General features: G+C 72.0%; 52 protein-coding genes (2 of these 52 running past the window's edge). 33 read left to right on the top strand and 19 right to left on the bottom strand.

Annotated features, from left to right (window positions below; all coding sequences use genetic code 11):
- Positions 1–379: the 5' portion of a superoxide dismutase family protein gene (locus ACRYCC_RS12700; RefSeq protein ID WP_433811516.1), read on the bottom strand. The gene continues 149 nt to the left of window position 1, outside the view; the window shows 379 of its 528 coding nt (coding positions 1–379); the start codon lies at positions 377–379; its stop codon lies off the left edge, out of view.
- Between the two features lie 103 nt (positions 380–482).
- On the opposite strand from ACRYCC_RS12700, the gene ACRYCC_RS12705 reads away from it, so the two are divergent.
- On the top strand, positions 483–1,382 hold the full coding sequence (locus tag ACRYCC_RS12705; protein WP_433811518.1) for an alpha/beta fold hydrolase: 900 nt from the start codon (positions 483–485) through the stop codon (positions 1,380–1,382).
- Positions 1,383–1,518: 136 nt separating this feature from the next.
- On the opposite strand, the gene ACRYCC_RS12710 is transcribed toward ACRYCC_RS12705, so the two are convergent.
- A complete protein-coding gene (locus ACRYCC_RS12710) occupies positions 1,519–1,713 on the bottom strand; it encodes a CsbD family protein (RefSeq protein ID WP_433811520.1) in 195 nt (64 codons plus the stop codon).
- A gap of 57 nt (positions 1,714–1,770) precedes the next feature.
- A complete protein-coding gene (locus ACRYCC_RS12715; protein WP_433811522.1) occupies positions 1,771–1,944 on the bottom strand; it encodes a hypothetical protein in 174 nt (57 codons plus the stop codon).
- Between the two features lie 249 nt (positions 1,945–2,193).
- Here ACRYCC_RS12715 and moeZ point away from each other — a divergent pair, with 249 nt between their 5' ends.
- The gene (moeZ, locus tag ACRYCC_RS12720; protein ID WP_433811524.1) at positions 2,194–3,375 is read left to right on the top strand and encodes an adenylyltransferase/sulfurtransferase MoeZ; all 1,182 of its coding nucleotides are present in this window, start codon (positions 2,194–2,196) and stop codon (positions 3,373–3,375) included.
- Positions 3,376–3,490: 115 nt separating this feature from the next.
- Here moeZ and ACRYCC_RS12725 read toward each other — a convergent pair whose 3' ends face one another.
- Positions 3,491–4,210, bottom strand: a complete 720-nt coding sequence (locus tag ACRYCC_RS12725; protein ID WP_433811526.1) for a TetR/AcrR family transcriptional regulator — start codon at positions 4,208–4,210, stop codon at positions 3,491–3,493.
- 134 nt (positions 4,211–4,344) lie between these two features.
- Between ACRYCC_RS12725 and ACRYCC_RS12730 the strand changes: the two genes are divergently transcribed.
- The 10 genes from ACRYCC_RS12730 (at position 4,345) to ACRYCC_RS12775 (ending at position 15,220) form a co-directional block, all read left to right on the top strand.
- Positions 4,345–6,594, top strand: coding sequence for an MMPL family transporter (locus tag ACRYCC_RS12730; protein WP_433811528.1), 2,250 nt, complete (start codon positions 4,345–4,347; stop codon positions 6,592–6,594).
- A gap of 94 nt (positions 6,595–6,688) precedes the next feature.
- Positions 6,689–7,408 (top strand): hypothetical protein, encoded by a 720-nt coding sequence (locus ACRYCC_RS12735; RefSeq protein WP_433811530.1) that lies wholly within the window; start codon positions 6,689–6,691, stop codon positions 7,406–7,408.
- Positions 7,402–8,652, top strand: coding sequence for a S8 family peptidase (locus ACRYCC_RS12740; RefSeq protein WP_433811532.1), 1,251 nt, complete (start codon positions 7,402–7,404; stop codon positions 8,650–8,652). Before ACRYCC_RS12735 ends, ACRYCC_RS12740 begins: the two co-directional genes overlap by 7 nt.
- A gap of 78 nt (positions 8,653–8,730) precedes the next feature.
- Positions 8,731–9,489, top strand: coding sequence for a hypothetical protein (locus ACRYCC_RS12745; protein WP_433811534.1), 759 nt, complete (start codon positions 8,731–8,733; stop codon positions 9,487–9,489).
- On the top strand, positions 9,483–10,676 hold the full coding sequence (locus tag ACRYCC_RS12750) for a S8 family serine peptidase (protein WP_433811536.1): 1,194 nt from the start codon (positions 9,483–9,485) through the stop codon (positions 10,674–10,676). The genes ACRYCC_RS12745 and ACRYCC_RS12750 overlap by 7 nt, the downstream gene beginning before the upstream one ends.
- Positions 10,677–10,774: 98 nt before the next feature.
- A complete protein-coding gene (locus tag ACRYCC_RS12755) occupies positions 10,775–11,512 on the top strand; it encodes a hypothetical protein (RefSeq protein WP_433811538.1) in 738 nt (245 codons plus the stop codon).
- On the top strand, positions 11,506–12,876 hold the full coding sequence (locus tag ACRYCC_RS12760; protein WP_433811540.1) for a S8 family peptidase: 1,371 nt from the start codon (positions 11,506–11,508) through the stop codon (positions 12,874–12,876). Before ACRYCC_RS12755 ends, ACRYCC_RS12760 begins: the two co-directional genes overlap by 7 nt.
- A 44-nt stretch (positions 12,877–12,920) precedes the next feature.
- On the top strand, positions 12,921–13,226 hold the full coding sequence (locus tag ACRYCC_RS12765; protein ID WP_433811542.1) for an MGMT family protein: 306 nt from the start codon (positions 12,921–12,923) through the stop codon (positions 13,224–13,226).
- Between the two features lies 1 nt (position 13,227).
- Positions 13,228–14,172: a serine hydrolase gene (locus tag ACRYCC_RS12770; RefSeq protein WP_433811544.1), complete on the top strand. Its 945-nt coding sequence runs from the start codon at positions 13,228–13,230 to the stop codon at positions 14,170–14,172.
- 196 nt (positions 14,173–14,368) lie between these two features.
- Positions 14,369–15,220 (top strand): slipin family protein, encoded by an 852-nt coding sequence (locus ACRYCC_RS12775; RefSeq protein WP_433811546.1) that lies wholly within the window; start codon positions 14,369–14,371, stop codon positions 15,218–15,220.
- Positions 15,221–15,362: 142 nt separating this feature from the next.
- On the opposite strand, the gene ACRYCC_RS12780 is transcribed toward ACRYCC_RS12775, so the two are convergent.
- Entirely contained in the window at positions 15,363–16,139 is a 777-nt protein-coding gene (locus ACRYCC_RS12780; RefSeq protein WP_433811548.1) for an enoyl-CoA hydratase/isomerase family protein, read from the bottom strand.
- A 282-nt stretch (positions 16,140–16,421) separates the two neighbouring features.
- Here ACRYCC_RS12780 and ACRYCC_RS12785 point away from each other — a divergent pair, with 282 nt between their 5' ends.
- A complete protein-coding gene (locus ACRYCC_RS12785) occupies positions 16,422–17,363 on the top strand; it encodes an adenylate/guanylate cyclase domain-containing protein (protein WP_433811550.1) in 942 nt (313 codons plus the stop codon).
- A gap of 54 nt (positions 17,364–17,417) precedes the next feature.
- On the opposite strand, the gene ACRYCC_RS12790 is transcribed toward ACRYCC_RS12785, so the two are convergent.
- Positions 17,418–18,242: an NAD(P)H-binding protein gene (locus ACRYCC_RS12790; protein ID WP_433811552.1), complete on the bottom strand. Its 825-nt coding sequence runs from the start codon at positions 18,240–18,242 to the stop codon at positions 17,418–17,420.
- A 144-nt stretch (positions 18,243–18,386) separates the two neighbouring features.
- On the opposite strand from ACRYCC_RS12790, the gene ACRYCC_RS12795 reads away from it, so the two are divergent.
- On the top strand, positions 18,387–19,181 hold the full coding sequence (locus ACRYCC_RS12795) for an SDR family NAD(P)-dependent oxidoreductase (protein ID WP_433811554.1): 795 nt from the start codon (positions 18,387–18,389) through the stop codon (positions 19,179–19,181).
- A gap of 56 nt (positions 19,182–19,237) precedes the next feature.
- Positions 19,238–19,801, top strand: a complete 564-nt coding sequence (locus ACRYCC_RS12800) for an MBL fold metallo-hydrolase (RefSeq protein WP_433811556.1) — start codon at positions 19,238–19,240, stop codon at positions 19,799–19,801.
- 35 nt (positions 19,802–19,836) lie between these two features.
- On the opposite strand, the gene ACRYCC_RS12805 is transcribed toward ACRYCC_RS12800, so the two are convergent.
- A complete protein-coding gene (locus tag ACRYCC_RS12805) occupies positions 19,837–20,322 on the bottom strand; it encodes a VOC family protein (RefSeq protein ID WP_433811558.1) in 486 nt (161 codons plus the stop codon).
- Between the two features lie 128 nt (positions 20,323–20,450).
- Positions 20,451–20,750 carry a trypco2 family protein gene (locus tag ACRYCC_RS12810; protein ID WP_433811560.1) on the bottom strand — a complete coding sequence of 100 codons (300 nt, stop codon included), beginning with the start codon at positions 20,748–20,750 and terminating at the stop codon, positions 20,451–20,453.
- A gap of 299 nt (positions 20,751–21,049) precedes the next feature.
- On the opposite strand from ACRYCC_RS12810, the gene ACRYCC_RS12815 reads away from it, so the two are divergent.
- Complete coding sequence (locus ACRYCC_RS12815) at positions 21,050–22,669, top strand: HNH endonuclease signature motif containing protein (protein WP_433811562.1); 1,620 nt, start codon at positions 21,050–21,052, stop codon at positions 22,667–22,669.
- 135 nt (positions 22,670–22,804) lie between these two features.
- Here the strand turns inward: ACRYCC_RS12815 and ACRYCC_RS12820 are convergent, their stop codons facing one another.
- Complete coding sequence (locus tag ACRYCC_RS12820; RefSeq protein WP_433811564.1) at positions 22,805–25,288, bottom strand: S1 family peptidase; 2,484 nt, start codon at positions 25,286–25,288, stop codon at positions 22,805–22,807.
- Between the two features lie 251 nt (positions 25,289–25,539).
- Here ACRYCC_RS12820 and ACRYCC_RS12825 point away from each other — a divergent pair, with 251 nt between their 5' ends.
- The 4 genes from ACRYCC_RS12825 to ACRYCC_RS12840 all read left to right on the top strand — a co-directional run bounded on the left by ACRYCC_RS12825 (position 25,540) and on the right by ACRYCC_RS12840 (position 33,667).
- Positions 25,540–28,716: an ATP-dependent helicase gene (locus ACRYCC_RS12825; protein WP_433811566.1), complete on the top strand. Its 3,177-nt coding sequence runs from the start codon at positions 25,540–25,542 to the stop codon at positions 28,714–28,716.
- A gap of 203 nt (positions 28,717–28,919) precedes the next feature.
- Positions 28,920–32,312: an ATP-dependent helicase gene (locus ACRYCC_RS12830; protein WP_433811568.1), complete on the top strand. Its 3,393-nt coding sequence runs from the start codon at positions 28,920–28,922 to the stop codon at positions 32,310–32,312.
- A 197-nt stretch (positions 32,313–32,509) separates the two neighbouring features.
- Positions 32,510–33,238 carry a class I SAM-dependent methyltransferase gene (locus ACRYCC_RS12835; protein ID WP_433811570.1) on the top strand — a complete coding sequence of 243 codons (729 nt, stop codon included), beginning with the start codon at positions 32,510–32,512 and terminating at the stop codon, positions 33,236–33,238.
- 96 nt (positions 33,239–33,334) lie between these two features.
- Positions 33,335–33,667: a hypothetical protein gene (locus ACRYCC_RS12840; protein WP_433811572.1), complete on the top strand. Its 333-nt coding sequence runs from the start codon at positions 33,335–33,337 to the stop codon at positions 33,665–33,667.
- A 13-nt stretch (positions 33,668–33,680) separates the two neighbouring features.
- Here the strand turns inward: ACRYCC_RS12840 and ACRYCC_RS12845 are convergent, their stop codons facing one another.
- From ACRYCC_RS12845 to ACRYCC_RS12855, 3 genes are all read right to left on the bottom strand, one after another.
- Positions 33,681–35,330 (bottom strand): AMP-binding protein, encoded by a 1,650-nt coding sequence (locus tag ACRYCC_RS12845; protein WP_433811574.1) that lies wholly within the window; start codon positions 35,328–35,330, stop codon positions 33,681–33,683.
- 139 nt (positions 35,331–35,469) lie between these two features.
- Positions 35,470–37,173 (bottom strand): IucA/IucC family protein, encoded by a 1,704-nt coding sequence (locus ACRYCC_RS12850; RefSeq protein ID WP_433811576.1) that lies wholly within the window; start codon positions 37,171–37,173, stop codon positions 35,470–35,472.
- On the bottom strand, positions 37,170–38,474 hold the full coding sequence (locus ACRYCC_RS12855; protein ID WP_433811578.1) for a siderophore biosynthesis protein: 1,305 nt from the start codon (positions 38,472–38,474) through the stop codon (positions 37,170–37,172). Before ACRYCC_RS12855 ends, ACRYCC_RS12850 begins: the two co-directional genes overlap by 4 nt.
- A gap of 198 nt (positions 38,475–38,672) precedes the next feature.
- On the opposite strand from ACRYCC_RS12855, the gene ACRYCC_RS12860 reads away from it, so the two are divergent.
- A complete protein-coding gene (locus ACRYCC_RS12860) occupies positions 38,673–39,293 on the top strand; it encodes an HD domain-containing protein (protein ID WP_433811580.1) in 621 nt (206 codons plus the stop codon).
- Positions 39,294–39,336: 43 nt separating this feature from the next.
- Here ACRYCC_RS12860 and ACRYCC_RS12865 read toward each other — a convergent pair whose 3' ends face one another.
- Positions 39,337–39,609, bottom strand: coding sequence for a DUF4031 domain-containing protein (locus ACRYCC_RS12865; protein ID WP_433811582.1), 273 nt, complete (start codon positions 39,607–39,609; stop codon positions 39,337–39,339).
- Between the two features lie 76 nt (positions 39,610–39,685).
- On the opposite strand from ACRYCC_RS12865, the gene ACRYCC_RS12870 reads away from it, so the two are divergent.
- A complete protein-coding gene (locus ACRYCC_RS12870) occupies positions 39,686–41,152 on the top strand; it encodes a dipeptidase (protein WP_433811584.1) in 1,467 nt (488 codons plus the stop codon).
- 58 nt (positions 41,153–41,210) lie between these two features.
- Positions 41,211–42,092, top strand: coding sequence for an NAD(+) diphosphatase (gene nudC, locus ACRYCC_RS12875; RefSeq protein WP_433812162.1), 882 nt, complete (start codon positions 41,211–41,213; stop codon positions 42,090–42,092).
- Positions 42,093–42,145: 53 nt separating this feature from the next.
- Here nudC and ACRYCC_RS12880 read toward each other — a convergent pair whose 3' ends face one another.
- On the bottom strand, positions 42,146–42,406 hold the full coding sequence (locus tag ACRYCC_RS12880) for a mycoredoxin (RefSeq protein WP_433811586.1): 261 nt from the start codon (positions 42,404–42,406) through the stop codon (positions 42,146–42,148).
- Positions 42,407–42,661: 255 nt separating this feature from the next.
- On the opposite strand from ACRYCC_RS12880, the gene ACRYCC_RS12885 reads away from it, so the two are divergent.
- Complete coding sequence (locus ACRYCC_RS12885; protein ID WP_433811588.1) at positions 42,662–44,770, top strand: ATP-dependent DNA helicase UvrD2; 2,109 nt, start codon at positions 42,662–42,664, stop codon at positions 44,768–44,770.
- A gap of 61 nt (positions 44,771–44,831) precedes the next feature.
- Positions 44,832–45,692, top strand: a complete 861-nt coding sequence (gene tesB / locus ACRYCC_RS12890; RefSeq protein WP_433811590.1) for an acyl-CoA thioesterase II — start codon at positions 44,832–44,834, stop codon at positions 45,690–45,692.
- Here the strand turns inward: tesB and ACRYCC_RS12895 are convergent.
- Positions 45,682–46,533, bottom strand: a complete 852-nt coding sequence (locus ACRYCC_RS12895) for an MHYT domain-containing protein (protein WP_433811592.1) — start codon at positions 46,531–46,533, stop codon at positions 45,682–45,684. The two genes, tesB and ACRYCC_RS12895, sit on opposite strands and share 11 nt — an antisense overlap.
- Before the next feature lie 396 nt (positions 46,534–46,929).
- Here ACRYCC_RS12895 and ACRYCC_RS12900 point away from each other — a divergent pair, with 396 nt between their 5' ends.
- The 3 genes from ACRYCC_RS12900 to ACRYCC_RS12910 all read left to right on the top strand — a co-directional run bounded on the left by ACRYCC_RS12900 (position 46,930) and on the right by ACRYCC_RS12910 (position 47,930).
- Entirely contained in the window at positions 46,930–47,262 is a 333-nt protein-coding gene (locus ACRYCC_RS12900) for a hypothetical protein (protein WP_433811594.1), read from the top strand.
- Between the two features lie 126 nt (positions 47,263–47,388).
- Positions 47,389–47,673 (top strand): WhiB family transcriptional regulator, encoded by a 285-nt coding sequence (locus tag ACRYCC_RS12905; protein WP_433812164.1) that lies wholly within the window; start codon positions 47,389–47,391, stop codon positions 47,671–47,673.
- Positions 47,670–47,930 (top strand): hypothetical protein, encoded by a 261-nt coding sequence (locus ACRYCC_RS12910; protein ID WP_433811596.1) that lies wholly within the window; start codon positions 47,670–47,672, stop codon positions 47,928–47,930. The genes ACRYCC_RS12905 and ACRYCC_RS12910 overlap by 4 nt, the downstream gene beginning before the upstream one ends.
- Positions 47,931–48,138: 208 nt before the next feature.
- Here ACRYCC_RS12910 and ACRYCC_RS12915 read toward each other — a convergent pair whose 3' ends face one another.
- Complete coding sequence (locus tag ACRYCC_RS12915; RefSeq protein ID WP_433811598.1) at positions 48,139–49,491, bottom strand: ABC1 kinase family protein; 1,353 nt, start codon at positions 49,489–49,491, stop codon at positions 48,139–48,141.
- Positions 49,492–49,760: 269 nt separating this feature from the next.
- Between ACRYCC_RS12915 and ACRYCC_RS12920 the strand changes: the two genes are divergently transcribed.
- The 3 genes from ACRYCC_RS12920 to ACRYCC_RS12930 all read left to right on the top strand — a co-directional run bounded on the left by ACRYCC_RS12920 (position 49,761) and on the right by ACRYCC_RS12930 (position 51,972).
- Positions 49,761–50,549 (top strand): enoyl-CoA hydratase/isomerase family protein, encoded by a 789-nt coding sequence (locus tag ACRYCC_RS12920; RefSeq protein WP_433811600.1) that lies wholly within the window; start codon positions 49,761–49,763, stop codon positions 50,547–50,549.
- 233 nt (positions 50,550–50,782) lie between these two features.
- The gene (locus ACRYCC_RS12925; RefSeq protein ID WP_433811602.1) at positions 50,783–51,373 is read left to right on the top strand and encodes a M48 metallopeptidase family protein; all 591 of its coding nucleotides are present in this window, start codon (positions 50,783–50,785) and stop codon (positions 51,371–51,373) included.
- Positions 51,370–51,972 carry a DUF2064 domain-containing protein gene (locus ACRYCC_RS12930; RefSeq protein ID WP_433811604.1) on the top strand — a complete coding sequence of 201 codons (603 nt, stop codon included), beginning with the start codon at positions 51,370–51,372 and terminating at the stop codon, positions 51,970–51,972. Before ACRYCC_RS12925 ends, ACRYCC_RS12930 begins: the two co-directional genes overlap by 4 nt.
- Positions 51,973–52,059: 87 nt before the next feature.
- On the opposite strand, the gene ACRYCC_RS12935 is transcribed toward ACRYCC_RS12930, so the two are convergent.
- The 3 genes from ACRYCC_RS12935 to ACRYCC_RS12945 are packed head-to-tail and all read right to left on the bottom strand — an operon-like array spanning position 52,060 to position 54,807.
- On the bottom strand, positions 52,060–52,854 hold the full coding sequence (locus tag ACRYCC_RS12935) for an NAD-dependent epimerase/dehydratase family protein (protein WP_433811606.1): 795 nt from the start codon (positions 52,852–52,854) through the stop codon (positions 52,060–52,062).
- A complete protein-coding gene (locus tag ACRYCC_RS12940) occupies positions 52,851–53,402 on the bottom strand; it encodes an NUDIX hydrolase (RefSeq protein WP_433811608.1) in 552 nt (183 codons plus the stop codon). The genes ACRYCC_RS12935 and ACRYCC_RS12940 overlap by 4 nt, the downstream gene beginning before the upstream one ends.
- Positions 53,403–53,448: 46 nt before the next feature.
- Entirely contained in the window at positions 53,449–54,807 is a 1,359-nt protein-coding gene (locus ACRYCC_RS12945; protein ID WP_433811610.1) for a zinc-dependent metalloprotease, read from the bottom strand.
- Positions 54,808–54,882: 75 nt separating this feature from the next.
- Between ACRYCC_RS12945 and ACRYCC_RS12950 the strand changes: the two genes are divergently transcribed.
- Together ACRYCC_RS12950 and ACRYCC_RS12955 are read left to right on the top strand one after the other, a co-directional pair.
- Positions 54,883–55,989 (top strand): NAD-dependent epimerase/dehydratase family protein, encoded by a 1,107-nt coding sequence (locus ACRYCC_RS12950; RefSeq protein ID WP_433811611.1) that lies wholly within the window; start codon positions 54,883–54,885, stop codon positions 55,987–55,989.
- A gap of 55 nt (positions 55,990–56,044) precedes the next feature.
- Positions 56,045–56,224, top strand: partial view of a molybdenum cofactor biosynthesis protein MoaE gene (locus ACRYCC_RS12955; protein WP_433811612.1) — the 5' end (the start) only. Its footprint extends 243 nt past the window's final position; 180 of the gene's 423 nt are visible here — the first part of the coding sequence; its start codon is at positions 56,045–56,047; its stop codon lies off the right edge, out of view.

A 56,224-nucleotide genomic window follows, 5' to 3' on the forward strand; every position in this document is an offset into this window, starting at 1 on the left:
GCTCGTCCACGGTGAAGTCGAGCCACACCTCCTTGTCCCGCAGCGGGGTCTGCGCGCCGGCCCCGGGATTCTGGTAGTGCGGGCCGGCGTCCGCGGGGAGCGGGCCGCAGGCCTTCTGGTGGACGTGCGTGCCGAAGTGCTTGCCCGCCGCGGCCTTGGGGAATCCGGAGACGTCCAGGGTCACCGTGGTCGTGTGCCCGCTGGGGACCACCACGACCTTCGTCCTGACCCCGGAGTACGCGGCGTCATAGATGCGACTCGGCCCGTTGACCTCGATCCGCTCGTGCACGGCCGGGTCGGCCAGCACGGGCCCGGCCGGCGATCCCGTCACGGCCCCCGCCATCGCGGCGGTGACCGCGACGTTCCTCAGTGCGGACATGTGTGCTCCTCTCGCTCGAGGCCGGATTCTGCGAACCCCCGCGCCACCCGTTGCGGGGGTTCCAGAACGGTCGCCCGGTCCCAGCGGGTATCTTTCCGCTCATATGAGCACCCCGATTCCGCATTGGCCCGGTGACCTGGTCTCTCTTGGCGATACCCAGGTGTACGTACGGGAAGCGTCCGGTCACGGAGAGCCCGCGCTCTACGTGCACGGCCTGGCGGGGGCGGCCACGAACTGGACCGATCTGATGGGCGAGCTGTCGGACGTCGTCGACGGCGCGGCGATCGACCTGCCCGGGTTCGGGTACTCACCGCCCCCGCCGGACCGGGACTACTCGCTCCGCGCCCACGCCCGCGTGGTCGTACGGCTGATCGAGGCCCGGCGCGCCGGGCCGGTGCACCTGTTCGGCAACTCGCTGGGCGGAGCGGTCGCGACCAGGGTGGCGGGCCGCCGGCCCGACCTGGTGCGGACCCTGACGCTGGTCTCGCCGGCGCTGCCCGACCTGCGGCCGAGGTACGGCCCGACCCGCATCCTCGCCGCCAGCATGCCCGGCGTGGGGCCGTGGGCGATGCGGCGGCTGAGCACGCTGGCCCCCGAACGCCGGGTGCAGGCCTCGCTGGACATGACCTTCGCGGACCCGACCCGGGTCGCGCCGGAGCGCCTGATGGAGCTCGTCGCGGAGGTCCGCCGCCGCGACGTCCTCGACCACGCGATGGCCGCCGTGGTCGGCTCCGCCCGCGGGGTGATCTCCGAGTTCCTGTTCCGCGGGCCGGGCTCGCTCTGGCGGGACGCGGCCCGGGTCACCGCGCCCACCCTGCTGCTGTACGGCCGGGAGGACCGCATCGTGGATCCCCGGATGGCGGGCCGCGCGGGACGGATCTTCCGCAACGCCCGGGTGGTGACCCTGCCCCGCGTCGGCCACGTCGCCCAGATGGAGAAGCCCGAGGTCGTCGCCCGTGAGTTCCGGACGATGCTGGCCGATCTGCCGGCCCGTACGCCCTGACACGGGCTGTCCCGGCCGGACCGGCCCACCCGGCCCACCCCGGCCGGACCGGCCGCCGTGGCGGGCCCTGACACCGGCCGGGAACGCGTGAGTGCCCCGGCCCTGGGGCCGGGGCACTCAGCCGTGGCGGCGGAGATTACTTGTCGAACGTCTTGCGGACGTCCTTGACCGCGTCCTTGGCGCGCTCTCCCACCTGCTTGGCGCCGCCCTCGATGCGGTCGGCCTTGCCTTCGCCCTCGAGGTACGGGTCGTCGGCCCGGCGGCCGGCCTCTTCCTTGCCGCGTCCCTTGGTCTGCTGTGCCTTGTTCTTCAGCTTGTCCAGGAAACTCATGGTTCCTCGTCTCCGTACGGTTGTCGTACTCCACCCCGGTGCCCGCTATCGCAGGGTCTATGCAGATCCCTTGATGTCGCTCCGCACTTGGTCGGCGATGTCATGGATCTGCTGCTCGGTGTCGCGCAGCTTGGCCTCGGCCCGCTCGGTCCGCTGGGCGGCCCGGCGCTCCCGCCAGGTCGGCTTCGCGTTGGTCAGGCTCGATCGCTTCGATCGCTTGAACAGCCCCATATACGTCAACTCCCTCGGCACCTCTTCGTCGGGTGATGCGGTCGGGGGATCCCCCGATAAGCCGGATTCATGCCGACACCCCTGCCGACCTGGGCGGGAGCCGGGCCGGCCAGGGGCTGCACGCGGCGCGCCGGGGGGCATCGCGGGCCGGACGGCGTTCGGGGAATGCCGAGCGACATGGCAGGGTTGTGCCGTACGGGACCACGGCGTCCCCCTCAGAACGAGCCGACCCAGCGCAGGAGAACCACCGTGTCGTTGCCACCTCTGGTCGAGCCCGCAGCGGAGCTGACCGTCGATGAGGTACGCCGCTACTCGCGGCACCTCATCATTCCCGACGTCGGGATGGCCGGGCAGAAACGCCTCAAGAACGCCCGGGTGCTCTGCGTGGGTGCGGGCGGTCTGGGCTCCCCGGCGCTGATGTACCTGGCCGCGGCCGGGGTCGGGACCCTCGGGGTCATCGACTTCGACACCGTCGACGAGTCCAACCTGCAGCGCCAGATCATCCACGGCCAGTCCGACGTGGGCCGGTCCAAGGCCGAGTCCGCCGCCTCCACCGTGCGGGAGATCAACCCGCTGGTCGACGTGGTCGTGCACAACGAGGCACTGACCAACGACAACGTCATGGAGCTGTTCGCGCAGTACGACCTGATCGTCGACGGCACGGACAACTTCGCCACCCGGTACATGGTCAACGACGCGGCCGTCCTGCTGGGCAAGCCGTACGTCTGGGGCTCGATCTACCGGTTCGACGGCCAGGCCAGTGTCTTCTGGGCCGAGCACGGACCGTGCTACCGCTGCCTCTACCCCGAGCCGCCGCCTCCCGGCATGGTGCCCTCGTGCGCCGAGGGCGGGGTGCTCGGTGTGCTGTGCGCCTCGATCGGCTCGATCCAGGTCAACGAGGCCATCAAGCTGCTGACCGGCATCGGCGAGCCGCTGGTCGGCCGGTTGATGATCTACGACGCCCTGGAGATGACCTACCGCCAGGTCAAGGTCCGCAAGGACCCCGAATGCCCGCTCTGCGGCAAGAACCCGACGATCACCGAGTTGCTCGAGGACTACGAGGCCTTCTGCGGCGCGGTCTCGGAGGAGGCCTCCGAGGCGGCCGCCGGGTCCACCATCACCGCGCGTGAGCTCAAGGACATGCAGGACCGCGGCGACGACATCTTCCTGGTCGACGTCCGTGAGATCAACGAGTACGAGATCGTCTCCATCCCGGGAGCGACCTTGATCCCCAAGGGCGAGTTCCTCAACGGCTCGGCCCTGGAGCGGCTGCCCCAGGACAAGAAGATCGTCCTGCACTGCAAGTCGGGGGTGCGCAGCGCCGAGGCGCTGGCCGTGGTGAAGTCCGCCGGCTTCTCCGACGCCGTCCACGTGGGCGGCGGCGTGCTCGCCTGGGTCAGCCAGATCGATCCCTCACTGCCCAGCTACTGAGCAGGACCCCGACCCCGATCACTCCGTGATCATGCAATCAATCGACGAACGATTGCGTGATCACGGAGGTGATGGGGGTCGCGGTCGTGGATCGCGAGGGGTGCGGGGCGCGGGCTTACCCGAGGTCGTGGGTGAGGCCGAGGCGCTCGGCGAGGTCGTGCATCATCAGGTCGAACATCGGGCCGGATTCGTCGAGCGCGAAGCTCAGATGCCCGAAGACCTCCAGCGTGACGAAGCCCTGCAGCCGGATCCAGCAGCTCAGGAACACCACGATGACCCCGATGGGCAGGTCGGGGACGCCCAGGTGGCTGCGGTAGCGCTCGATCTGCGCGCGCAGCCCCGGGTCGATCTCGTCGTCGGCGGGCACCGGGAACGGCTTGACGTGCCATAGCTCGAGGAAGAGGGCCACGAAGGTACGGCCGAAGCGACGCCCGCACTCGGCCGTCCAGTCGTCCTCCTCGCCGGCCTCGCCGCCGGGCAGGGGCGTGCCGAAGAGCATCGTGTACTCGCGCCGGTGCTCGAGCGCCCAGTTCCGGAACTCGATGGACGCCGCGAGGAACTTGCCCTTGAGCGAGTCCGCGGGCACCTCCCGGATCGCGCCCTCGATGTTGTCGGTGAGTTCGGTGAACAGGTCGCCGGCGAGGTGTCGCAGCAGCTCCTGGTGGCTGTCGAAGTACCGGTAGAGCGCGGGCGCCGTCATCCCCATCTCGCGGGCGATCGCACGGAGGGTCACCGCCTCCGCGCCCTGCTCGACGAGGATGCGCCGCGCCGTCTGGGTGATCTCGCGCACGGTCGCCGCGCGCAGGCGGTCGCGCCTGGTCCCGGTCTGCTCCATGACGTCACCTCCTTCCCGGGCTCGGCCCGGTGATGCCACCGAACGTTCCCGCATCATGCCCGACGAACACTATTGACGGAAGTGAACGCCGTATGCGAGGTTAACACTGTTCGCAGTAAACGGCGTTCATTTCCATGACGGTGAGTAGCGGCTTCTGGGAGGAAGCGATGTTCGAGGCATGGGGCCGGTTCGTGCACCGGCGAAGGTGGCCGATCCTCGCGGTGGCGTTCGCCGCCATCGTGTTCATGGCGGTCTGGGGCACGGGGGTGTTCGGCGCTCTGCAGTCGACCGGCGGATTCGACGTGCCGGGCAGCGGCAGCATCAAGGCCTCCGAGACCGCCCAGCGCGACCTGGGCCGCTCTGAGGCCGACGTGGTGGTGCTCTACCGCGACCCGGCCGGCCGCACGGTCGACGACCCCGCCTACAAGGCGGCCGTCACCGGCACCCTCGGCGCGCTGCCCGCGGACAAGGTGGCCGCCACCACGACCTTCTGGTCGGCCGGCGCGCCCGCCCTGGTGAGCAGGGACCGCACCGCCACCTACGCGGTGCTGCAGCTGACCGGCGCCGACGACCAGGTCCGCCAGGACAACTACGACGCCATCAAGGACAGGCTGGGCGCGCCGGGCCTCACCACCCGGATCGGCGGGAGCGTGCCGACCGCGGAAAAGATCAACAGTCAGGTGAGCGGTGACATCGCCAAGGCCGACGCGATCTCGTTCCCGGTGCTGCTGATCCTGCTGGTGGTCATCCTCGGGGGCCTGGCGGCGGCGAGTCTTCCGCTGGCCATCGGGGCCACGGCCATCCTGGGCTCCTTCACGGCGCTGCGCCTGCTGACCTACGGCACGGACGTCTCGATCTTCGCCATCAACATCACGATCTTCCTCGGGCTGGGGCTGGCCATCGACTACGGCCTGTTCATGGTGGCGAGATTCCGGGAGGAGCTGCGCCGGTCCGGTGACACCGAGGAGGCGCTGGCGCGCACGATGGCCACCGCCGGGCGCACCGTCGCGGTCTCCGGAGTGACGGTCGCGGTGTCGATGGCCGGGCTGCTGCTCTTCCCCATGCTGTTCCTGCGCTCGATGGGGTTCGGCGGGATCGCCACGGTGGCCGTGGACATGCTGGCGGCGCTCACGATCATGCCCGCCCTGCTGGCGGTGCTGGGCCCCCGGGTCGATTCGCTGCGGCTGCCCTTCCGCCGCCGTACGCCACGGACCACCGCGCAGACCCGCGCGCAGGGCACCACCCGGACCGCGGAGGAGGGCGTGTGGTTCAGGTTCGCGCACGGCGTGATGCGGCGCCCGTTCCTGGCCATCGCGGGCACGGTCGCGCTGCTGCTGGCCCTGGGCCTGCCGTTCCTGCACATCACCTGGGGCGGCGTGGACTCCCGGGTGCTGCCCGCCGGCACCGAGTCCCGGGTGGTCGCGGAGACGCTGGACCGGGACTTCACCCGCAACGCCACCAGCCCCATCCAGGTGGTGCTGACCGGGCGCCCGGACCAGGCCGGACCGTACGCCGACCGGCTCCGGCAGGTGCCGGGTGTCACCGGCGCGCAGGTGACCGGCGCCCGCGGCGGCACCTCGCGGATCTCCCTGACGTACCAGGGCGAGACCCTGTCCGACCAGGCCCGCGGCATCGTGGCGAAGGTACGCGACGTCCCGCCGCCGGCCGGCACCGAGGCGTACGTCGGCGGTCAGACCGCGGAGATGGCCGACCAGCTCGACAGCCTGGGGGCCAACCTGCCCTGGCTGGGCCTGGTGGTGGGAGCCGGCACGTTCCTGCTGCTCTTCCTGGCCTTCGGCTCGGTGGTGCTGCCGATCAAGGCGATGATCATGAACTTGCTGTCCCTGTCGGCGATGTACGGCGTGCTGGTGTGGATCTTCCAGGACGGTCATCTGTCCGGGCTGCTGGACTTCACCGCGACCGGGAGCATGGCCCCCGCGATGCCCATCGTCCTGCTGGCACTGGTGTTCGGCCTGTCCATGGACTACGAGGTGTTCCTGCTGTCCCGGGTCCGCGAGCGGTACGACGCGACCGGTGACAACACCCGGGCGGTCGCGGAGGGCCTCCAGCGGACCGGCGGGATCATCACCAGCGCCGCGCTGCTGCTGCTCGTGGTGATCGGGGCCTTCTCCGGCTCGGGCATCTCCTTCATCAAGCTCACCGGCGTCGGGATGATCATCGCCTTGCTCGTCGACGTGACGATCGTCCGGGCGGTGCTGGTGCCCGCCACGATGCGGGTGCTCGGCCGCGCCAACTGGTGGGCGCCCGGCCCGCTGGGCAAGGTCTACACCCGCTACGGGATCAGGGAGGGCGGCCCGGAGGACGCCGCCCTCGACCGGCCGAGGGGCGACACGCCGCCCCGGCTCGAGTCGGCCTCCGCCTGACCTCGCCCCGCCGCGATCATGCGGTCGATCGCATGATCGCGGCGGAGGGGAGGCGACCGAGCGGGAAACCGGGGGCGGCGGATACGCTCCAACTGTGGCGGATCGCGTTCTGGGACTCGGGGGCAGGCAGTGGCTGATCGTCGCCGCCTGCGTCGCCGCCGGTTATCTTCTGGTGAGCACCGTCGCCCTCACCGGCCTCTGGGCCGAGCTGCACCGCGCGCCCACCAACGCCGAGCTCCAGCAGGCGGCGAACGTCGAGGTCGCGGGCCGCTGGCAGGCATGGCGGGCCGGCCGGATCTTCCCTGACCAGGTGCCCTACGAGGTCGTGGGGGAGGGCGAATACGCCCGCCGGGTCGGCATGGACTCCCGCACGGACTGCGCCGGCGGGGTCGACGAGACGATCGTCCCGATCCTGGTCCGGCACGGTTGCCGGGCGGTGCTGCGCGCCACCTACCTGGACCAGCTCCAGGGCATCGTGATCACGGTCGGCGTGGTGGCCTTCCCGGACGAGCAGGCGGCCTACCAGGCGCGCCGGGAGCTGCCCACCGACCCGACGACCCTGCGCGCGCTGCCGCTGCCGGGCACCCCGGCCGCCCGGTTCACCGACCCCGCGCGGCAGGACGGGTCGGGCGAGCGGGCCGGACCGTACATCATCCTCACCACGGCCGGGCAGGCCGACGGGCGCCCGGCCGTCACGGTCCGGAAGGGCCGGGCGGGGATCTTCGACGTGGCGCCGCAGCTCGCGCACGCGATCGGGGTGCCGCTGGCGCAGCGGTCACTGCCGGACTGCAAGGCCGAGGAGTGGACGTGCTGAGACGCTCGCTGTCGGTCCTGGTCGCCGCGGTGCTCGTCGTGGCCCCCGGCCTGCCGTCCCGTACCGCGTCCGCCGACGACATCCGGGACCGGCAGCAGCCCATGATCACCACCCTCGACCTCTCCACGGCCTGGCGCACCACGCGCGGCAGGGGCGTGACGGTCGGGGTCGTGGACACCGGCGTGGACGCCGGCAACCGCGACTTCAAGGGCGCGGTGACCACCGGGCCCAACTTCCTGCAGACCATCGACGGCAAGTCCGCGCCCAAGCGGTTGCACGGGACGGCGATGGCCTCGCTGATCGCGGGCCGCGGGCACGGCGCCGGCAACCGCGACGGAGTCGTGGGGGTCGCCCCCGAGGCCCGGGTCATCGCCGTACGGGCCCTTGGCGAGAAGGAGGACGCGAGCTTCGGGGCCTACCAGGACGACCTCGAGCTGGAATCGGCCGCGATCTCCAACGGGATCAGGTACGTCGTCGACCACGGCGCCGACGTGATCAACCTGTCGCTGGGCTCGTACGGCCGGGGCGGCGACATCCGCCGGGCCGTCGCCTACGCCATCGCCCACAACGTGGTCGTCGTCGCGGCCGTGGGCAATGACGGTGACAGTCACCGCAAGGTCGACGAGAACGGCTTCGCCCCCTACAGCTATCCGGCGGCGTACCCGGGCGTCATCGGCGTGGCGGCCACCGACCCCGACCACGAGCGGGCCTACTTCTCCAACCGCAACTACTCCGCGCTGGTGGCGGCTCCCGGCGCGAACCTCCCGGCGGGGCTGCCCGGCAACGGCTACGAACTCGTCTCCGGCACCAGCCCGGCCACCGCCCTGGTCTCGGGGACCGCGGCCCTGATCCGCGCCCGTTACCGCAAGCTGGCACCGCCCCTGGTGGCACAGGCCCTATTGTCCGGGACGGCGCACCGGCCGGGAAGCGGCTATGACGCCGACGTCGGGTACGGCGAGATCAACGCGGCGCGGGCGCTGGAGGCGGCGGGCAGGCTCGCCGGCTACACCTCGACCAGCAGGACGGGGGTCGCGGCGGGAGGCCGGTTCGTCACGAAGAAGCCGGGCCCGGTGCAGGTCATCCCCCGCCCCGCGTGGTTCACCGGCGGCGTCTTCACCGTCGGGCTCGTGAGCCTGGCCGGCCTGTTCGGCGCGATGCTGACCGGGGGGCTGCTGTTCCGGCGGGTCGCCCGGCGCGACCCCGGCCCGCCCCCGCCGGGAGCGCCTCCCGGGGCCCTTTCCTGAGCCCCCCGCCCCTTTCCTGAGCTCCCATCTCGGGGCAAAGCCGTCCCAGCACAACAAGGTCGGCTACCCTTCGCATTCGTGCCAGAAGTCGACATCGTGGATGAGTGGCCCGCCCCGACCACCGGCGCTCCGAGAGGCCGGAGCCGGATGCTCCCGGCGGCACTGGCCGCCGTGGTCTGCCTCGCCGCCCTGGTGCTCGCGGGCGTCCGGCTCACCGGGGAACTGACCCGTGGCCCGCACCCGGCCGAACTGCGGCAGGCCGGCGTCCTCGAGGTCGCCCGGCGGTGGCAGACCTGGCCCGCGGGCAAGATCTTCCCGGCCGGGGTGGGCTACACCCTGGAGGAGGGCGGCCCGGAGACCGCCAGGCTCGTCGGCATCGGCACCGCCGCCTCCTGCGACACGGGCCTGAATCCCGCCGCTGCCGCCGCCGTACGGGCGTACGGCTGCCGCGCGGTGCTGCGCGCCACCTACCTCGACAAGAGCCAGGGCTCGGCGATGACCGTGGGGGTGGCGGTCTTCCCGGACGAGCGATCCGCGGCGCTCGCCAAGACCGGCCTCCGGGCGGTGAAGGGCCCGGCACGGCTCAGGGCGCTGGCGTTCCCCGACTCCGCGGTGGCCAGGTTCACCGACGCGGCCGTCCAGAGGTCGGCCCCGGGGGCGCAGGGCGGGCCGTACGTCGCGTTCGCGGTGATCGGCTATGCCGACGGCCGGCCGCCTCCCCGCGACCGCCAGGGCGGGCTCCTGCCCGACGTGGCCGACGACCTGGCCAAGGCCGTGCTCACCCCGCTGGCCACCCCGGCCCGGGTCGACTGCGCCCAGCCGGACTGGTCATGCTGAGGCGCCCGCTGGCGCTCCTGGCCACCGCTCTGCTGCTCGGCGCGGCCACGGTGCCGGGCACGGCCCGGGCCGACCAGGTGCGCGACGACGAGGAGTCGCTGCTCACCGCCGTCCGGGCCCAGCAGGCCTGGAACGTCAGCCGGGGCGGCGGCGTCACCGTCGCGGTGCTCGACTCGGGCGTCGACGAGGACCAGCAGGATCTGGCGGGCTCGGTCACCGCCGGTCCCGACTACACCCAGGGCGCCAACCCGCCCGGCGTGCTCCCCAAGCGGCTGCACGGCACCAACATGGCGTCGATCATCGCGGGTCACGGCCATGGTCCCGGTGGCGCCGACGGGATCATCGGCGTCGCTCCCGAGGCGAGGATCCTGTCGGTCCGGGTGGTCCTGGAGAACGACGAGCCGGGGTTCCAGATCTTCAACGGCAACGAACGCTTCGACGGCTCGATCGCCAAGGGCATCCGCTACGCGGTCGATCACGGCGCCAAAGTGATCAACATGTCGCTCGGCAAGGCGGAGTCCACCAAGCAGGACCGGCAGGCCGTCGACTACGCGGTCTCCAAGGGCGTGGTGATCGTCGCCGCGGCGGGAAACCAGGGCGCCAGCCGGACGGCCCGCCGGGACGGTCACGCCCCGTACTCGTATCCGGCCTCCTACCCCGGCGTCATCGCGGTGGCGGCGGTCGACGCCGCCCACCGGCACGCCGGCTTCTCCAACCGCAACTCGGCCGTCGTGGTCTCCGCGCCCGGGGTGAAGGTGATCGGAGCCGGCCCGGACGACACCTACTGGGTCGGGGACGGGACCAGCCCGGCGACCGCGTTCGTCTCCGGGGTGGTGGCGCTGATCCGGTCCCGGTACCCCGGCCTCCAGCCCGCCCTGGTCACCCAGGCGATCGTGGCGAGCACCGCCAACCGGCCCTCCAGCGGCTACGACCCGGGCGTCGGCTTCGGAGAGGTGGACGCGGCCGCCGCGCTCGCCGCCGCCCAGCGGCTCACCGGCGCCAAGATGACCGGGGCCGGACAGGACGCCGGCCGGCCGCTGACCGGCGATGGCGCGGTCCCGCCGATCCAGGTCGTCCATCGCGACAACGGCGTGCTGGTGACCTGGAGCGTCGTCGGACTGCTCGGCCTGGTGGGCCTGACCGTGGCGGTGGGCTTCCTGGTGGCCCGGCGCCCCGCAAGATCATAAACCTGTTCCGGACGAAGATCCTTTCCGATACGTTGCCTTCCGTGTCAAATGGTGATGAGACGGTTGACGGCGGCCAGGAGCCTGCACCGCCCCCGGATATGTCCCCCCAGGAAGGGCCGCCGCCTCGGCGGCGCCGCTGGATCCGTACGAGCGCGCTCATCGCACTGGGGGTCCTGGGGCTGGGGGCGCTCGGCGGCGGGGGCTTCGCCGTCGTCCGGGAGCTGACCCGCCCTCCGACCACCGCCGAGGTCACCGCGGCGGGCGATGCCGAGACCCGGTTGAGGTGGCGCTTCCGATCGGCCGGTGAGATCTTCCCGGCGACCGTCCCGTACATGAACGGCTGGACCGGCGACAAGCGGACCGCCCGCCGGATCGGGATCGCCCCGGCTGCGGGCTGCGCGCAGGCTCTGGACCGGGAGGTGGCCCAGGTGGTGGCCCGGCACGGCTGTGTCACGGTCCTGCGGGCCACTTACGCGGATCAGTCGGGCACCCTGCTGATGACGCTCGGTATCGCCGTGATGCCCGACGAGGACAAGGCGGACGCGGCCGAATCCGCGCTGCACGGCACCGGCGATCGCTGGGGCATCCGTCCGGTGGCCTTTCCGGATACCGCGGCCGAGCGGTTCGGCGATGCTCAGCGCCAGCTGCTGACCATGCAGACGAATCACACCTCCTACCTGTTCCTTTCCGCCGAGGGCTGGACCGATGGCCGCCCGAAGGTCAAGCCGGGCGATCGAGTGGAGGATTTCAACTTCACCACCGAGATCCTGACGACCGTGATCGGACGTCTCGCCCGCAACGCCGTGCCCTGCAAGGCCAAGGAGATCCAGTGCTGAAGCGCGTCACCCTGTGCGCAGGGCTGCTCGCGAGCATGTTGCCCGCCACCGTCCTCGCCGCTCCCGTCGCCCAGGCCGATGATCTCTCAGTGCTCAGGCAACTCGCCCGCGATCTGGACGCGGCTCGGCGGATCACCAAAGGCCGGGGCGTGACCGTCGCGATCGTCAGCACCGGAGTGGACAAATCGGTCGGCTCGCTGCGCGGCAAGGTGAAACCCGGCAAGGATTTCGTGAACAACGACCATGCCGACAGGACCACAGGCACCCTGCTCGCCTCGCTGGTCGCGGGAGCCGGCCTCACCCACTACTCCCCGGTCGGCATGCGGGGCCTCGCCTCCGGTGCGGACATCCTGCCGATCCGGATCGCGCCCGAGCCCGACGAGCCGGGCGGCAAGGCGTTCTACGAACGCGAGGACTTCAGTGAGATCCAGGCGAAGGGGATCCGGTACGCGGCCGACCACGGCGCCCAGGTCATCTGTATCGATCCCTACTCGTGGGGAAACGCGTACACGCCGGTTCGGACAGCCGTCGCCTATGCGCTGTCGAAGAACGCGACGGTCGTCGCCGGCGCCGCCAGGATCGGCGACGACGAGACCAGCGCGATCTATCCGGCCGCTGAGCCGGGGGTCATCGGCGTCGGCGCCCTCGACCTCAAAGGCCATCGGATCGCCAAGTTCTCCGGCAAGAACAGCTCGGTCCTCGTCGGGGCACCGGGCTTCGCCTTCCCCTCCATCGGCCCGGGGAACACGCTGTGGACCATGAAGGGCACCCTGCCCGCCATCGCCTGGGTGGCCTCGACCGCGGCCATGGTCCGGGCGGAGCATCCCAAGCTGTCCCAGGCCCTGGTCGCGCAGGCGATCACCTCGTCGGCCCACCACCCCAAGTCCGGCTACGACACCGAGACCGGTTACGGGATCATCAACCCCATCGGCGCCCTGAAGGCGGCGCAGGCGCTGGAGGACAAGCCGCCCGTCACCGGCGGCCGGGGAGCGATCGCCGACACGGCACGCTTCGGAGGGCACCCGCCCGCGAGGATCCAGGCCGTACGGCACGACCAGGGCCTGCTGGCCGGGTTCGGCGGGCTCGCCGCGGCCGGGCTCCTGGCCGTCATGCTGGCGCTGTTCCTGGCGATCCGCGGCCGGCGCCGCGCCACGGCCGTCGGCGCGGGGTCTCCGGCACCGCTGTCCACCCCGGAGTCCCCTGACGCCGTGCCTCCCACGCCGGGGGACGCTCCGTCTCAGGACGGCCTGTCTCCGGACCCGCTGTCTCCGGATGCTCCGCCGGGAGGGCCGCCCGGTGGTGGCGCCGCCGGTGACGAACGCGGCCCGGGAGACGCTCTCCCGGGAAGAGACCCTGATCGGTGAGCGGACAGTGGCGCCGGGAGACGTTTTGACGCGAGAATCGGCCGATGCCGACGGATTCCGATGATTATGCCGAGCTCGTATCCGAGGTGGTGGAGCGCATCCCGCCGGGACGGGTCATGTCGTACGGAGACGTCGCGGAGTTCCTCGGGCTCGGTGGTCCCCGGCAGGTCGGCAGGGTGATGTCGATGAGCGGTGGCGGGCTTCCCTGGTGGCGGGTGATCCGTGCCGACGGCGGCCCGCCGACCGGCCACGAGCGGCGGGCTCTGGAGCACTACCGCGAAGAGGGCACGCCGTTGCGCCCCGACGGCACCCGGGTCGACATGCGGCGGGCCCGCTGGGACGGTGCCTGACGTGCCTGGACGTCTCGTCAGGTTGCTGGCCGCCGCCGCGCTGCTGCTCACGATCGGAACGCTGCTCGCCGGTTGCTCGGGTGACGACGAGTCGGCGGCGGCCACGCCGACCCGGGCCTCCCCGTCGGTCACGCCGTCCGGTACGCCCGGCCCCACCGCAGAACCCTCCGTCCCGCCCACACCCGCGCCGCTGAACCGCAAGAAGCTGGCCAAGGCGATCGACGCCTATCTGGCCGGCCGGTCGAGCGCGGTGACGGTCGAGATGGTGGACCGTGCGACCGGGGCCTTCTTCCGCTACCGCCCCGGCGGCGAGTACGTCACGGCCAGTGCCGTCAAGGTCGACATCCTCATGACGCTGCTGCTCCAGCGGCAGCGCAAGCACCGCTCGCTCACCGCCGCGGAGCGCGCGGACGCCGACCTCATGATCCGCTACAGCGACAACCACGCCGCCGACAGGCTGTACGTGAAGGTCGGCGGCGCGAGCGGAGTCGCCGCCGCCAACCGCAAGTTTCATCTGACCGACACCGAGCCCGTCGACGGCAAGTGCAAGGACCTGCTGTGCTGGAGCCTCACCCGGACCACGGCGAAGGACCAGCGGCGGCTGCTGGAGGCGCTGCTCAGCACCAAGAGCGCGCTGAACGCCAAGAACCGCAACTACGTCCTGGGCCTGATGGGGAAGGTCGTCAAGGCGGAGTCGTGGGGGATCAGCGCCGCCGCCCGCAAGGGCGACGAGGTCGCGCTGAAGAACGGCTGGATGACCCTGGAGCGTGACGGCGAGCGCTGGGTCATCGACAGCATCGGCCGGGTCAAGGGGCACGGTCATGACTTCCTCATCGCGGTCCTCACCTGGCACAACCCCACCGACGGCTACGGCATCACGACCATCCAGCATGTCGTGGAACTCGCGGCCAAGGAGTTCCGCAAGACCACGCCCTGGCTCGAATAAATCGAGTGACCTTTCATTGATGGTCCTTTATCGTCTTTATGGGCCGCCCCGGCAGGCTCAGGAGCGAGCGGCCTTACGGAAGCCGTGCATTCGGAACAGTCATCCTGTGATAACTGGTTTCCCATCCGAAAGCTCGTCCTTCATATCGGGACCTGATTCGGGGCGGTTCCCTCTCTGTGAAAGACGGGAGAACGTCATGACCCAGACCAGCGATGTCATCATCAAGTCCACGCACCGTGGCCTGCGTTACGAGGACGGCCGGCTGACGGGCGTGCTCGAGGCCGGCCGCTACGAGCTGCCGCAGGCCTCGACGTGGCGCAAGCGCGTGCCCGTCACCGAGATCGTGCTGGTCGACATGCGTGAGCGCGAGCTGACCCTCAAGGGCCAGGAGATCCTCACCTCGGACAAGGTCGCGGTACGGGTCAGCATCATCACGCTGTTCCGGGTCGTCGATCCCGTCGCGGCGCTGGAGAAGGTGGCCTCCTACGAGGACCGGCTTTACAGCGACGTCCAGCTCGCCGCGCGCCGTTCGCTGGCGTCCATGACGCTGGAGGCCATTCTCACCAATCGCAATCAGCTCAGCGAGGACATTCTCAGCGATGTCACCGACGCCGCGGCCGGTTATGGAGTCGCCATTCTCCGGGCCGATGTCAAAGACCTGGTGTTCCCCGGCAACCTCCAGGAGATCATGAACCGGGTGCTCACCGCCGAGCGGCTCAGCGAGGCCCACCTCGTCGACGCGCGCACGAAGGCCGAGCGGGAGACCATCGAGGCCAGGTCCCGCGCCGAGACCGAGCGGATCGCCGCGCAGTCCCGGCGGGAGGCCGAGCGGATGGCGGCCGAGAGCGAGGCGGAGGCCCACCGCATCCGGGCCGAGGCCGAGGCCAAGGCGCTGCGGATGCACGCCGACGCCGCGTCGGCCTACTCCGAGCACCCCGTGCTGCTGCGGGTCCGCGAGCTGGAGACGCTCTCCCGGCTGGCCACCACCGCCTCCGCGCGGATCTACGTCGGCTTCGACAAGCACGCCGATCTCGATCCGCTCTCCTGACCGGGTCGGGCACGGGGGCGTCACCCGGCCGGTGCGGGCTCACCCGCACCGGCCGGAGGACGTGGTCCATCCCCGCCGGGTCGCGGCGGGGCGGTGAGCGCAGTGGGCTGGGCGAGGGGGACCGGCCGAGCGGCCTGCCCGCTCAGTGGCCGCCGCCGAGCCGGTCGCGCAGGCCGTCGTCCAGTCCCGGGCCGCGCAGGAGCTCGGCGAACGCGGCGTCCTCCTGCTGCTGGGCGCGCAGGATCCGGTCCCGGTGGGCGTCGCCGACGAGCCGTTTGGTGGCCAGCAGCGACGCCAGCGGCTTGGCCGCGATCTCCCGGGCCAGCTCGTACGTCGTCTCCAGCAAGGTCTCGGCGGGGCACGTCCGGAGCGCCAGGCCGGAGGCCACGGCCTCGTCCGCGGTGATCCAGCGGGAGGCGTACAGCGCCAGGGCGGCCTGCTGGTGCCCCATCCGCAACGGCAGCAGGTAGCTGCTGGCCGCCTCGGGGGCGACGCCCATCGCGGTGAACGGCGCCAGCAGCCGGGCGTGTTCGGCGATCAGGACCAGGTCGCAGTGGGCCAGCATCGTGAGGCCGAGCCCGACCCCGGAACCGTTCACCGCGGCCAGCAGGGGCTTGGGGAAGGCGATCAGCACGTCCAGTAGGGTGCCGAAGCCCTTGCCGGCGTCCGCGGAGCTCTCACCGGCTGCGTGCGCCTGGGCGATGGCGGCCATCTCGTTCAGGTCGGTGCCCGAGGAGAACGCCTTCCCGGCGCCGGTGAGCAGCACGACCGACACCGCGTCGTCGGCGGCCGCCGTCTCGAGTGCGCCGGCGAGGGCGAGGTAGAGATCTTCGTTGAAGGCGTTGGCCGCCTCCGGCCGCTGGAACGTGAGCGTACGGATCCTGTCCCGATCGTCGACTCCGAGAACCTCGGTCGGCATGGTCGGCCCCTCCTCGTTCCGCTGGTCTGACGAGCGTGATCGAGTATCCATACGGTCTTGCCGCCGCCCGGCACCGGGGTCCCCCGTGCCCGCGCAGCCGGCCGGGCGGCTGCGGATCAGACCGGCTCGGACACGGAGGGTGGCGGCTCGGGGTGTCCCCGAGCGGAATACCGGCGGCCGGTCGAGCGTAATGTTTGCCATGGTTTGGGCCACGTCGGCGCGGAGCTGGGTGGAGTGATGGCAGCAGAAGATCCAGCGGCGGATGAGCTAGCGGATCTGATCTTGCAGCATCGCCGCCGGTACACCAGCAGAGAGGTGGCCGGTCTGGCCGGTGTGCCCGTCTACCGGGCGCGCCGATTCTGGCGTGCGCTGGGCTTCGCGAACGTCGGCGACGAGGCGGTGGAGTTCACCGACGCGGACGTGGACGCCCTGGTGGTGCTGCTGCGGCTCGTCGCCGAGGGAGTGTTCGAAGAACATCACGCGCTGCTGCTGGCCAGGTCGCTGGGGCGTGCGGCCGCGCGGCTGGCCGAGTCCCAGGCGGAACTCAGCATGGAACTGCTCGACCACGTCGGGGTGGCGGCCGACGAACGCGCCCAGGTCCTGAGCCGTACGGTGCCCGACCTGATGCCGGACCTCGAGCGGCTGCTGGCGTACACCTGGCGCAGGCAGCTCGCCGCCTCGGTGGGGCGGGTGATGCAGACCGACCAGGAGGCCCGTGCCACCCGGCTGGCCGTGGGTTTCGCGGACCTGGTCGGGTTCACCCGGCTGAGCCGCCACCTGGACGAGCTGGACCTCGCCCGGCTGGTCGACCGGTTCGAGGGCAGATCCGCCGACCTGGTGACCGCCGGGCGCGGCCGGGTGGTGAAGACCCTGGGGGATTCGGTGATGTTCGTCGCCGACTCGGCCCCGGAGGCGGCGGAGATCGCGCTCCAGCTCGTGGAGGTGCACGCCGGGGAGCGGACCGTCCCGCCGGTACGGGTCGGTGTCGCGCTGGGCCCGGTGCTCGCGCGGATGGGAGACGTCTTCGGCAGCACCGTGAACCTGGCGAGCAGGCTCACCGCACTGGCGGCACCGGACCAGGTACTGGTGGACGCGCAGATGAGCGCGGGCCTCACCGGCCGCCGCCGGTTCAAGCTGAGCCAGGTCGGTCCGCTCGCCGTCCGTGGGTTCGACGAGGTGATCGCCTTCACCCTGGGCCGGCGGTCCCGCGAACCCCGGTCCTAAGCCCGGCGGAGGGGCCGTCGTCTTCCAAGTAGGCCGGCGAGGAGCGGACGGTCGTCATCGTCTCCGCAGCAGGGCGGTGACGGCGGCGTCGAGACCGGTCGCCGGGCGGCCGAGCAGCCGGGGGAGGTCGGGCCCGGTCCGGGCGAAGGCCCCGGCGCGCACTATCGGGAACAGCGATCCCAGTCGGCCGGCCTCCGCGTCGGTCACCTCTCGGTGGGGGATCGGCCTGCCCAGCGCCCTCGTGAGAGTGTCGGCCAGCTCCGGGTAGGTCCACAACGGCCCGCGCAACTCGTAGATCACGTTGTCGTGTTCCGAGCCGGTCAGCGTCGCCGCGGCCGCGAGCGCCAGATCGCGGAGCGTCGCGGTGTTCAGCGGCCGGCCCGAGGTGGACGAGGTCACCTCGCCGGTCTCCCGGGCCTGGGCCAGGGCCGTGCCCACGAACGCCTCGGTGTAGAAGGCGTTGCGCAGGAAGGTGTGGCTCAGGCCGGATCGCACGATCGCCTCCTCGGTGGCGGTGTGGTCCGCGAGAAATCCCGTACCGGCCTCGGCGCCGACTGCACTGGTGTAGACGATCCGCTTCACCCCCGCCCGGACGGCGGCCGTGACGGCGGTCTGGTGCTGCGCCACGCGTACGCCCGGGGTCACGTCGGGACCGGAGACGAGCAGCAGGACCTCCACTCCGGCGAACGCCGTGTCCAGGGAGGCGGCGTCGTCGTAGTCGCCGTGGCGCACCGTGACCCCGCGTTCGGTGAGGTCCGCCGCCTTGCCCGGGGTGCGGGCGATCGCGACGACCTCGCCCGGCGCGGTCCTGGTGAGCAGGTCCTCCAGGGCGATCCGCCCGAGGTTCCCGGTGACGCCGGTAACGGCGATCTTCGTCATGATCAGTCCTTCTCGAAGGGGCGGCCCTGCCGGCCAGGTCGCGCCGGTGTGCCCATCGTCCTGATCCGATGGCAGGGAGATCAACACATTTCTGCGAGGGTGCCGTGCGAGGGCGACGAGCCGCCATCGGAAACAATGGTGGTCATGGACATCGACCTGACCGGACGTACCGCCTTCGTCAGCGGATCGACCAAGGGGATCGGCCGGGCGATCGTCGCGGGACTCGCCCGCGCCGGGGCCACCACGGTGGTCAACGGCCGGGATGCGCAGCGTGTGGACGCCACGGTGCGCGAGCTCCTGGAGGAGATCCCGGGGGCCGCCGTGAGCGGCGCGACCGCGGACGTCGCGACCGCCGAGGGCGCCCGGCAGGTGTTCGACCAGCTGCCCGCCGTCGACATCCTGGTCAACAATCTGGGGATCTTCGAGTCACGGCCCGCACTGGAGATCGACGACGACGAGTGGCGTCGTTACTTCGAGGTCAACGTGCTGTCCGGGATCCGGCTGGCGCGTCAGTACCTGCCCGGAATGACCGAGCGTGGCTGGGGCCGGGTGCAGTTCATCGCCAGTGACTCCGCCGTGGCGATCCCCGCCGAGATGGTGCACTACGGGATGACCAAGACGGCGCTGCTGGCCGTCTCCCGTGGCTACGCGAAGGCCGTCGCGGGCACCGGGGTGACCGTGAACTCCGTCATCGCGGGCCCGACGCACACCGGGGGAGTCGAGCAGTTCGTCACCGGACTGGTGGGCGCGGACGTGCCCTGGGACGACGCACAGCGGCGGTTCATGGCCGAGTACCGCCCCGACTCGCTGCTACGCCGGTTCATCGAGCCGGAAGAGATCGCCAACATGGTGGTCTATCTCAGTTCGGAACAGGCCTCGGCCACGACCGGCGGCGCGTTGCGGGTGGACGGCGGGTATGTGAACGCCATCCTGCCCTGATTCCGCCCCGGCGCACCGGGCCCGGGCCGACGATGATCTTCGTTTGGAGGGGGACCGTGAGTGCGGAACTGAAGGTCCTGACCGTGGGGTACGTCGGCGACCGGGTGGCCGGGACGGTGACGCTGCTCCGCGAGGGCGAGACGGTGGCCGTCGTCGATCCCGGGATGGTCGCCGACCGCCGGCTGATCCTCGATCCGCTGGCCGGGTACGGCGTCCGGCCCGATGAGGTCACTGATGTGATCTTCAGCCACCATCATCCCGACCACACGCTCAATGCCGCGCTCTTCCCCGACGCCCGCTACCACGACTTCATGGCCGTCTACAAGGACGACGTCTGGTCCGATCGGGACGCCGACGGCTTCGCGCTCTCGGAGTCCGTACGGCTGATGACCACGCCGGGCCACACCCCACAGGACATCAGCACCCTCGTGGACACCGCCGCGGGGCTGATCGTGCTGACCCACCTGTGGTGGACGGCCGAAGGCCCGGCCGAGGATCCGTACGCTCCGGACCCGGCCGTACTGCGCGCGTCCAGGGAGCAGGTGCTGGCCCTCCGGCCCGCATTGATCATCCCCGGGCACGGTGCGCCGTTCGAACCCGGCCCGGCCACGCCGCGCTAGCCTGGATCCCTCTGGAAGCAGGGGCCCAGGCGGTCTCACATCACACGGTGGCCGTACATCTCCCCGAGGGGGTTGGCGAGCAGTTCGAGTCGTGCTCCGTCGGGGTCGCGGAAGTAGATCGAGGCGTCGCTCTCCACGTGGTACTCGACCCCGGCCGCGTCCAGCTTGCCGCGCAGCCGTTCCCAGACCGTCCGCTCGACCGAGATGGCGACATGGTGCAGACCGCCCAGCACCTCCTGGTAGGGCCCCAGGTCCAGCCCGGGAAAGTCGAAGAACGCCAGCAGGTTGCCGTTGCCGATGTCGAAGAAGAAGTGGTTGGAGCCCTTGTAGTCACGGTTCTCGAAGATCTCGGTGAGCGGGAACTCCAGCAGATCCTGGTAGAAGCGCACCGTGCGCTCGACGTCCGAGGAGAGCATCGCGAAGTGGTGCAGGCCCCGGGCGGAGCTGACCGGCCGGTCCCCGCGGAGGTACGTCTCCCGGATCCGGGACCGTTCGGCCTCGATCGCAGCCAGATCGATCATGATCCCCACCTCACCGTGTCCGCGCCATGTCCAAGTAGTTGAAACTCATACTACCCGCGGACCGGTCCAAGGGAAGGTGGCGTTCTGGGCAGGCCAGGGCGACCGGTTGCGAGCGGGGACCGGCTTCGTCAGTCCTCCCAGGGTCGTTCGCTGCGGTCGCCGACCTCCAGCGAGGCGTTGCCGCGGGCCGCGTCCTTCACGTTGAGCCTGAGTTTCAGCTTGTGGCTGGTACTGCTGGAGATCTTTCCGTCCGCGCCGACGACCTTGAAGTCGACCTTGCCGCCGCCCTCCTTGCGCAGCTCGACGAGCAGTTCCATCTCGACCTCGACGACCTCGAAACGCAGCTGCTGGTTCGCCCCGGCGTCCTGCGCGGCGCCCAGTTCCTCGCGGAGTCGCTCGATGGCCTCTGTCAGCCCGATCTGACTCATCGACGACCCCCTGTCGGTAACCATCCGTGGACGAATCGTCGCATCCGTGACAGTGCGGTGGAGCCGATCGGCATATCTGGGGCGCCTCCGTTCGGCCCGGCCTGGGTGAGTTTGTGTGGAAATGAAGGAAAGTCCATTTAGTAAAAGTCCTTTCCGGTGATCAATCTGATCGTTGGCGCGGCTGATCCGCAACGCTCTGAGCTGGTTGGATGGTGCCAAAGAATCATTCTTATTGTTCTGGAGTTTCGAGCAGATACAAAGTAACGTTCGAATAGAGCTTGGGGTTGGAGGTGGTTCCCATGGAGGTCGCCGGCAATGTCTCGTGCGAGGCCGAGACAACAGCGGAGGCATTGTCGCTTCCTCCGGGTGCCCGGCTGGCGGGTGTGCTGGAGTCATTGATCCCGTTCACGCTGGAGGACCGGGAGCTGATCGGTGCGTTGCGGGCGTTCCGGCGGCTGGTCTCGTGGGCACAGGCGGGTGAGCTGGAAATCATCGCGGAGCTGGCACGACGGCGTCCGGCGGGGGCTCACGAGCGATCGGTGAACGAGGCGTCGCCGGTGACCGAGTTCCTGGTCGACGAGGTCGAGATGGCGCTCACCCTCACCGGGACCGGCGCGGCGTGCCTGGTGGATCTGGCACTGGCTCTGTGCGAGCGGCTACCGGCCACGCTGGGGGCGCTGCGGGCAGGGCTCGTCGATTCGGCCAAGGCGAGGGTGATGGCGCAGGGCACGTCCGCTGTGACGGCGGAGGTCGCGGCACGGGTGGAGGCCCAGGTTCTGGGGAAGGCGCCCGATCTGACCACGTCGCAGTTGCGGTCCAAGGTGGCTCGTGCGGTGATCGCTGCGGATCCGCAGGCGGCGGAGAGGCGCCGCGAGGCGGCCGAGGGGCAGCGCGACGTGCGGTGCCACGAGGAGCGCGACGGGTCGGGGACCGCGACCATTTCGGGGCGCCACCTGCCGGCCGACCAGGCGATCGCCGCGGCGAACCGGTTGAACGCGATCGCGCGGGGGTTGAAAGCCGACGGCGACTCCCGCCGCCTGGGGGCCATCCGCGCGGATGTTCTCCTGGCGATGATGCTGGGCCTGCTGCCCGCCGACCTGCGGCCCCACGCCGGGCCGGAGCACGCTTCCGGCCGATCATCGCCCCCACCCGGTGATCCCGGCGAGGGCCGCCCAGCCTCGTCCGGAACCTCCGCGGCCACCGGCCCGGGGCATCCCGGTGGACCGGGGCGGCCTCGTGGCCCCAGCGACCGGGTGGGAGACGATCCACCGGGCCCGTCCCGCCCGGAGGACGGTGACCGGCACGGCGGGCAGGATCCCGTGCCGTGGTACGAGGCGGCCGAACAAGATCTGACCCACGACCCGTACGAACAGGGCGACGATCTGCCGGCCCACCGTGACGCGGAGATCGCCGCCCGTGCCGGCGCCCGAATCGGGACGGTGAACCTCACCATCCCGCTCACCACCTACCTCGGGTTGGGGCAGGCTCCCGCCGACATCCCCGGATACGGGCCACTGCTGGCCGCTGTCGCTCGGATCCTCGCCGACAACGCCACCCGCCCCGGCACCGCCTGGTGCATCACCGTCCTGGACGATGAGGGCCGACCCATCCAGCATGGTGAGACCCGTTACCGGCCGGGGCCCGCCCTTCGCCGCAAGATCGAGGCACGCAACCCGGTCTGCGTCTTCCCCCAGTGCCGCCGCCCGGCCCGGGCCTGCGATCTTGATCACTGCGTGCCCTATGGCACCCATGACCAGGCCATCACCTGCGGTTGTAACCTCCAGCCGCTGTGCCGCAGACACCATCGCATCAAGCAGGCCAAGGGGTGGCGGCTCGACCAGCTCGAACCCGGGCACCATGTCTGGACGACTCCCAGCGGCGAACGACACCACGTCGGGCCGGAAGAACAGCCCTTATGACCATCGCGCGAAGGCCAAGGAAGCACGATCTCGCCGCGTCCGAGCGGCTTCCGCCGCGGTAACGCTTTCCCGCTGCGGCCGGCCTTCCGTGGTGACCATCCCGTGCCGATCCTCCGGCGGTCTCGGGTGGCTCGGCTACTCTGCGGTCTCGGGTGGTTCCTTCATCCAGCCGGGCACGGGCTCGCCGGTGATCTCGGAGTACTCCGCCGCCACCGGCTCGGGGGCCGCCGTGTACGTTCGCCGCAGCTCGTCCATGGCCCATGCGGTGAAGCCCTGCGCGTCGGCGGGCAACTGCCGGCCCAGCAGGTAGGCGTACGTCAGGTGCATGGCCGCGTCCCGGAAGCGGCCGTCGTCGAGGGCAACCCGGCCCAGCATGGTGGCGGTCTCGACGTACTCGGGCACGAACGACTGCGGGTCCTCCCCGTTGAGCCGGCGCTCGTCGGCGGATCGCTCGGCCTCGGTCACGGCCCGCCGCAACCAGGGCCCGCGCGGCAGCCGGCCGGCCAGCTCGTGCTGGTAACCGGCAAGGCGGTGCAGTTCCTCTTCGGAGCCGGTGTCGGCCAGCGCCTCGTGGATGTGCGAGACGAACTCCAGGGCGGGGAACTCTCTGGCGGCCCCGGCGATACGGTCGCGGAGTTCGACGATCGACCGGCGCATGTAGCGGGACATGCCCGCGGCGACGGGCCGGCGTAGCTCGCCGCTGCGCAGCAGCGACAGCGCGGCCCGGCTGTAGGAACCGAGGTCGGTGGCCAGCAGCTCCGGGATCCGCTCCTCGGCCGGGTCCCGGAAGCGGTCGTGCGTGGCGGTACGGGCCAGTGGGATCAACACCCTGCGCGCCATGACCCGGTCCGTGGTCAGCTCCGCGAGCCGTACGGGCACGTCCTCCTGCCCGCGCTGGAACAGGATGTCGCCGAGCAGCAGTTCCCCGAGCCGGCTCGGCAGCACCTTGCCCAGTTCCCAGCCGTACCCGCCGGGCGGCGGGTAGAGCGTGCGGAGCCAGGACTGGACCTGCCCGGCTGGTGCCGGTTCCGCGAAGCTCGCCACGATCCGGGCCTCGGCCCCCTGGCACGGTCCGAGCAGGATGAGCGCGGCCAGCGCACGGTCGAGCGGACCGCCGCGGGGCAGCCCGTGCCGTTCCGCCGCCCGCATGAGGTAGTCGTACTCGTAGTCGACGAGCGCCTGTTCCAGCCGGTCGTCCGGCAGCAGGTCACCGCCCTCGGCCAGTGTCAGCAGGTCGACCAGTGCCGCCGTCTGCAGGGAGAGGACTCTGCCGAACGACTCTCCGGCCGGCTCCCGGGGATCGGCGAGCAGCCGCTCGACCGTACCGGGCCAGTCCGGGAGCGGGCCGGTGACCGGCGGATAGGGCAGCTCACCGAGGTGTACGCCCAGCTCGCGGACCGACCTGCGGTAGATGTCGGCGCGCGAGGACGGGGTGTCGGGCAGCCTGCCCAGCACGAACTCGGTGGTGACCCCATCGCCGAGCCGTTCCCGCAGCTCCGCCCACCAGCCGCCGGCCTGCCTGCTCAGCAGGAGCAGCCGCACCCTGGACGACGGGGATCGGCGCACCAGTTCCCGGCCGATCGACAGGACGAGTTCCTGGTGGCGGTCGGCATGGTCGATCACGATCAGCACGTCGGCCGTGCTGTCCTCCAGCACCCCCGTCAGATCGGCCGGGTCGGGGCGGTCCGGGTCGATCGGCCAGTCGTCGTCGGCGAATCCGGTGACCCAGCCCGAGCCCCGGCTCAACTCGGCCAGCCGCTGCGCGAGCCGGGTCTTGCCCTCACCCCCGCCACCGGTCATCAGCCTGACGGAGAACGCGAGGTCGGGGTCGTCCCGCCACCGGTACAGGCCGTCGGCTCGCGCGGTCTCGGTGAACGACACCGCGCGCACCGAGGCGTCCAGCAGCGAGCCGGGCGTGGCGGCGCGGACCGGCTCGCGGCGCACATCGAAGAACCTGCTCAGCTCCACCGGCTCCGCCAGGGGAGCCGCTCCGGTGCCGGCCGTGACCAGCCGTACGAACCCGGGATCGGAGACGAAGTCGTGCGCGGGCACGGCCCCCAGGCGCCGGCCACCCAGGTGACCCGGGCTGAGCACGAGCACGCCGATCAGCAGCCGCCCGTGGAACACCGCCGCCCCCGAGGCCCCGCCCCAGTCGCTCCGGTCGTCCGGGAAGGCGCTCTGGTCCAGTGCGTACAGCCGGCCGGTCGGACCCGCACCGAACGACAGCGGCTGGATGACCCCCTGGAGCTCCTCCACGCCGCGATCACCCTCGTACCGCCCCGCGAACGAGGGGAAGCCCAGGCCCCGGTAGTCAAGAGGCATGGTGGTGATCGGCCGTCCCCACTGCACGGCCGGGCCGGGTGCCGGTCCCGGATCGATCTCCAGCAGGGCCACGTCGCCGCGGTGCCAGCACATCCGGGCGCCCTTGACATGCTGCGGCGGCCCGTCCGCGGGAACGCCGATCCGCACGTCCACGCGCTCCCACGGGCGGTCGTCCTCGTCGACCAGCACGTGCCTGGCCGTGAGCACCAGCGAAGGCCCGATGAGGTACCCGGACCCGCTGCCGAAGGTCCGCTCGGCGTTGCCGGCCCGGACGTCCACCAGCCGTTTCGGATTCACCGTTCCCCCGTCCTGGTCGCGCCGTCGTCGTCGGTGAACGCGGCCGGCAGTACCGGCGCGTCCACCCACTGTGACGGTGGGCCACCGACGGTGGTTCACCGGCCGCGCCGCCCACGGCGGTGCGCGGGGTGCGACCCACCTCGGTGAGATGGTCACATCCCTCGCGGCGGCAGGCGACCGGCAACGGGCATTTCGCGACATGCCGCCGACCTGGTCGGTATGGGGCCGATCTTCTGCTGGAATCATCTGTTGTGCCAGTAGCCCCCTACCGTCTCGTACGCCGCGGCAGTCACGCCAAGGCGCTGCCGCCCCTGCTCGACGAGCAGCAGCGGCGGGTGGTCGAGCACGAGCGGGGACCGATGCTGGTGCTCGCCGGTCCGGGTACCGGCAAGACCACCACGATCGTCGAGGCGGTCGTCGACCGCATCGAGAACCGCGGCGTGGACCCGGAGAAGATCCTGGTCCTCACCTTCAGCCGCAAGGCCGCCGTGGAGCTCCGGGAGCGCATCACCGGCAGGCTCCACCGGACCACGCGCACGCCCCTGGCGCTCACCTTTCACAGCTACGCGTACGCGCTGCTGCGACGAGACGCGGTGCTCGCCGACGACCTGCCGCCACGGCTGCTGTCGGGCCCCGAGCAGCTTCTCGAGGTGCGCAGGCTGCTGGAGGGCGAGCGCGAGGACGGCGCCCGCGGCTGGCCCGGCAACCTGCACGAGACCCTGGGCACCCGGGGCTTCGCGGACGAGCTCAGGGACTTCTGTCTCCGGGCCGCCGAACGCGGTTACGGGCCGGACGACCTGCGCGACCTCGCCCGGCTGCACGGGCGACCGGACTGGGCCGCGATCGGCCACTTCATGGACCGTTACGCCGAGCGCTTCGACCTCGATCCGGTGCCCTCCTTCGACTACGCCGAGCTGATCCGGGCGGCCGCCGGGCTGCTGTCGGAGGAGGAGGTACGGCTCCGCGAGCGCGAGGCGTACGACATCGTCTTCGTCGACGAGTACCAGGACACAGACCCGGCCCAGGAGCATCTCCTCCAGCAGCTCGCGGGGGAGGGCCGGGACCTCATCGCGGTCGGTGACCCCGACCAGTCGATCTACGGGTTCCGGGGCGCCGACGTCCGGGGCATCCTCGAGTTCCGGCGCCGGTTCCCCACCATCGACGGAGACCCCGCCCCGGTCGTCGCCCTGCAGACCTGCAGGCGCATGGGCCCGGCCATCCTGGAGGCCTCCCGGCGCGTCGCGCGACGGCTCCCCGGGATGGTGGCGCACCGCGAGCTGCGGTCGCCGGACACCGCCGAGGAGGGCGAGGTCCACGTCATCATCGCCGACAGCCCCAGCCAGGAGTCGGCGCTGGTCGCCGACGAGCTGCGCCGGGCCCACCTGCTCGACGGCGTGCCGTGGTCCAAGATGGCCGTGCTGGTGCGAAGCGCCGTCCGCCAGGTCCCGGTGTTGCGGCGGGCGCTGAGCCAGGCCGGGGTGCCGGTGGTCGTGGCCGGCGACGAGGTTCCGCTCCAGCAGGAACCCGCCGTACGGCCCCTGCTCCTGCTGCTGCGCTGCGCGCTCAAGAAGGACCACCTCGACGAGGAGACCGCCGAGGAACTGCTCGCGGGGCCGCTCGGCGGCGCCGACGCCCTCGCCCTGCGGCGCCTCAAGCGGGCGCTGCGGGACCTGGAGACGCTGGTGCCCCGGGAGAACGGCGCCGAGCCGCGCTCGCCGAGCGAGCTGCTCGTGGCCGCGCTGAACGACGCGCGCGAGCTGCTGCTGGTGCATCCGAGGGTCCGGGAGCCCGCCGAGCGGGTGGCGAACCTGATCGAGACCGTGCGGGAGAGCGCGCGCCAGGGCGGCAGCGCCGAGGACGTGCTGTGGGCGGTCTGGCAGCAGAGCGGGCAGGCCGACCTGCTGCTCGAGCAGCTCGGCAAGGGCGGCGGGCGGGGCGCGGCCGCGGACCGGGACCTCGACGCCGTCGTCGCGCTGTTCGACCACGCCGCCCGGTTCGTCGACCGGCTGCCCCAGGCGGGCCCCGAGCTGTTCGTCGACGACCTGGCCGCCCAGGAGATCCCCGGTGACTCACTGGCCGAGCGCGCGCCCGAGGGCGACGCCGTACGGATCCTGACCGCGCACCGGTCGAAGGGCCTGGAGTGGGACGTCGTGATCGTCGCCGGCGTCCAGGAGGGCGTGTGGCCCGACCTGCGGATGCGCGGTTCCCTGCTCGGCATCGAGGACCTCGTCGAGCTGGCCGGCGGCGGGGACCCGCTGACCGGCGAGGTCTTCGGCGCCTCGGTCAGCGCCAAGCTGCTCGACGAGGAACGCCGGCTGTTCTACGTCGCCGCCACCCGGGCCCGCAAGCGGCTCATCGCCACCGCCGTCGGTGGCGCCGACAGCGAGGACCGGCCGTCCCGGTTCCTCAACGAGTTGCTGCCCGGCGCGTTCGAGCAGTCCACCCTGGACGAGAAGACCCGCTGGCTGTCGCTGTCCGCGCTGGTCGCCGACCTGCGCTCGGTGGTCGCCGACCCGGGGCGGCCGGTGCCGATGCGCCGTGCGGCCGCCGGCCACCTGGCCCGGCTCGCCCGTGCGGGCGTACGCGGCGCCAAGCCGTCGGCGTGGTACGCGATCACCTCGCTGTCCGACGAGGGCCCGGCGTTCCGCGACGAGGAGCAGGTCACCATCTCGCCGTCACAGGTGGAGACCTTCGAGAAGTGCGGTCTGCGCTGGCTGCTGTCCATGGCGGTCGGTGCCCAGGACGGCGGCAACAACGAGTACAGCCAGATGGGCAAGGTCATCCACGCGGTGGCCGAGCTGGCCGGTGAGGACCAGGTGGTCACCGAGGTCGACGTGGCCAAGCGGCTGGACGAGATCTGGGACGAGCTGGACTTCCGCAGTGCGTGGTACGCGAAGAAGCAGCGGCAGACGGCCGAGAAGATGGTGGACCGGTTCCTGGCCTGGCACCGCGAGAACCCCCGGGAGATCGTGGCCATCGAGGAGTCCTTCAAGGTCGACCTGGGGCGGGTCGTCATCAAGGGCCGGATCGACCGGGCGGAACGCGACAGCGACGGCCGGGCCGTGATCATCGATATCAAGACCACCGGCACCGCGGTGCCGGACAAGGACCTGCCCCGCCATCCGCAGCTCGGCGTCTACCAGTACGCCGTGATGCTCGGCGCCTTCCAGCGGCACGGGCTGATCGAGCCCGGCGGCGCGGAGCTGGTCCAGGTCGGCAACGGGTTCCGGATCAAGAGCAAGGGTGTTCAGCGGCAGGAGGAGCCCGCGGCCGACGAGGATCCGGAGTGGACGAAGAAGCTCGTCGACCGGGTCGCCGAGGGCATGGGCAACCCGGTCTTCGAAGCGAGGGCCAACGACGGCTGCCGGACCTGCCCGGTGCGGTCCTGCTGTCCCGTCCACGACGAGGGCGGCCAGGTCGGCGAGTGACCCCCCGCCCCACCCGCCGTGGGGGACTGGGGGGTGGGGTGGAGCGTCTGCAAATTGCTGGCATTTACCTCCTTCCGTCCGCAAACCTGGCAATGGATTCCTGCAAGTTCGTGAAATCCGGCTTCGATGCTTCCTTCTGAACGCGCGTCTGTGCGGGCGGCGGGGGAAGTACGCTCGAACCTTCGAGCTGGAAGGCGGTGGAGATGGCCCTGGTCAGCCCCGGTGAGCTGGCGCGGTTGCTGGAGATCCCGGAGCCGACGGCCGAGCAGGCGCGGGTCATCGAGGCACCGCTGGCGCCGATGGCGGTGGTCGCCGGGGCCGGTTCGGGAAAGAGCGAGACCATGGCCGCGCGGGTGGTGTGGCTGGTCGCCAACGGCTTCGTCCGGCCCGAGCGGGTGCTGGGGCTGACCTTCACCAGGAAGGCCGCCGCCGAGCTGGGCGTACGGGTCCGCAGGCGGCTGGACCAGCTCCGGGACAAGCTGGCCGAGGACGAGCTGGAACGGCTGGGCGGCGCCGCGGTGTTCGACGGTGAGCCCACCGTGTCGACCTACCACTCCTACGCCGCCCGGCTCTTCGGCGACCACGCGCTCAGGGAGGCGCTGGAGCCGACGATGCGGCTCATCAGCCCGGCGGTCTCCTGGCAGATCGCCTCCCGGGTCGTGGACTCCTACGACGGGCCGATGGACAAGATCGAGTGGACGCCGGACTCGGTCACCAAGGCGATGATGGACCTGGCCGGGGACCTCTCCGAGCACCTGCGGACCCCCGACGACGTACGCCGGGTGGGCGGGTGGCTGGCGGAGCGGTTCGCGAAGCTGCCCAAGCCGCTGAAGGCCCAGCGCGACATCCTGGCCGGGCAGGCGGTACGCGAGCAGTTGCTGCCGCTGGTGGAGGCGTACCGGCGGGCCAAGGTCCGGCGCGAGGTCGTCGACCACGGCGACCAGATGGCGCTCGCCGCCCGGATCGCGGCCGGCCATCCCGAGGTCGGGATGATCGAGCGCTCGCGCTACGCGGTCGTACTCCTCGACGAGTACCAGGACACCAGCCAGGCGCAGCTCGTCCTGCTCAGGTCGCTGTTCGGCGGCGGCCATCCGGTGACCGCGGTGGGCGACCCCTGCCAGTCGATCTACGGGTGGCGGGGGGCCAGCGCCGGCAACCTGCTCCGCTTCCCGCAGGACTTCCCGATCCGCGAGCAGACTCCGGCGCGGATGGCGGAGCTGGCCATGAGCTTCCGCAACGGTGAGCACATCCTGGAGGCGGCGGCCAGGGTGCAGCTCGAACTGCGCGCCGACATGCGATCCGTGCCGCCGCTCGGGCCGGGGGAGAACCGGCGGGGCCGCGGCCGGGTCGAGTGCGGGCTCTTCGAGACCGTCGAGCAGGAGGCCGAACGCATCGCCACCCGGATCGGCCATCTGCTCGCCGCCCCGGCGGAGACCGCGCCGGACGGCGGACCCGCCGAGCAGCCGGGCTCCGGTGCGGAGGCCGGGCTGCAGTGCTCGGACATCGCGGTGCTGGCCCGCAAGCGATCCCAGTTCCCGCTGATCCGCCGGGCTCTGGAGGCACGCGGCATCCCGGTGGAGGTGGTCGGGCTGGGCGGGCTGCTGACCGTCCCGGAGGTCCAGGACGTGGTGGCCACCCTGCGGGTGGTGCACGACCCGACGGCCGGTGCGGCGCTGGCGCGGCTGCTCACCGGACCTCGCTGGCGGATGGGCCCGCGAGACCTCGTGGTGCTCGGTCGCCGGGCCCGCGAGCTGGCCCGCGAGTCCTCCCGGGACGTGATGGTCCCCGAGGCGTCCGCCGGCCGGGAGCGTACGTCCGGTCAGGCGGAGGACCACGCGGGGGGGCTTCGGCAGGACGCCACGGCGGCGGACGCGACGCCCGGTCTCGCGGACGTCGATCCGCTGCGGGCGATGGTGAACGAGCTGTCCCAGGAGACCGGCAGCCTGGTGGACGCGCTCGACGATCTCGGCGCGCCGGACGCCTTCTCACCGGAGGGGTTCGGCCGGCTCGCCCGGCTCCGCGACGAGCTGCGCGGTCTCCGCCGCCAGGTCGGGCTGCCGTTGCCCGATCTGGTCACCGAGGTGGAGCGGACACTCGGCCTGGACATCGAGGTGGCGGCCCGTTCCGGGCTCGACCCGGTGACCGCCCGCGCCGATCTCGACGCGTTCGTCGACGCGGCCGCGCGGTTCGCGGGCGACGCCGAGGACCCCACCCTGGGCGCGTTCCTGGCCTACCTCAAGGCGGCCGAGGCCGAGGAGTTCGGCCTGGAGGCGGGCCGGGTCGGGGAGACCAACAGCGTCAAGCTGCTGACCGTGCACGCCTCCAAGGGCCTGGAGTGGCAGGTCGTCGTCGTGCCGGGGCTGGCGTACGCACCCCTCAAGAACGGCTCCCCGGGCAAGGGGTCGATCTTCCCGTCACCGCCACAGAGATCCTCGAAGTGGACCACCAATCCGCGGATGCTGCCGTTCCCGCTGCGCGGGGACGCCGGCGACCTGCCACGGCTGGCCGGGCTCGACAAGGACCAGCTGGCGGCCTTCGACGAGGCCTGCGCCGAACGGGACCTGCGCGAGGAGCGGCGGCTGGCCTACGTCGCGGTCACCCGGGCACGCTCGCTGCTCATCGCCACCGGCTACCGATGGGGCTCGGCGACCCGGCCGCTGGAGCCCTCGCCGTTCCTCGAGGAGATCCGCGAGGTCTGCGTGGCGGGGGCGGGCTCGGTCGCGGCCTGGGCCGACCCGCCCGAGGACGGGACGGACAACCCGCTGCTCGCCGAGCCCGAGCACCGCGCCTGGCCGGTCACCCCGGACGGCGAGCGGTACGCGGCGATCAACGAGGGCGCCCGGATGGTCGAGGCGGCCATGACCGGCCGTACCGGAGGCTGGGCGGGCGACGAGGGGCTGACCGACGCGGACCGGGGCCGGATGTCGGCCTGGGCGCGCGATGTCGAACTGCTGCTCGCCGAGCGGGACCGCGGCCGTTCCGGCGACGGCCTGCAGGTGGAACTCCCCGGCAACCTGTCGGTCTCGTCGCTGGTGTCGCTGGCCCGCGACCCCGAGGCACTGGCCCGGCACATCCGCCGGCCGATGCCCCGCCCGCCCGCCCCGTACGCCCGCCGCGGCACCGCCTTCCACCGCTGGCTGGAGTCGCGGTGGGGCCAGCAACGGCTGCTCGACCCCGACGAACTGCCCGGCGCCGCCGACGAGGGTGCGGCGGACGACGCGTTCCTGGCCTCGCTGCAGCAGAAGTTCGAGGCCTCGGAGTGGGCCTCGCGCGAGCCGCTCGACGTCGAGGTGCCGTTCGAGATGGTGATCGGTGATCGCCTGGTCAGGGGCCGGATGGACGCGGTCTTCAAGACCGCGGACGGGCACGAGGTCGTCGACTGGAAGACCGGCGCGCCGCCGTCGGGCGCCGAGGCGGAGTTCGTCGCGGTCCAGCTGGCGGCCTACCGGCTGGCGTGGGCCGCCCTCCAGGGGGTGCCGCTGGAGACGGTCAGCGCCGCCTTCCACTACGTGTCCGCCGGTGTCACGGTCCGGCCCGCCGACCTGCTCGACGAGGCCGGCCTCGCCGCCCTCCTCGACCAGGTCCCGGCCGTCTGAACCCGTACCCCGCCGGCACAACGGGTCGTGGCAGAGGTGGCGCAGCTCGCCGGGCACGGGCCATGGGCCGTTGGCCGTACGGGGCCGGTCCGCCCGGCGTCGGGCTCGGTCGAGACGAGAGTGTGATCTGGGTCACTCTCGCTGGTCTAACCGCGTGGTTACAGAGATGATCCCGGGAACGACGCAGGGAGGTCGGTGTGACGGTGACGCCCCAGGACAAGGTCGCGTGGGAGGTCACGGAGGCGCTCGGCCGCCTGATGTTCTTCGCCGAACCCGAGCTCGACCAGGAGGACGTCGTCCTGGAGGTCGCCTGCTGGACCGGGCTGGTGGCCCGGGCCATCGGACGCCGGGTCCGGCACGTGACCGCGATCGACGCGTCGACCGCCATGCTCGAGGAGGGCAAGCGGCGGGCCGACCGCGACGGGATCACCAACGTCACCTTCGCCAGGGGCGATGCCGCCGACCTGCCCTACCTCGATCGCTCCTTCACCCTGACGGTGACGCGCTTCTCGCTGCACCACTTCAGCGACCCGCTGGGGGCGTTGCGGGAGATGGTCCGCGTGAGCCGGCCCGGTGCCGGCCTGATCGTGGCGGACATCGTCCGCTCGGAGGGCCCCGGTGACCCGGATGTCATCGAGCGGCTGCGCGACCCCTCGCACGCCGCCCTGCTGACCGCCGACCAGATCGCCGGCCTGCTCACCGAGGCCGGCGCGGAGGTGAAGCGGCGGGAGACGTTCGAGGTCCTGCGCCCGGTGGGCCAGTGGCTGGAGCAGTCGCGGACGCCGCCGGACGCGGCCGAGCAGATCCGGGCCGAGCTCACGGCCGAGCTGGCGGGCGGGCCGCCCACCGGGCTGCGTCCCGAGATCGCCGATGGCGAGCTCTCGTTCACCCACTCCCATGTCTTCCTGGCGGCCACCGCCTCCTGAGCGGCCTTCGGCCTTCTCTCCGGCGGCCGTGCCTCCTGACCAGGCTCGTCGAGCAAACGTTCGACATCTCGCCGCGGGGAACGCTAGGCTTCGAACATGGGTTCTATGACTGGTGTTCGCCCCTCGCCCGGTCAGGCCGACGGACGGCAGGAGACCTCCCCCTCGGTGCTCGCGATGCGGATCGGCGTGGTCGCGGCCGAGGCCGCGTTCGCCACGTTCGCCCGCAACATCGACCTCGAGGAGGCCGCCGAGGGCGGGTTCGACATCGAGGGCTACATCGGTCCCGCCGAGTGGCCGGTGTTCTCGCTGGTGCTGGACACGCTGAGCGCCGCGGAGCCCGGTGACACGCGGGACCTGGACGAGCGCCGGGCCGACGCGTTGCGGGACCTGGCGCGGATCTGCCTGGCGGTCAAGGAGTCGGGGTCCTGAGCCGGCCCGTTCCTCAGCTGCTCAGCGCGCGGTGCTTGATCTTGCCGGTGGTGGTGCGGGGAAGCTCGTCCACGAAGACGATGTCCCGTGGCACCTTGTAGCGCGCCAGGTGCCGCCGTACATGGTCCTTGAGGTCGTCCTCGGTGACCTGGCCGTTCCCGGAGTCGCCGGCCCGCACGACATGGGCGACCAGGCGCTGGCCGAACTTCTCGTCGTCGACCCCCACCACCGCTACCTCGGCGACGCCCTCGTGGCCTTCCAGCAGGTCCTCGACCTCGCCGGGGAAGACGTTCTCACCACCTGAGACGATCATGTCGTCGGCGCGGCCGTCGATGAACAGCCGGCCCTCCTCGTCCAGATGACCGAGGTCGCCGGTGCCGGTGAGGCCGTCGCGGACCTCCTTGCCGCCGCCTCCGGTGTAGCCCGCGAACTTCAGCCCGCCGCCGACGAAGATCTCACCCGTCTCGCCGGTGGCCGCCTCGCCTCCCTCCGGCTTGAGGATGCGCAGCGTGAGGCCGAGGGAGGGCCTGCCGACCGTGCCCGGGGCGGCCCGCAGATCCGCCGGGGTGGAGATGGTGGCCCAACCGGTCTCGGTCGCGCCGTACACGTTGTGCAGCACGTCGCCGAACGCGTCCATGAACGCCTGGGACAGCTCGGTGTGCAGCGCCGCCCCGCCGCAGATCACCACGCGCAGCGAGGGCGTGGCGGGCCGGGCGGACGGCGGCACCTCCAGGATGCGGCGCAGCATCACCGGGACCACGACCAGCGCGCCCGCCCGGTGCCGCGCGACGGCCTCCAGCGCCTGCCCGGCCTCGAACTTCCGGTGCAGCACCACCGGCAGGCCGAGGCCCAGGCCGGTCATCAGGTAGGCGAGGCCGAGCACGTGGAACAGCGGCGGCCCGATGACGATCGGCTCCCCGGAACGGAGCGGTACCCGCACCAGGTGAGTGAGCATCGCCGGGACGATGGCGCCGATCGACAGATCGTGCTGGGCGCCCTTCGGCGTCCCGGTGGTCCCGGACGTCAGGATGATCATGCGTGCGGTGCGCCCGGCGACCAGCGGTTCCGGCTCGGTCGCCGCCACCAGCTCGTCGATCGTGGGATTGCGGGCCGGGCCGTCGTGCCAGGCGGTCACCCGCGCGCCCGTGAAGGACGCGTCGTCGAGCAGCGCGTCGAACTCCTCGTCCAGCACGAGCGCGCCGATGTTCTCCCGGTCGAGGACCTCGCTCAGCTGCCTGGCGGAGAAGTCGGTGTTGAGGAAGACGACGTCGTGGCCGAGCCGCGAACCGGCCAGTGCGGCCTCGACGAATCCCCGGTGGTTACGGCACAGGATGCCGAGCCGCCGTCCCTCCCCGACGCGCGTGCGCAGTGCGGTGGCCAGCGCCGCCGCGCGGTGCTCGAGCTCGGCGAACGTCAGGGAGCCGCGCTCGTCGATCACGGCGGTGCGGCCGGGATGGCGCAGCGCCGCCATCGCGCCCGCCGTGGCCGGGGTCATGCCGAACCGGGCGACGGGGAAGAGCAGGCGCACGGCCCGGTCCGGCCGGACGGGCCGCACCAGCCTGGAGTTCCAGGCGCCGCGCAGGACCTCCGCTCCGAGCACCGCGTACCGCTGCGGCCGCTCCGCCATCGCCTGTCCCAGTCTGCGAACCCGGTCGACCAGCACTGAGGAACTCCCTTTGACCCGCCCACCCGAGCCCGCCGGAATGAGCCCCGTCCACCGCGATGCAGGCTGCCCTACCCGCAATTCATTTCGCTATGTACCGGCAGATCCGCCCGGCACGGCCCGGTCATGCGACGCGTGATCAGGCGTCGCGCAGGTAGTTGGGTGCGGGCGGCCCGTAGTGCTTGTTGATGTCGGCCGCGCCGGTGCGGGCCTTGTCGACCAGGGTTCCGGCGGTGAGCATCGCCTTGACCGGCAGCGTCTCGGCGTCCAGGGTCCGCTCGCGCAGGAACGCCGCCCGCGTCCCGAAGGCTCCCAGCGCCTCGTCGAGCCGGGTACGGATCAGCGCCAGCCCGGTGGAGAGCGGCAGCAGCCCGCGATCGGCCAGGCCGAAGGCGATCGCCCCCGCGCACAGATGCAGGGTGATCGTGACGAAGACCCTGGCGAGCGCCTCCGGGCCGGTGCTGAGCAGCCGCCGGTCGGCGGGCTCGAAGGCGACACCGAGGGCGTCGCGGAGCCGGCCGGGATCGACCAGCGGGCTGTCGTTGTCCTTGAGCAGCAGCTCGAGAGTGCCGGGACGCAGCACCACCGAGACGTTCTGCTGGTGGGCCTCCAGCGCGATGCCGTACCGGACGAACAGGGTGACGTTCCACGCGAACAGCGCCCGCAGGTAGCGGCTGAAGAACCCGCCGAGGTCGTCGGTCAGGTCCTCGACGACGTACCGGCCGGTCGGCGAGCGGGCCAGCAGGGCCGCGACCGGGACGACCCGGGCGCCGGCGGTCCCGGCGGGAAACCGCCGCACCAGGTAGCCGAGGTACGGGTCGCCGGCGTGCCCGTAGGTCTGCTCGTCGGCGAGCAGCACCGGCAGCCCGGGTTCGCGGTCGAGCACCCGGCGCAGCACCCGCTGGACCTGCGCGCCGTCCGGCAGTGTCCGGGGCACGATCGAGCGGCGGTTGCGCAGGCCCAGGGTGCTGGTCGGCAACGGCACCTTCACGTGGGTCAGCGGATCCGCCACCACACAGACCGTCCGCATCGACAGGGTCGGCCTGACCTGGAGGTACGGCTCGGGCGCGAGCACGCACCCGGCCGGCAGACCCGCCGGTCCGGCGGCCCGGGCCGTCTCCAAGCGCATCGCCGGGACCCCCGGGCCACCCGCGAGCGCGACTCCGGCCACGGGCTGCCCGCCGGTGCCGGCGGACCGGCCGGACCGGTCTTGGCGCACCCCGTGACCGGCGGCCCGCGCAGTGAGCGGATGCACGGGGAACAGCACCCGGGACGGGTCGGGTCCGAGCCCGACGTCCGCGGCGGACGGCCACCAGGCCGGCGGCTCGCCGGCCGAGGTCACCCGCCGCCGCGGCACGGCGGCCCAGCGGAGCGGGAACGCCGGATGGAACTCGGGGGCGTACCGCCGCAGGTCCTGCTCGCTCAGCCCCAGCCGGCAGCGCCCGGCCGGATGCACGGGATGGTCGGCGTAGGCGGCCAGCGTGTCGTAGAAGACCCCCGGTCCGGTGACGGACCGTTCGTCGCGCGGCAGGGTCCGCAGGACCTCGGCGTGGACCGCGTCGTGCAGCAGTTCTGTGGTGAGGGACTCCCGGCACTCGCGCTCGAACGCCGTGACGTCGTCGCGCGGATCGGCCACCCGCCGTACCAGGGCGAGCACCCCGTCCAGCCGCAGTCCGGGTATCGCCGCCGGTCTCGACAGGATCCCGCCGGGCCACGGGGCGGTGCCGGGGCGGGGGGAGCCCGGCGGCAGGTGGCCGCCGGAGGCGACGAGACGCCGCAGCCCGCCGTAGTCCTCCCGGACGAGGGCGCCGAGCACCCGGGTGGCCAGGTGCGCCTCGATCACCTGATCTCCCAGGTGTGCTCGGCCCGGAAGGCCCGCAGTGCGGTCTCGACCGCCGCCGGGCTGGGCGCGATGACCTGGATGATGCCGAGGTAGTCGCGGTTGGTCCGGGTCAGCGTGATCCGGTCCCCGGGGGCGCGCAGCGGCCGGTACGTGAGCCGGACGCCGCCGGTCTCCCGGTCCAGCGGGCCCGGGGCGGCCGTGAGCGTCCCGGAGCGCTCGGCCAGCACGTTGTCCACGGCCGCATGCCGCGCGGCGCCCGCGGAGCCGCGCCACGGAATCCCCGCCGCCATGATCATGGTGTCGCGCCCGGGGCTCCTGGGGGCGGCGCCCGCAGGCAACGTGACCGGGGCGCCGTCTCCCGGTGCGGGAGCCCGGCGGAGCAGGTCGTCGAGCGGCTCGCCGAGATGCAGGCGCAGTACGTACTCGAAGACCGGTACCCCGAGGAGGTCGGCGAGCAGGAAGTCGCCGTGGTCACCGATGATCCGGTAGTTGACCTCGATCAGCCGGGCCCGGCCCTCGTGCACGACGAACTCGGTGTGGCAGGCCCCGAACCCGACGCCCAGGGCGGCGAGCTGGGTCAGCACCTGGCCGGTCTCCGGTGGCGGCGGGGCCCAGTCGAGCCGCTCCTCGACGAAGAACGGCGGCGGCGACAGCGCCGTACGGAAGGAACCGAGGACGGCGAGGCCCCGCCCGTCGCCGAGGGTCTCCAGGGTGTGCAGCGGGCCGGGCAGGTACTCCTCCAGGACGAGCGGATCCGCCCGGTGCCGGCGGATCTCCGCCACCCGGCCCGACAGCTCGGTGGCGTCACTGACCAGGAAGACGTCCTCGCTGGCCACGCCCTCCCGGGGCTTGAGCACGGCGGGAAACGGCACGGCGGGAGGCAGCGGGGCGTCGGCGGGGTCTCCGGTGGCGACCCGGTCCAGGCCGAGGTCCGCGAGGTGCCGCCGCATGAGCGCCTTGTTCTTGGTGCGGGTGGCGGCCTGCCAGTCCTTGGCCGGCAGCCCGAAGTAGGCGGCGGCGAGGGCAGTGGGCGCCTGCAGATGGTCGCTGTTGGAGAAGATCGCGTCCGGCCTGCGGGCGTGCTCGATGATCTCGCGGAAGTCGGTGACCGCACACCCAGTCACCTGGACGTGGCCGAGGCCGGCGGCCCCCTCCGGTGCCCGGCCGGAGCCGTACGCCCGCTCGTGGTCGGACGGCCGGTCGGTGAGCACGACGACCTCGAGACCCAGCCGGGCGGCGGCGGGCAGGAATCCCCGCGTCACCGAGTCGGTCACCTTGCCCGCGACGAGATAGAGCCGCACGCGCACACCCTTCCGGATCGAGACGAGCCCCCGGGACTGCGCCGAGTCACCGAGAGGGAACGAACTGAAGTGAGGTAAGCCTTGCCTAAGTCGATCACCTTAGTGCGCGGGCGGGCCCCGCGCCCGGAAACCGGGCGACGTGCCACGCTTCCGCGCCGCCGGGTGCGGGGCCGGAGCGGGTCGGCCAAGATGGCTGTCATGGACCTCATACAGCGGTGGGACGCCCTGGCGGGCCCGGAGACGAGACGGCTCGGGGACGATCTCGTCGCGCGCTACGGCGAGGCGCACCGGCGCTATCACACCGCCGAGCACCTCACCGCGGTGCTGGGCCTGGTGGAGGAGCTCGCCGGGCACGCCGCCGACGCCGACGCGGTACGGCTGGCGGCGTGGTTCCACGACGCCGTCTACGACCCCGAACGCGGCGACAACGAGGAACGCAGCGCCCGGCTGGCCGAGCGGATGCTGGCCGACACCGACCTGCCGCCGGAGACGATCGCCGAGGTGGCCCGGCTGGTACGGCTGACGGCCACTCACGCCCCCGAGCCGGGGGACGCCAACGGGGAGGTGCTCTGCGACGCGGATCTGGCCGTGCTCGCGGCCGCGCCCGCCGACTACGCGGCGTACGCGTCGGCGGTACGGGAGGAGTACGCCTTCGTGCCGGAGGACCTCTTCGCCGCGGGACGGGCCGAGGTGCTGCGGAGCCTGCTCGCGCTGCCCGCGCTCTTCCGTACGCCGGCGGCCCGGGACCGCTTCGAGGAGAAGGCCCGCCACAACGTGGAGACCGAGCTCACTCTCCTGCGCGCCCGGCCCACGCCGTGAGCACGTCCGTGCGCCGGCTACCGGCCGGCGGGCCGTCCCAGGATCACTGGGCGGGGGCGGGCCGGTGCTTGGGGCGGCGCAGGCCGGACGCCGTGAGACGCCGGAGCAGTTCCTGGCAGCCGACCGGCGCGGCGCCCAGCTCGACCGCCGCGTCGTACAGCTCGCCGGGCACGTCGTAGTGGTCGCGCTCGAACGCCCGGGGCGGCATGCCGAGCCGGGCCGCGAACAGATGCAGTTCCTCGAAGGACTCGTCGCTGACCAGGTGAGACCAGACACGACCGCGCGTCGGCCACAGCGGCGGGTCGATGAAGATCACTGCGCTCCCTCCCTGCGGGACCCGGACGGCCCCCGAACTAGAGTGACACGCCTGACGACATGCGAAGGGGCATGGAGTGAACGTTCGTGACTTCGTCGAGGCCGGCGCGAGCGGGTTCTTCGCGGACCTGAAGCAGTGGCTGGCGATCCCGTCGGTCTCCGGAGACCCCGCGCACCACGGCGACGTGCACCGCTCGGCGCAGTGGCTGGCGCGGTACCTGCGCGAGGCCGGCTTCCCGACCGTGGAGGTGTGGGAGACCCCGGGACTGCCGGCGGTCTTCGCGGAGTGGCCGGCCGAGAATCCGGCCGCGCCCGCCGTACTGGTGTACGGGCATCACGACGTACAGCCGGGCGAACCGGCCGGCGAATGGCTGACCGCGCCGTTCGAGCCCGTCGAGCGCGGCGAGCAGCTCATCGGCCGGGGCGCCTCCGACGACAAGGGCCAGGTCCTGTTCCACACCCTCGGGCTGCGGGCCAACCTGGCGGCGCGCGGCGCCACCGCCCCGCCGGTGCACCTCAAGCTCCTCGTCGAGGGCGAGGAGGAGTCCGGTTCGGTGCACTTCCCCGACCTGCTCACCAGGGAACGCGACCGGCTCGCCTGCGACGTGATCGTCATCAGCGACACCTCCATGTGGGCGAGCGACGTCCCGTCCATGTGCGTCGGCATGCGCGGAGTCACCGAGGCCGAGATCGGCCTGTACGGCCCCGAGGTGGATCTGCACTCCGGCTCGTTCGGCGGCGGGGTGCCCAACCCGCTGCACGCGATGGCCGCGCTGCTCGCCGGGCTGCACGACGCGGACGGGCGGGTCACGCTGCCCGGCTTCTACGACGACGTGGTCGAGCTCACCGACGAGGAACGCGAGCTGTTCGCCCGGCTGCCCTTCGACGAGGCAGCCTGGCTGAAGACCGCCGGCAACAGCCTGGCGGCGTACGGAGAGCGCGGCTTCACCACGCTGGAGCGGATCTGGGCCCGGCCCACCGCCGAGATCAACGGCATGTGGGGCGGCCACACCGGCCCCGGCGGCAAGACGATCATCGGCAGGGAGGCGCACGCCAAGCTCTCCTTCCGGCTGGTCGCCGGCCAGGAGCCGCTGAAGGTCCAGCAGTCCCTGGAGGCGTACGTCGCCACGCACCTCCCGCCGGGCGTCCGGGCCACGGTGACCCTCTCCGGCGCCGGGGTGCGGCCCTGCTTCTCGCCGATCGGCTCTCCCGCGGTGCAGGCCGCCAGGCGGGCGATGGAGCGGGCCTTCGGCACGGAGGTGCTGTTCACCCGGGAGGGCGGCAGCGGCCCCGAGGCCGATCTGGCCGACATCCTGGAGGCCCCGCTGGTGTTCCTGGCGGTCGGCCTGGGCGACGACCGCGCCCACGCGCCCAACGAGAAGGTCGAGATGCCGTTGCTGCTCAAGGGGGCGGAGTCGGCCGCGTACCTCTGGGACGAGCTCGCGGCGAGCCTGCGGGCACCTGCCGCTCCGGGGCATGGCGCCGGGAGCCTGCGGCGACCGGTTGGATCCGCCGGGGACGCCGCGAGCGGAACGAACGAGTGAAGGGACCTTCGTGACCGAACTGGGCTGGCTGGCACTGGCGCGCGGCACCCTCGACCGGATGGCCGAGCGGCGCAGGGACGACGCGTGGCTGGCCGAGATCTGGGCCGATCCGCGCAGCCGGGTCTTCGCCGTCGAGAAGGGGCAGGCGCTCGTCCAGGTCCAGGACGTCCCTTCCCTGGTGCTGGTCCCGGCCGCGGAGCTGACCGAGACCGGCGAGCGCTACCTGATGGGGGTCGACACCGACGGGGTCGCCTACTTCGCGGTCTCCGGTGCGTTGCCGGTCATCGAGGGGGCCGAGCGGGCGGACCTGCGGCAGATCGGAGCGCTCCTGAACGACCGCGACTCCGGGCTGCTCACCCACGCGGTCGCCCTGGAGCACTGGCACGCGACGCACCAGCACTGCCCGCGCTGCGGCGCCCGCACCGAACTCGCGGCGGCCGGGCACGTACGGGTCTGTCCCGTCGACGGATCAGAGCACTTCCCGCGCCTGGACCCCGCCGTGATCATGCTGATCACCGACGCCGCCGACCGGATCCTGCTGGCCCGCGGCCCCGCCTGGCCCGAGGCGATGCGGTCCGTGCTGGCCGGGTTCGTCGAGCCGGGGGAGTCCCTCGAGCAGGCGGTCGCCCGGGAGGTGCACGAGGAGGTGGGGCTGGTGGTGCACGACATCCGCTACGTCGGCAGCCAGCCGTGGCCGCTGCCGCAGAGTCTCATGCTCGGCTTCTTCTGCCGGGTCGACGAGAGCGCGACCCCGTCCGAGGACCTGCGGCCGGACCCGACGGAGATCCTCGACGCCGCGTGGTACACCCGGGAGGAGTTCGGCGCGGCGGTCCAGGCGGGCGAGATCATGGCTCCCGGCAGGCTCTCCATCGCCAGCCGGATGATCAGCAGGTGGTACGGCGGCGAGGTCTCCCGCTTCCGGGGCTCGCGCCTCCCCTGACCGGGCCCCGGCCCGGGGCCCGGGGGCCGCCCCGGGCCGCCCCGGGGCGCGGATCAGGACAGGGTGGCCAGCCGGGCCTTGACGAACTTGGCGCTCGGGTTGGTCACGGCGGTGCCGTCCGGGAAGACCACCGTGGGAACGGTCATGTTGCCGCCGTTGACGCTCATGACGTACTCCGCGGCGGAGGTGTCGCGCTCGATGTCGATCTCCACCATGTGAATGCCCTCACGGGCCAGCTGGCTCTTGAGCCGCCGGCAGAAGCCACACCAGGTCGTGGTGTACATCGTCAGCCGGCCGGTGGGGACAGTGGACATCGCGTGCCGCTCCTCGAGGTGGGGTCCGTCGCCGTTCCGCGGTCGATCCGGGAACCGTACAGAGCGCAACGCTCTGCTCCCGAACTACATTCCGGCGGTTCCCGTCGCGCCGCGGGCGGGGCTCGCGGCGGGTCTCGGGCCGGTCTCCGGCGGGTCTCGGGCGGGCTCTGCGGCGGCCGGAGGGTGACGAGCACGTCATCCACAGGTTGCCGCGTAGCGACCAATCCGTCTGTGGCTCCTGCAAGGATGTGTGACATGGATGCCGAGGCGGTGCTGGAGGGGCTCGATCCGGAGCAGCGCGCGGTCGCCGAGGCCGTGCGCGGGCCGGTGTGCGTGCTCGCCGGTGCGGGCACGGGCAAGACCCGGGCGATCACCCACCGGATCGCCTACGCCACGCTGACCGGGGTCATGGCACCGCAGCGGGTGCTGGCCGTGACGTTCACCACCCGCGCGGCGGGCGAGCTGCGCGGGCGGCTCCGCGCGCTGGGCGCCCCGGCGGTGCAGGCCCGCACCTTCCACGCGGCGGCGCTGCGCCAGCTCACCTACTTCTGGCCGCGGGTCATCGGCGGCGAGCCGCCTAGGATCGTCGAGTCCAAGATCGGCCTGGTCGCCGACGCCGCCCGCGGCTGCCGGCTGACGTTCGGCCGCACCGAGCTGCGCGACATCGCCGGCGAGATCGAGTGGGCCAAGGTCACCCAGCTCCGGCCCGAGGACTACCCCGGGGCGATGGTCCGCACCGCGCGGAAGGCCCCGGTGGACCCGGTCGACGTGGCCCGCGTCTACACGATGTACGAAACGCTCCGGCGCGAGCGCAACCTGCTCGACTTCGAGGGGATGCTGGAGCTCACCGCCGCCGTGCTCACCGAGCACCGTGAGGTCGCCGAGCAGGTGCGCGACCAGTACCGCCATTTCGTGGTGGACGAGTTCCAGGACGTCAACCCGCTGCAGAAGCTGCTGCTCGACACCTGGCTGGGCGGCCGCGACGAGCTCTGCGTGGTCGGTGACCCCAGCCAGACGATCTACTCCTTCACCGGTGCCAGCCCGTCCTATCTCCTCGACTTCACCAAGGACCACCCGCGGGCGACGGTGGTCAAGCTGGTCCGCGACTACCGCTCGACCCCGCAGGTCGTCCGGCTGGCCAACGGCGTGCTGGAGGCGGCCAGGGGAGAGGGGCGCCAGCACCGGCTGGAGCTGATCGCGCAGCGCGAGGACGGCCCCGAGCCGGCCTTCGCCGAGTACGACGACGAGGTGGCCGAGGCCGACGACGTCGCCCGCAAGGCGCGCAAGCTCATCGAGAACGGCGTGCCCGCCCGCGACATCGCGGTGCTGTTCCGGATCAACGCCCAGTCGGAGGCGTACGAGCAGGCCTTCACCGACGCGGGCATACCGTACGTCCTGCGCGGCGCCGAGCGGTTCTTCGAGCGGCCCGCCGTGCGCGAGGCCGTCGTGCGGCTGCGCGGCGCGGCGCGGGCCGGGGCGGACGCGGAGACCGACGGCACCGGGCTGATCGCGACCGTGCGCCACGTGCTGTCGGGCAGCGGGTTCACCGACCAGGCGCCCGAGGGCGCCGGGGCGGCGCGGGAGAAGTGGGAGTCCCTGGCCGCACTGGCACAGCTCGCCGAGGACATGGCGGCGGCCGATCCGAAGGCCGGTCTGGCGGAGTTCGTCGCCGAGCTCGAGGAGCGCGCCCAGGTGCAGCACGCGCCGCCGCTGGAGGGCGTGACGCTCGCCTCGCTGCACGCGGCCAAGGGCCTGGAGTGGGACGCGGTGTTCCTCATCGGCCTGGTCGACGGCACCCTGCCGATCATCTACGCGGAGACGCCCGCGCAGATCGAGGAAGAACGGCGGCTGCTCTACGTCGGGATCACCCGGGCCAGGGAGCACCTCTCGCTGTCGTGGGCCCTGGCACGGGCGCCGGGGGCCAGGAAGGCGCGCCGGCCGTCGCGGTTCCTGGACGGGCTCGCCCCGCACACCTCGACCCCCACCCCGGCCCGGGTCGACCGGGCCAAGCGCGGCGGCGGCCGCAGCGGCCCCCAGCCATGCCGGGTGTGCGGGCGTCCGCTGACGGCCGCGCTGGAGCGCAAGCTGGCGCGCTGCCAGTCGTGTCCCGCTGATCTGGACGAGGCGCTGTTCACCCGGCTCAAGGAGTGGCGGGTGGAGGTGTCCAAGGCTTTGAAGGTGCCCGCGTACGTCGTGTTCACCGACGCGACCCTGCAGGCCATCGCCGAGCGCAAGCCCGTCGTTGAACAGGACCTTTCCGGCATCCCCGGCGTGGGCGCGGTGAAGCTGGAGCGTTATGGTGCCGCCATACTGGCACTGGGCCGGGGGGAGACACCGCCCACACTGGTCGATTTGGGAAACTGACCGGCGTGAAACACGTCGTGTCGCAAGCGCGCCGGACGGCGCAGGGTGAGCGGAGCCAACCATGAGCGCTGCGCTCAAGGAACTGCTGGAGATCCTCGATCTCGAGCAGATCGAGAACGACATCTTCCGGGGGCGCAGCCCGGAGGACCGCCAGCAGCGGGTCTTCGGCGGGCAGGTGGCCGGGCAGGCACTGGTGGCGGCCGGCCGTACGGTCCCGGTCAACCGGCCCGTGCACTCGCTGCACGCGTACTTCATCCGGCCCGGAGATCCGCTGGTGCCGATCGTCTACACCGTGGACCGGATCCGCGACGGGCGTTCGTTCACCACCCGGCGGGTGGCCGCCATTCAGCACGGCAAGGCGATCTTCACCCTGTCGGCCTCCTTCCAGGTGGCCGAGGACGGGCCCGAGCACCACGCGGCGATGCCGGACGCACCCGACCCGGAGACGCTGCCCACCAACCGGGACCGGCTCGTCCCGCTGTTCGGTGAGCGCTTCGCCGACGAGTTCACCCGCCGCCGTCCCTTCGACCTCCGGCACGCCACTCCGATGACCTGGGAGGCGGCCAAGGATCCGGCGCTGACCACCCCCGAGTCCAAGGTGTGGCTGAAGATCGATGGGGATCTGCCCGACGACCCGCTGCTGCACGTCTGCCTGATGACCTACGCCTCCGACATGACGCTGCTCGACACCGTGCTGCTCAACCACGGGCTGGCCTGGGGCGACCAGCGCACCATGGGGGCCAGCCTGGACCACGCCATGTGGTTCCACCGGCCCTTCCGCGCCGACCAGTGGCTGCTGTACGCCCAGGACACGCCCTTCGCCGGTGGCGCCCGGGGGCTTGCCCACGGTCAGGTCTTCACCCAGGACGGGCAACTCGTCGTCTCGGTCATGCAGGAGGGCCTGGTCCGGGTCACCGACTGATCGCCTCCCTGACCGCCGGATGCGCCCCGGCCGAACTCCCCGGACTCGTATGGCACCCGTTCGGACCGTTCCAGCGGCGGCCGATGCGCTCCCGGAGTTCCTCCTCGGAGCGCCGCTCGGTCTCGCTGGGCAGGACCCCGATCGTGAGCAGCAGGCCCGCCGTCACCACGCTGACCCCCAGGATGAGCGGCAGCAGCAGGTCGAGGGCGGGCGAGCCCGCGGGCGTGTCCATGGTCATCCCGCTGTGCACCTGCATCGCCGCCATCCCCGTGTAGTGCATGCCGCTCACCGCGAACGCCATGATGGCGGCCGCGCCGAGGGTGGCGGGCAGACCCCGGACCCACAGGGCCGCCCACAGCGCGGCGGTGGCGGCCACGATGGCGATCAGCACGGACAGGGCGACCAACGTCGCGTCATAGTGCACCTTCGCGCCGACATGAAGGGCCGCCATCCCCATGAAGTGCATGGCCGCCACCCCGGAGCCGGTGACCAGCCCGCCCAGCAGCAGTGGTACCAGGCGCGGCTTCGTGAACCCGATGATGAACAGACCGGCACCCGTCACGACCACGGCGGCGACCGCGCTGGCGAGGGTCAGCGGGACGTCGTAGCGGATCGGTACTCCCGTGACCGTGAAGCCCAGCATGGCGATGAAGTGCATCACCCAGATCCCGGTGCCGCCGATGGCCACCGCCGCGCCGGCCAGCCAGCGGGCCCGGCTGCCACCCGCCATGCCCCGGGCCCGGGAGGCGAACTCCAGCCCCAGCAGGGAGCCTATGAACGACATCCCGTAGGCGAGGACGGGGGTCAGCCAGCCATAGGTGAAGTAGTGGACATCTGCCATTGGAGCGCTCCATCTGATCAATTGGAGGCAAATGATGGCAGATCAAGGTGCATAGACGGGTTTGACACCACTGTTCGTCGGTGAAGTTAAATATCACCTCCGATCGGTTCGCCTGTGGTGCTGGATGCCAGGGGTTCCGGCATCGGCCGGCGGCCCTGCGCGGAGGACTCAGGAGGACTCACCCGCCCCACCGGAGCGATGACCCGGCGTGGCGCGCGGGGGGCCGCGAACCGACCCGGAGCACCGACGTAGGAGAAGGCCGGCCGGTTCCGTGGAATCCTGCACAAAATCGCAGGTCAAAAATGCCTTGATTGATTTCGGGTCCTCCTCGTACGCTCTACTCATCACTTCAGCAGCCGAGCGCCCGGTGCGTGCGGCCAGAGAGCCAGGAAGGTGGTGTCCGATCCGGTGAGAATCTTCATGCAGCAAGAGCCGACCTGGGCCGACACCTGCCCTGGCTCCTATGCCCTCGCGCCCAAAGCCTTCGCGCCCGAGCCGGCGTTCTTGACGTCGTGGGATGTCCAGAACCAGCTCGTGTCCGTCGGCGAACCGCTCTCCGTCAATGGGGAGCGACTGCGCGATGAGCTGCAGTCTGCCCTGCGCAGGCAGCGCCAGGACGAGCAGGGGCGGAGTGTCTTCTCCGCCACCGGCCCGATCGCTCCGACGGCCCACATGGGCGCCATCAAGCCTGGCGTGTCGGGTCCGTACCCCTGGAGGCCACCGGTCTAACAAGCACCGGTTAGCCCCCAGGCCGCGGATCCAGCACATCGGATCCGCGGCCTTCTTTATTTGGCCGGACGACCAATACCGACTGAACCCGTTGAGATCCAACGAGAGGAAAATGGGGTGACACCGATGCAGGAGCTGGCCCTCACCGCCAACGCGGAGGACCTGCTGCTCCCGTGCCGGACCGACTCGGACCTGTTCTTCGCCGAGGCGCCCGCCGACGTCGAGCTGGCCAAGGCGCTCTGCTTGGACTGCCCGATCCGCAAGGCCTGCCTGGCCGGAGCGCTCGAGCGGCAGGAGCCGTGGGGCGTCTGGGGTGGTGAGCTGTTCGTACGCGGCGAGATCGTGGCGCGCAAGCGGCCCCGGGGCCGGCCGCGGAAGGACGCTCGCGAGGCCAACGAGGTCACTGTATGAGCACCGTCTCCACGATCGGCACCACGCCGATCGCCGTCCCCACCATCAGCCGTCCGGAGGGACTCAACCCCTCCGCGATCAAGGAGCGCAAGGTGAGCTTGCTCAGCGTCGAACTGTCCAGGGAGCGAATACGCTCCCTGGACAGGGAGATCGTCCAGAACGTCCATGCGGCCGCCAGGGTCCGCGCCGTCAGGCGCGCCCGCCGCGACGCCCGGGTACGGGCGCTGCGAGTGCGCCGCCTCCTGCTCGCCCGGTAAGCCCGGTGGTATGCCGGTAGCAGAACCGCCGGCCGGCCTTCTTGGATGGTTTGCCGGTCCGGTGGTTCCCGGACGAGCACAGAAAAGCGGGGCCCCTGCCACAGGCAGGGGCCCCGCTTTCCGTCATCCCGGCTTTCCGTCATCCCCTCCGTGATCATGCAATCAATCGACCATTGATTGCATGATCACGGAGGGAGCGGGGCCGTGGTCAGCCGGTGAGCTCTTCCTCGTCGTCGGCGGAGGCGTCGTCCGCGTCGTCGGCGAAGCCGGGCACCCACTGGAGCGCCTCGCCGCGGAACGGGCCCTCGGCTTCGAGCTGGCACAGCACCCCGGTGCCGGCCGACACCACCCGGTGGATGATCACGTACGACGGCGGCAGGTTGAGCTGCCGGACGACGTTGGTCGGGCGCAGGTCGGTGACCCGGGCGGCCTGTTCGCGCAGCCATTCCCGGCTGAACTTGAACGTGTCCTCGATGAGCGGCTCGGCGATCGGCGCGATGAAGGACCGCAGGCCCTCCGGGTCGACCGTGACGCCCTCGCGGAGGAAGTCCTCCTCGCGGAGCGTGCGCTCGATCTCCTCGATGTCCAGCATGGTGCCGATCCGCATCAGCCGGCCGATGCGGCGGTGGAAGCCGCCGGGCAGCCGGTCGACCGCGCCGAAGTCCAGGACGCCCAGCCGGCCGTCGTCGAGCAACCGGAAGTTGCCCGGATGCGGGTCGCCGTGCAGCAGGCCGCTGCGGGCCGGCCCGGAGAACAGAAACCGGCAGTAGAGCAGCCCGGCATGGTCACGCTGCTCCTGGGTGCCCTCGTTGATGATCTTTGAGAGCGGAAGGCCGCTCTCCATCCACTCGGTGACCAGCACGTTCCCCGACTGTGAGATCACCTCGGGGATGAAGAAGTCGGGGTCGTCGAGGTAGGCCTTGTGGAAGATCGCCTGCGACTCGGCCTCGATGGAGTAGTCGAGCTCCTCGACCACGCGTTCCTTGAGCTCGGCGAGCATCGTCTTGATGTCCAGCCCGGGCATCAGCACCCCGAACAGCTTGCCGATCCGGGCGAGCTGGTTGAAGTCGCTGATCAGGGCCTTGCCCGCGCCGGGATACTGCACCTTGACCGCGACGGTGCGGCCGTCGTGCCAGACGGCCTTGTGCACCTGCCCGATCGACGCCGACGCGGCGGGCCTGTCGTCGAACTCGGTGAACTGCTCGCGCCAGTCCGGTCCCAGGTTCTCCGCCAGCACCGCGTGCACGGTGCGTGCGGGCATCGGGGGAGCGGAGTCCTGCAGCTTGGTCAGCATGCTGCGGTAGGGGCCCGCGATCTCCGGAGGCAGTGCCGCCTCGAAGATCGAGAGCATCTGGCCGACCTTCATCGCCCCGCCCTTGAGCTCGCCCAGAACCTTGAACAGCTGCTCGGCGGTGCGGGTCTGAATCTCCTGGGCGACGAGCTCGGCGGGCCGGCCGATGGTGCGCTTGCCGAGGCCGAGAGCGCTACGCCCGGCGAATCCGATGGGCAGGGTCGCTAGCTTTGCCGTCCGCGTCACCGCGCGGCGAGGGAGATCGGTCACCGGCCCATTCTCCGCGATAAGTGGTCGTTTACGCCACAACGACCTTGACGAATCCTGGGCAGGGCTTTGTCACGCGGCGAGCCACCTGGCGAAATGTTTGCCCGGTGGCGTTTCTCACGAACCCTGCGGGCTCTTGACATGATCCGCCTTGCGAGTTCCGTACGGCCGTGAACGACCGGCTCGCGACGTACGCGGGCCGCTCCGATGGTGATCGGCGGACCGCCCCGGCCGGTCCGGCCGCCCCGGGCGGGCGTGGATAGCCTCCTGGCATGTACGAACAGCTGAGCGTGGACCGCCGCCCCGACGGGATCGTCGTCCTCACACTGAACGACCCCGCGCGCCGCAACGCCATGTCGGACGAGATGACCGCGGCCTGGAAACAGACCATGGCCGAGCTGGGGACCGACCCGGCGCTGCGCTGCGTCGTGGTCACCGGCGCCGGGAGCGCCTTCTCCTCCGGCGGCAACCTGTCCTGGCTCGCGGAGCGCAACGACGTCGAGCTGCCGGCCCTCCGTGATCACATGCTGGAGTTCTACCGGAGCTGGCTGGCGATCCGGCGGCTCGAGGTGCCGACGATCGCCGCCGTCAACGGCCATGCGGTCGGCGCGGGGCTGTGCCTCGCCCTCGCCTGTGACCTGCGTTACGTGGCCGACGACGCCAAACTGCTGGCGCCCTTCACCGCGCTGGGCCTGCATCCGGGCATGGCGGCGACGTTCCTGTTCCCCGAGGCCGTCGGCCTGCCGCGCGCCCGCGAGCTGCTGTTCACCGGCCGTACGGTGACCGGCGCGCAGGCGGAGTCCATCGGACTGGTCAACCGGGCCGTGCCGCGGGACCGGGTGCTCCAGGAGGCGCTGGAGATCGCCGGGGAGATCGCGGCGCAGGCACCGGTGGCCACCCGGCTCACCAAGGTGGCGCTGTCCGACGGGGGGCCACCGAGCCTGGAGGCCGCGCTGCGCTGGGAGTCACTCGCCCAGCCGGTGACCATGACCTCGCGGGATCTGCTGGAGGGCCTGGCCGCCCAGCGCGACGGACGCCGCCCGGACTTCAGCGGCCGTTGAGATCCAGGGGTGACGGGCCCGAACCGGGCGGATGAGGCATCAGGGGTGTCCGAGGAGTGAGACGGCTCCTGTGGACGAGGAGGCGGGCGGGGTGGAAGCGCGGCCCGTATCTGTGGAAAACCGGGCCGGGGCCTGTGGAAAGTTCTGGGGAGAACCTAAAAAATCCGAGCTGACCTGGTGAAATACGATCTACCCCCTGTGGAGAAAGCAAATTTTTCGGTACGGTTCTTGCCGTGCCCCCCAACGTCGAGGTCCGCCGCAGCGCCCGACGCAGACGGACCGTTTCCGCCTACCGCGACGGTGACAAGACCGTCGTCCTGGTGCCCTCCCGTCTGACCCAGGCCGAGGAAGAGCAATGGGTCGCCACGATCCTCGAACGGCTCGCCGAGCGGGAGCGCCGCAGACGCCCCAGCGACGAGGCCCTTCTGGAGCGGGCCCGCGACCTGTCGCGCCGCTATCTGCCCGGGCACCCGGAGCCGGCGAGTGTCCGGTGGGTGGACAACCAGCGCAGCCGCTGGGGGTCATGCACGCCGGACGATGGGACGATCAGGCTCTCCACCCGGCTGCGCGGCATGCCGAGCTGGGTGACCGACTACGTCCTCGTCCATGAGCTGGCACATCTGCTCGTCCCCGGTCACGGTCCCCGGTTCTGGGAGCTCGTGGCCGGATATCCCAAGGCCGAGCGCGCCCGCGGCTACCTCGAGGGGGTCGCGGCCGCGATGCACCTACCGGCCGATCACGAGCTGCAGGCCGGGGACGACGACGCGCTGGGTGAGGACGGGCCTCAGGCAGACGGCGAGCTTCAGCACGAGGTCGCCGGGTGACGAGCCGCTTCGTGGCGGTGCTGGCCGACCCGACCGGGCACGCGAGCCCGCCGGGCATCGATCCGGCCGAGTTCCGGCTCGCCCTCCTGGAGGACACCTACGAGGTCGCCGCGGGCCTCGACCTGGTGACCCCCGCCCTGGTCGCGGCCCCTCCGGTCCCTCCGGAGCTCGAATCGATCACCTGGCCGGGGACACCGATCGTGCCGGCCGAGGGGCTGGCGGAGGCCTTCACCGGGCTGCACCGGCTGGGGGCCGAGCAGGCGGCGATCATCGCGGCGGACGCCCCCGATCTGCCGCCGCTCCTCATCGGCAAGCTGTTCCGCGCGCTGAGCCACGCACCGGCGGCGGCCTGCCCCGCCGACAGCGGCCTGGTGGCCCTGGCGGTCTGGCTGCCGCTCCCGGACTGGCTGCGCACCGCGCTGGCGACCGTGGATCTCGACACCCCGGACGCCTTCGCGCTGCTGCGCGCCGCCGCTCCCCGCCCCGGCCTGGTCCAGTCGGGCCCGGGCTGGCACCGGCTGCGCCGGCCCGCCGACGTGGCGCTGCTCGATCCCGGCCTGGAGGGCTGGGACAACACCCGGGTGCTGCTCGGCGGCTGAGCCCGGACGTCTCGCACCCGTACCCTCCACCCCTCCGTGATCATGCAATCCCTGGGTGCGGGTGGGCGCGGGGGTGATGGGCGTGGGTCAGGGTTCGATGTGGCGGAGGGTGAACTCGCGGCTGGCGAAGGCACCGCCCTGCGGTCCGCCGGCGGCGAAGAACTCGTCGGCGTCCGGGATCCGGTCGGCGTACGCCTCGGCGTCGTCGAGGGGACGGTAGCCGACGGTGTCGTCCAGGCTCCAGAACCGCCTGGTGTTGCCGGAGATCGCGTACACGGCGTGGAAGCCGGTCAGCGGGGCGGTGAGCGCGGCCCGTACGAAACCGGCGCAGTCACGCGGGCTCAGCCAGGTGGCGAGATGCCGGGGCTGGGTGGGTTCCGCCTCGAAGCTGCCGATGCGCAGGCAGACCACCTCCAGGCCGAACTTCTCGGCGTACAGCCGGCCGAGGGCCTCCACGGCCACCTTGCTCACCCCGTACAGGCCGTCCGGCCGCGGGGGCATCTCCGGCGAGACGCGCTGGGTGACGGGGTAGCAGCCGGTGAGCCGGTTGCTGCTGGCCAGGACCACCCGCCGTACGCCGGTGCGGCGAGCGGCCTCCAGCACGTGGTGGGTGCCGAGCACGTTGCCTTCGAGGAGTTCCGCCAGCGGCGCCTCGTCCGAGACCCCGGCCAGATGCACGATCCCGTCGGCTCCCCCGACGAGCGCCGCGATCTCGGCGGGTCCGGTGAGCTCCGAGCGCCGGACGTCCTCGGCCGGTGTCTCGGCGGTCAGCGGCACCCGGTCCACGAGCACCAGCCGGGCGGTGTCCGTGCGCAGCAGCGGCCGGAGCAGCGTGCCGATCCGGCCGGCCGCCCCGGTCAGCACGACCGTGCCCAGGGTCATCGGCCGGTCGCCCTGCCGACGAGGCGCCGCAGGGCCTCGTCCGTCGGCACCGGAAGCGCGCCGATCTCGAACCAGCGCAGGTCCTCGGACTCGTCGCTGATCTGGTGACGGGCTCCGGCGGGGGCTATCGCCGCGTACTGCACGTCCAGGTGGTAGGAGCCCTCCGGATGGCAGCGCACGAAATGCCGGTCGATCTGGAGCGGGCCGGGCAGCAACCGCAGCCCGGCGATGCCGGACTCCTCGGTGGCCTCCCGCAGCGCGGCCTGGGACAGGCTCACGTCGGCGGGCTCACAGTGACCGCCGAGCTGCAGCCACGCCTTCACCTTGCTGTGCAGGGTCAGCAGCACCCGTGCGCGGGACTCGTCCAGCACCACCGTGCTGGCGGTGATGTGCCCGGCCGCGCACTCCCGCCACATGCCGTCGGGATGGGCGGCGAGATGCTCCAGGAACTCCCGGCGGGCGCGCTCCTGGTCGGCGTCGGGGGCCCGCCACCTCGTGAGCACCCGCACCGCGTCCGCGTGCAACGTGTCGTTCGCGTTGGTGATCATGCAATCCGTCGGCGCCCGGCGACCCGGGCGCGGCTGGGGGAAGGGATCATGCGGGGTCGTCCTTGCCCTTGTCTCCGGAGCCGTCTCCGGAGCCGTCCTCGGGGGCGTCTCCGGAGGGGGCGTCCGGGCCCTCGGTGAGCTGGGAGAGGTCCAGGTCGGACGGCTTCTCGTGGACGAACGACTCGGGATCGTCGAGGTCACCCGCCGTGGGCATCAGGTCGGGGTGCTCCCAGACCGCGTCGCGGCCGTCCTGCCCCCGGACGTCGGTCAGCGCCCGCCAGAGCGCACCGGCCTCACGCAGCCGGCGGGGCCGCAGCTCCAGCCCGACCAGCGTGGCGAACGTCTGCTCCGCGGGCCCTCCGGTGGCACGGCGGCGGCGTACGGCCTCGGCGAGCCTGGCCGCCTCGGGCAGCCGGCCCTCGGCGACGGAGTTGACCACCGTGTCGACCCAGCCCTCCACCAGCGCGAGCGCGGTCTCCAGCCGGGTGAGCGCGGCCTTCTGCTGGGGGGTCTCCTCGGGCTGAAGCTGCAGCTCCCCGCCGAGCGCCTGCTGCAGGGCCTCCGGGTCGCTGAGGTCCAGGCCCGCGACGGCCTGCTCGATGCCGCTCAGGTCGACGGTGATGCCGCGGGAGTAGTCCTCGACGGCGCCCAGCAGGTGCGACCGCAACCACGGCACGTGGGCGAACAGCCGCTGGTGCGCGGCCTCCCGCAGCGCGAGATACAGCCGTACCTCGTCCTCCGGGATCTCCAGCCCGGCCCCGAAGGCGGTGACCCCGGCGGGCAGCAGGGCGCCGACGCCCTCGGGCGCCAACGGCAGGCCCACGTCGGTGGAGCCGACGACGTCACGGGCGAGGGTGCCCAGCGCCTGACCGGCCTGGCCGCCCACCATCGCGCCCGCCATCTGCCGGATCATGCCCAGCAGCGGGCCGGTCATGGCCTGCATCTCCTGCGGCAGGTCACCGCCGCCCAGCGCACCGCCCATGGAGTCGACCATGCGGGCCGCGATCGGGTCGCAGACCGTGGACCAGACGGGGAGCGTGTTCTCGATCCACTCCGACCGGCTCCACGCCTGGGGCGTCCGGATGCCCGCGGGCAGGGTGGTGCCCTCGTCGAGCCACAGGTCGGCCAGCCGCAGCGCGTCCTCCACCTGCCGGCGTTCGGCGCTGACGATCGACGGATCGCCCTGCTCGGTGACCGTGTGCCGGGCGATGTTCTTGGCGAGGTCCCAGTTGAGCGGGCCCTCGCCCGCACCGCCCTGGCTGCCGAGCATGTCGGCGAAGCGGTGCAGCATGTCCGCGAACTGCCCCATGTCGCCGCCCATGGCGGCGAAGGGGTCGTTGGGCTGACCGGGTTTGTCGTCGCCCTCGTCGCTGGGGCGCCCGAAGCCGAAAGGTGTGTTACTCATGGTGGTGACCACAGGCCGGAAGATGGGTCATACGCTCACGTTAGTCGGTCCTGCCAAAGGGGGGATGACTCGGCTGTGAGTATTCGCGCTCGGCGTAGCACGGGTCCCGTCGTCGCCGTCACCGGCGCCGCGACGGGAGCCGGACGTGCCCTGGCCATCAGGCTCGCCCAGTCGGGGCAGATCCGCAAAGTGGTCGCGCTCGACGATCATCGAGGGGACGTGCCCGGGGTGACCTGGCGCGTCGTCGACGTACGAGATCCGCTGCTGTCCGGCCGGCTCGCCGACGTGGACGTGATCGTCCACCTCGACGTCGAGCGGTCCCCGGAGGCCGACCCCCGGGAGCGCCGGACCCGCAACGTGCGGGGCGCGCAGACCGTCCTGACCGCCGCGGGCGCCGCCCGGGTCCGGCACGTGGTCCTCGTCACCAGCGCCGCGGTCTACGGCGCGTCCCCGGAGAACACGGTGCCCCTGCCCGAGGACGCTCCGCTGCGCGCCGAGCGCAACGCCAGCCTCATCGGCGACTTCCTGGAGATCGAGGATCTTGCCCAGATCGCGCCGCTGAGCCACCCGGGCATGAAGGTCACGGCGGTACGGCCCGCCGCGCTGGTCGGGCCGGGCATGGACACGATCGTGAGCCGGCATTTCGAGTCGCCCCGGCTGCTGGGCGTCCGGGGGTCCTCCCCGCGCTGGCAGTTCTGCCATGTCGACGACCTGGTGTCGGCGCTGGAGCTGGTGGTCCTCGGCAAGGTCTCCGGAGCGGCGGGCGAGGCCCCGTACGACCGGTTCTCCGCGGTGGCCGTCGGCAGCGACGGCTGGCTCCAGCAGCAGGAGGTCGAGCAGATCACCGGCAAGCGCAGGCTCGAGCTGCCCGCCGCGGTCACCTTCGGCACCGCGGAGCGGCTCTACCGGCTGGGCATCACCCCGGCGCCGGCGGCCGAGCTGCACTATGTCGTCTACCCCTGGGTGCTGGACTGCGCGTCGCTGCGCGCGGCCGGCTGGAAGCCGTCGCACGACAACGCCGCCGTGCTCACCGCTCTCCTCGAGGAGACCGCCGGCCGGTACGCCGTCGCGGGCCGCAGGCTGGGCGGCAAGGAGGCGACGATGGCGACCGCCGCGGGGGCCACCGCCGCCGTGATCGGCGCGGCCGCCGTCGTGCGGGCGCGGCGCAAGCGCCGGGGCTGACCGCCCTTCCGGTCCCGTGGACACGGCCTTGTGGCGGCCGGGTAGATTCTTTCGGGTGGACGTCATTCGGCTGGTCGGGATCCGCGACACTCCGCTGTCGGTCGACGAGGTGCTGCGGGCCGTGGGTGATCCGGGCGCGGGCGGCACCGCGCTGTTCGTCGGGACCGTCCGCGAGCAGGACCACGACCGGCCGGTGACCCGGCTCTCCTACAGCGCCCATCCGAGCGTCGAGCGG

The sequence above is a fragment of the Actinomadura scrupuli genome (assembly GCF_050971785.1).
Classification (GTDB): domain Bacteria; phylum Actinomycetota; class Actinomycetes; order Streptosporangiales; family Streptosporangiaceae; genus Actinomadura_E; species Actinomadura_E scrupuli.

Excerpts from the sequence above, each read along its gene's own strand:
- ACRYCC_RS12705 (WP_433811518.1), top strand. The coding sequence starts at position 483 with ATGAGCACCCCGATTCCGCATTGGCCCGGTGACCTGGTCTCTCTTGGC.
- ACRYCC_RS12710 (WP_433811520.1), bottom strand. The coding sequence starts at position 1,713 with ATGAGTTTCCTGGACAAGCTGAAGAACAAGGCACAGCAGACCAAGGGA.
- ACRYCC_RS12715 (WP_433811522.1), bottom strand. The coding sequence starts at position 1,944 with ATGGGGCTGTTCAAGCGATCGAAGCGATCGAGCCTGACCAACGCGAAG.
- ACRYCC_RS12725 (WP_433811526.1), bottom strand. The coding sequence starts at position 4,210 with ATGGAGCAGACCGGGACCAGGCGCGACCGCCTGCGCGCGGCGACCGTG.
- ACRYCC_RS12730 (WP_433811528.1), top strand. The coding sequence starts at position 4,345 with ATGACGGTGAGTAGCGGCTTCTGGGAGGAAGCGATGTTCGAGGCATGG.
- ACRYCC_RS12750 (WP_433811536.1), top strand. The coding sequence starts at position 9,483 with ATGCTGAGGCGCCCGCTGGCGCTCCTGGCCACCGCTCTGCTGCTCGGC.
- ACRYCC_RS12755 (WP_433811538.1), top strand. The coding sequence starts at position 10,775 with ATGTCCCCCCAGGAAGGGCCGCCGCCTCGGCGGCGCCGCTGGATCCGT.
- ACRYCC_RS12765 (WP_433811542.1), top strand. The coding sequence starts at position 12,921 with ATGCCGACGGATTCCGATGATTATGCCGAGCTCGTATCCGAGGTGGTG.
- ACRYCC_RS12775 (WP_433811546.1), top strand. The coding sequence starts at position 14,369 with ATGACCCAGACCAGCGATGTCATCATCAAGTCCACGCACCGTGGCCTG.
- ACRYCC_RS12780 (WP_433811548.1), bottom strand. The coding sequence starts at position 16,139 with ATGCCGACCGAGGTTCTCGGAGTCGACGATCGGGACAGGATCCGTACG.
- ACRYCC_RS12790 (WP_433811552.1), bottom strand. The coding sequence starts at position 18,242 with ATGACGAAGATCGCCGTTACCGGCGTCACCGGGAACCTCGGGCGGATC.
- ACRYCC_RS12795 (WP_433811554.1), top strand. The coding sequence starts at position 18,387 with ATGGACATCGACCTGACCGGACGTACCGCCTTCGTCAGCGGATCGACC.
- ACRYCC_RS12805 (WP_433811558.1), bottom strand. The coding sequence starts at position 20,322 with ATGATCGATCTGGCTGCGATCGAGGCCGAACGGTCCCGGATCCGGGAG.
- ACRYCC_RS12810 (WP_433811560.1), bottom strand. The coding sequence starts at position 20,750 with ATGAGTCAGATCGGGCTGACAGAGGCCATCGAGCGACTCCGCGAGGAA.
- ACRYCC_RS12815 (WP_433811562.1), top strand. The coding sequence starts at position 21,050 with ATGGAGGTCGCCGGCAATGTCTCGTGCGAGGCCGAGACAACAGCGGAG.
- ACRYCC_RS12830 (WP_433811568.1), top strand. The coding sequence starts at position 28,920 with ATGGCCCTGGTCAGCCCCGGTGAGCTGGCGCGGTTGCTGGAGATCCCG.
- ACRYCC_RS12840 (WP_433811572.1), top strand. The coding sequence starts at position 33,335 with ATGGGTTCTATGACTGGTGTTCGCCCCTCGCCCGGTCAGGCCGACGGA.
- ACRYCC_RS12860 (WP_433811580.1), top strand. The coding sequence starts at position 38,673 with ATGGACCTCATACAGCGGTGGGACGCCCTGGCGGGCCCGGAGACGAGA.
- nudC (WP_433812162.1), top strand. The coding sequence starts at position 41,211 with ATGGCCGAGCGGCGCAGGGACGACGCGTGGCTGGCCGAGATCTGGGCC.
- ACRYCC_RS12880 (WP_433811586.1), bottom strand. The coding sequence starts at position 42,406 with ATGTCCACTGTCCCCACCGGCCGGCTGACGATGTACACCACGACCTGG.
- ACRYCC_RS12885 (WP_433811588.1), top strand. The coding sequence starts at position 42,662 with ATGGATGCCGAGGCGGTGCTGGAGGGGCTCGATCCGGAGCAGCGCGCG.
- tesB (WP_433811590.1), top strand. The coding sequence starts at position 44,832 with ATGAGCGCTGCGCTCAAGGAACTGCTGGAGATCCTCGATCTCGAGCAG.
- ACRYCC_RS12895 (WP_433811592.1), bottom strand. The coding sequence starts at position 46,533 with ATGGCAGATGTCCACTACTTCACCTATGGCTGGCTGACCCCCGTCCTC.
- ACRYCC_RS12905 (WP_433812164.1), top strand. The coding sequence starts at position 47,389 with ATGCAGGAGCTGGCCCTCACCGCCAACGCGGAGGACCTGCTGCTCCCG.
- ACRYCC_RS12910 (WP_433811596.1), top strand. The coding sequence starts at position 47,670 with ATGAGCACCGTCTCCACGATCGGCACCACGCCGATCGCCGTCCCCACC.
- ACRYCC_RS12920 (WP_433811600.1), top strand. The coding sequence starts at position 49,761 with ATGTACGAACAGCTGAGCGTGGACCGCCGCCCCGACGGGATCGTCGTC.
- ACRYCC_RS12935 (WP_433811606.1), bottom strand. The coding sequence starts at position 52,854 with ATGACCCTGGGCACGGTCGTGCTGACCGGGGCGGCCGGCCGGATCGGC.
- ACRYCC_RS12940 (WP_433811608.1), bottom strand. The coding sequence starts at position 53,402 with ATGATCACCAACGCGAACGACACGTTGCACGCGGACGCGGTGCGGGTG.
- ACRYCC_RS12945 (WP_433811610.1), bottom strand. The coding sequence starts at position 54,807 with ATGAGTAACACACCTTTCGGCTTCGGGCGCCCCAGCGACGAGGGCGAC.